The following is a 57,671-nucleotide window of genomic DNA, read 5'->3' as shown; positions in this document are numbered from 1 at the left end:
CGCGTGCTGCACTGGTATCCAGTTCGTCACACAGTTCCACAAAACGATCACGTTCTTCATTATTGATACGAATGACGAGCTGACTGTTTTTTACTTTGCTCTTTTTTTTGCCACTCATTGAATGCCTCCGGTGCCGGAATGGCTAAAGCGTAAAGTAAAAAACAGGCCGCACTAAATGTAATAACAATGTATATACATTGCATAGACTTTAGCAGAGTGTCTGGTGCAGGTCAAATGGTGGCAGGTTTGGATTTCGCTTCGGCAGGGGCGTACTCCTGTCGGCATACCCGGTTGCGCCCTGAACGCTTGGCCTGGTACAGGGCCTGGTCGGCGCGGCGGCACAGGGTTTTGTAACTGTCACCCGGTTGCCAAGTGGCCACCCCGATACTGGCGGTACAGGTGCCCACCTCGGCAAACGTGTGGTGTCGTATGGCTCGCAGTAGATGGTTGGCCTGGGCTTCCGCTTCGGCGATACGGGTCGCGGGACAGATCAGCATGAACTCTTCACCGCCCCAGCGGGCAATGATGTCCTGCTCACGGCTGCTGCCCTTGAGAATGGCGGCAAAATCGGTCAGAACTGCGTCGCCCTGTTCATGACCAAAGCGGTCGTTGACCTGTTTGAAATGATCAATATCGACCAATAACAGGCTGAATGTGTAATCAGGATCGTGTTCAGCCTTGTACAGTTGCTGTTCGAAACTGCGTTCAAGGTACAGACGGTTGCGCAAGCGGGTCAGTCGGTCGGTGGTAGAGAGTTGTTCCAGCATGCGGTTTTTGACCTGGAGTTCCTGATGAGCGGTCATCAGCTGGTTGCGGCTGTCCTGAATATGATGGTTGAGCCGTGCCAGCTTGCGGTTCCAGACCAGCATCAGTGCAATCAGTATCAGTGTCGCCAGCGCAGCCTGTGTCATCAGACGATAGTTGGGCGGTTCGGCAAGTATGGGTGCTCGCATCCAGCGGGTAGTGATGGTTTCAAACTGCTCGGCGTTGATTGACTGGATTGCCTTATTGATGATTTGCAGCAATAGAAGATCGTCACTGCGTGTGGCCAGTAGCGCGGGATACTGGGAGACGAGTTCGCCGGAGATTTTGATCTCGCTGTGGTGTCCGGTCACAATGGCGCTGCTGATGCTGGGCAGGGTATCGATCAGGCCGAACGCCTCGCCCCTGGACACGGCGGTCATGGCGGCATCCATGTTTGGGTATGTGTGTAGGCTGAGTTCGGGCTGGGTATATGCCAAATATCGATGCACATGACTGCCCTCCAATACGGCCAACGTGCGGGACTCCAGTTGGGAGAAGTCCTGTACATAGAGCTCATCCAATCGGGTTGCAATGACCAGAGTACTGTCGAGGAGGGGTTGGCTCAGGCTGATGTCTGCATCGTTCAATGCAGGTGGGGCTCGAGAGATCAGATCGCACTGGCCACGTTTGAGTTGGCGCAAGGCCTCATTAAAGTTGCTGACGTTAACGAGCCTGATCGTGAGGCCCGCGTTATGACGCATGATATCGAGCAGGTCAGCAAACAGGCCGATATGAGTCTTGTTATCGGTCATATGCTCATAGGGCAGCCGTTGTTGTGTTGAACAGATGCGGATGGCGGCGCGGGATTCCATCCAGGCAAGCTCCTCACCGGTCAGATGGATATAACTGTTGCTGCGTGCTCCGTGTCCGGTCCATTTTTGCTGCAGCTGGCGTTTTTCCTGCTCGCTCAGGCTATCCATGGCTTTTTGCAGGATCTGGTGCAGCATGGGTTTTCCTTGTGTGACTGCCAGACGTAACGACAGGGGCTCGGTTGCAATAACCTGATGTGGATTGGAGCCAACTACGCCGGGTACCGCATATTTATGCAGCAGATGCTCGGCGACACTCATGATTTCGATGGTCGCGTCTGCTTCACCGGTGCTGACACGCATCAAGGCTTCAAGGCTGTCCTGAGTCGGTTGTATGCTGAAACCGTTTTGCTGACCGAGGACTTCGTAGGTATAAAACCCTTCTGGTAATGCCAATGCGCTGGCTTTCAACTCGTCCATGGTGCTTATCGGAGCGGCATCTTCGCGGTGGTATATACCTTGTGCCAAGCGTAGATAGGGTGTGGTGAAGTGCATGAACGCTTCACGCTCGGGGCTGCGCACGATGTTAGTCATTACATCAATTTCGCCGGTGCGCAGCATCTCCAGATAGTCATTCCAGCTGGAGCCGCTGATGAACTCGATCTCCATCCCGGCTCGTTGCGCCAGCAGGCGCATGAAGTCCACCGAGTGCCCCAGTGGCTGGCCGTTCTCAAAGAAGCTGTAGGGTTCGAAAGTCTGCTCGTTGTGTACACGTATGACCGGATTATTTTTGACGAACTCACGCTCTTCGGGGGTCAGTGCGGCGGTTTGACGGCGTTCGACCAAGTCACCTGAGGTAACGCCGACCCAGCGGTTGGTCAGTTGCTTCCATTCGTCGGCCGAGATGTTGTCGAGACCTTTTTGCAGCAGTGATTGAATCACCGGGCGATCCGTGCGGACGCCAAAGCGCAGATCTTCACGGCCCACATTGTCCAGCGTAAACTCGCCAGCCATTTTGATGTTGGTATAGGCGTTCTGGGTGGCGTAGTGATAGCCGGAGGTCAAATTCTGGATGGCCGCGTCGATCTCCCCGAATGCCAGTGCTCGGGTCAGGGTTTGATAATCGTCATATTCACTGATGCGAATGTCCTGGCGTTTGCGCAGTTCACGGATATAGAAAATGTTACGTAGAACGCCAACATGCTTGCCGGACAAGTCCGCGGGACTGCGGTAGTTGCCGAATGCCTTGTCAGTGAAGACGACAGTGGGGATTTCAAAATAGGGGGTGGTATACAGGACGAATGATGTGCGTTCGGGCTTGAAGGAAACGTCGGCTATGACATCAACCTGTTTCTGCCGCAAGCGTTCCAGATTGTCACCCCATTCGCCTACGCGGGCTTTCAAGCGGGCACCGGTCTTGGCTTCGATCAGCGTCAGCAAGTCAGCAACAAAGCCCTTGTGGACACCGTCTTCAACATAAGAGAAAGGAACGAAATCATACATCACGGCAACTTCGATAACCTTGCCGTCGGCGACGAGTAACTGTCCTGCCGTGCTGAGCTTCACCGTGGCTGAGGCTGGGGTAATTAATGCCAGGAGCAGCAAAAGGGTGGATAAAAGTGTGCGTAAGATGACTGTCACAGATCGTTCCCTGTCTGATAGGCACAATGCCGAAGTCACACCAACCGTGTTGCTGGCAGCTCGAATGCAGTGGTCTTTGTACAATCAGGTAAGGTTAGCCCAGTTTATACTGCGGAGTGAAGGTGCAGGAGGGTAAAAAGTGAACAGGTGTTTAATGTGATGGGTCGGTCAGGTGAACCGTATATGCGGGTTTATCGGCAGACAGGGCACCGGTTGTCCGGTGCCCTTGGGGGATCAGGCGTTGGTGGTTTGCGTGTTCGCGGCGATTTGACTTGCCTTGCCTGAGCGGTTCAGGCCAGAGACGACCGCTTTCAACGAGGCGCTGACCGTGTCGGCATCGACAGCCATGCCACTGACGCGCTGACCTTCCACGTTCAGCTGTACATAGGCGGCTGCGGCAACATCTGAGCCTTCGCCCATGGCATGTTCGGCATAGTCGACCACATGAATGCTCAGGCCGGTACGAGCCTGCCAGGCATCAATGAAGGCAGCCATGGCGCCTTTGCCGTTACCGGCCAGACTGACGGCTTCGCCCTCGACCTGAATATCGGCGGCCAGCGTTTCAGCCGTGCCGCTGCGCTCGATACGGTAACCATCAAGGCTGACCGGTGTCTTGTCTTGCACGAAGTGGTTTACCAGCAGATCGTGGATCACCTGGCTATCAAGTTCGCCGCCGCGCGTTTCGCTGATCTTCTGCACCATCGGTGCCAGCTCAAGCTGCATCCAGCGCGGAATGCTGATGCCGAAATCGCGTTCCAGCAGGAAGGTCATGCCGCCCTTGCCGGACTGACTGTTGACCCGGATCACGGCCTGATAGTCACGGCCCAGATCGGTCGGGTCGATCGGCAGGTAGGCCACTTGCCAGGGCTCGTCATCCTGCTGCTGCTTGAGCGATTTGCGGATTGCGTCCTGATGACTGCCGGAGAATGCGGTGTAAACTAGTTCGCCGATCCAGGGGTGACGCGGGTGAATCGGCAAACCGGTACATTCGGTGCAGGTCTGGATGATTTCGTCCGGGTTGGACAGATCCAGCTGTGGGTCGATGCCCTGGCTATACAGATTGATTGCCAAGGTGACGATATCCATATTGCCGGTACGCTCGCCGTTACCGAGCAGGGTGCCTTCGACGCGGTCGGCACCGGCCATCAGGGCCAGCTCGGCCGAAGCGACGGCACCGCCACGGTCGTTGTGAGTGTGCACGGAGATAATGGCGCTTTCACGACGGCTCAGATGCTGGCAAAAATACTCCACCTGATCCGCGAAATGGCTGGCCGGCCCGACTTCAACGGTAGTCGGCAAGTTGAGAATACAGCGTTTTTCCGGGGTCGGCTGCCAAGCGTCCATCACCGCCTCGCAGACTTCAACGGAGTAATCCACTTCGGTGCTGGTGAAGCTTTCCGGTGAATATTCAAACGTCCAGTCGGTGTCCGGGTTCTGGTCGGCGTACTGTTTCACCCAGGTAGCGCCGCGCACGGCAATGGCCTTGATTTCGTCCCGGCCCATGCCGAACACGCGCTCACGCTGGATGCGGGAGGTGGAGTTGTAGACGTGAACCACCGCCTGTTTGACGCCTTTCAGGGCTTCGAAGGTTTTGGCGATCAGTTCTTCACGGGCCTGCACCAATACCTGAATGCGCACATCGTCAGGGATCTGATTTTCTTCGATCAACCAGCGGGTAAAGTCGTAATCGGGCTGGCTGGCGGATGGGAAGCCGACCTCGATTTCCTTGATGCCGAGCTTCACCAGCAGGTGCCACAGGCGCTGCTTCTGGGCCACATTCATCGGCTCCAGCAGAGCCTGATTACCATCACGCAGGTCGACACTGGCCCAGATAGGAGCCTCGGTCACCTGACGATCGGGCCAGGTACGGGTAAAGCCGGTGATGGGTTCGACCGGCTGATACTTGCGATGGTTGTAGTTGGCACTTGCCATGATGTTGCACTCCATGTTGTGAGGGTGGCCGCTGAGTCGAACCCCGGGTAGGGATTGCTACTGCCGTTGGCGACTTGGGTAAAGCTGCCTGGCATCTGCAGCGAGCCTTAACTTTCAAGATGGAGATATCTTAAAACAAGTATGCGGTTATAGGATTGCCAATTTGCCACCATTTGCGCTATTTTTGGCAATTAAAATCGTATTTTTAATTATTTGAGCAATATTATGTCTAACGATAAGATTTTGCCAACACTGGATCGCTACGATCATGCCATTCTCGATATTTTGCAACGTCAGGGCCGCATCAGTAACCAGGAGTTGGCTGACCGTATAGGGTTGTCGCCGTCTCCCTGCCTGCGCAGGGTGAAATCACTGGAGGAAAATGGCCTGATCACTGGTTATCGAGCACTGATTGATGCCAAGCGGTTGGGTCTCAATCTGATGGTGTTGCTGCACATTTCCATGGACCGGCATACCCCGGAGCGGTTCGAGAACTTCGAGCGCCAGATCGAGACGTTCCCGCAAGTACTGGAGTGTCTGATCATCACCGGTCAGGATGCAGACTACCAGTTGCGGGTGCTGGTCGAAGATATGGATGCCTATCATGACCTGCTGCTGCACAAAATTACCCGTATCGACGGAGTGAGCGGGGTGCATTCCAGTTTTGTGCTGCGTCGAGTGATGGAACGGGGCGTATCAACCGGCACCCGATGATCTACCAGGCTTGCAAAGGCTCGTGGCGGATCAATTGGGCCAACTGTTCGCAACCGGGGGTATGCGGGTGATAGCGCAGCTCGATATACACCGGAGGCAGTTCCGGTAACCCCAGACGTGAGCCAATATTCTCGGTGCCGTCTGCCAGCGCGCCCTGGGTGCGAACCGTGACGCCAAGGCCCGCCCGTACGGCGGCCATCAGGCTGGTAAAACTGGTGGTGGAGTAAACGGTGCGCCAGCTGATGGCGGTACTGTCCAGTGCGCTCAGCGTGGCTTCACGAAACAGGCAAGGTACATTGAGCAGGACCAGCGGCAAGGGCCGGTTCTTTGACCATTGGTAACCGGCGGGGCCGATCCAGATCAGGGGTTCATAACCCAGCAGCTCCCCTTTGACCTGGCTGCGGTCACGGCGCAGAATCAACGCCAGATCATATTGTTCGTTGTCGTAATCCTGACAGACGCTGTTGCTGTAGTCGGTCTGTACATTAAGCCGGATACCCGGATTGTGACGTTTGAAACGTGCCAGTATGGACGGCAGCATGCTTTCCGTCAGTGACAGTGATACCCCTATCCGCAACTCCCCCTCGGCGCTCTGTTCAGTAATCGCCGCCAATGCATCCTCCTGCAGGCTCAGCATTTGCCGGGCATACCCGAGCATCGTTTCGCCAGAGGGTGTCAGGACGCGTTTACGTCCTTCGCTGCGAAACAGCTCTACGCCCAGCTCCTGCTCCAGTCGCCGGATCTGCTGACTGACGGTGGACTGGGTCTTGTGCAGGCGTGCGGCGGCACGGATAAAGCCGCCTTCATCGACAACAGCGGTGAAGGTGCGGAGCAGCTCGGTACTCAGATTGGGTTGTGGCATGGCAATGATCCATCGTGAATGACGATTGGAATGATCTGAATTAATCGTTATTCATAATACAAAAGGGGACTTAAGCTGTCATCAGAACTTATGGGAGGGCTTGATGATGATCGCCAGTATTGATGCCACAACACGCAAAATTCATCGTCGCCAGGATGGCAGTATTGATCAGGCACGTTATCACCGGCGCAGTCGGGTGCTGCGTGCAGTAGCCCTGCGCCGGATGATTCAGCGGTGTACAGCGGGTCTGCTCGCTCGGCTCAAGCCAGCAGGCCGCCGAACGCAAACACCGGTACCAGCAGCCACACTGGCAGCTTCCACACCTGCAGCGCCACAAACGCCAACAGCACTAGGGCAAAGTCGAGCGTTGAATGGACGCTGCTGGTCCAGATCGGGTCATACAATGCCGCCAGCAACAGCCCGACCACAGCCGCATTGATGCCGACAAGGGCTGAGCGAATGTGTGTGTTCTGGCGTAACAGGTTCCAGAACGGCAGAACACCTGCGACCAGCAGAAATGACGGAGTGAAAATGGCCACCAGTGCGATCAGGCCACCGGTCCAGCCGGGCAACGGTTGCATGGCGGTGCCCAGATATGCGGCAAAGGTAAACAGCGGGCCGGGTACCGCTTGGGCGGCACCATAACCGGCGAGGAACAGATCTTTACTGATGTGGCCGGTCGTTACGGTCTCGGCCTGCAGCAACGGCAGCACCACGTGACCACCCCCGAACACCAGTGCGCCCGCACGATAGAACAGGTCGAACAGCTCCAGTATCGGCGTTGAAAGCGTTGCTGTAGCCAGCGGCAAACCTGCCAGCAACAGAGTAAACAGGGTCAATAGCACGCCGCCGACCCGACGCGATACACGAACCGGAAGATGGACGTGACCGTCGGTAGCCGCTGTGCCGAACAAGAAGGTTCCGGCGATACCGGCCATTACCAGCACCAGTGGCTGCAACCAGATGCTGGGGGCCAGCAGCAGTGCACAACAGGCCAGCGCCATCAATGTGACCTTGGCGGTGCCTCGGCACATTGACAGCCCCATTCCCCATACGGCCTGAGCCACCACGGCGACGGCGACCAGTTTCAGCCCCTGAATAATGCCTGCGTGCAGTCCGGTGTCGGGGCTCATCACCCCGTAGGCTACCAAAATCAAGGCTACTGCGCTGGGCAGAGTAAAGCCGCACCAGGCAGCCAGAGCGCCTTTGAAACCGCCCCGTGACAGGCCGAGTGCCAGCCCGACCTGACTGCTGGCCGGCCCTGGCAAGAATTGGCATAGCGCCACCAGATCAGCATAGTTCTGGTCATTGAGCCAGCGTCGCCGGTTAACGAACTCTTCGCGAAAATAGCCAAGGTGGGCGGCCGGGCCGCCGAAACTGGTCAGGCCCAGACGCAGGAAAATCAGCAATATGGCAAAAAAGGAGCGGTCGTGTGCAGCGGTCATAATTGATCACGGACTAGCGGTAAATGTTGATCATAACCGGTGGGCCGTTACAGTTATGTGAACAGGGCGGACTGTCGCACGATAACCCGCTCCGGTGTTGCCACTGCTAATGGCCGATCCCCAGTCGCCGTCGCTCCATGCGGCGCAGAAATTCTTCCATGATCATGCGGTACAGGCTGGTCTGCAGATACAGATCTTCAACCCCGGAATCGATACTGGGGTTATCATTAACTTCAATAATCACCACCTTGTCGCCGGTCTGTTTCAGGTCCACGCCGTACAACCCGTCTCCGATCAGCTTGGTTGCCTTAAGTGCCGTTTTCAGCACTTTGGGCGGCACTTCATGGATTGGCAGGGTTTCAAAATCGCCGGACTCTGCCTCGCCGCTGCTGTGGTTGTAGATCTGCCAATGGCCACGGGTCATCATGTATTTGCAGGCGTACAGCGGTTTGTTGTTCAGGATGCCGATCCGCCAGTCGTACTCGGTGTACATGAATTCCTGCACCAGCACGATAGCGGATTGCTTGAAGTACGCTTCCGCTTGCTGGATCAGTTCTTCGGGAGAGCCTACTTTAACAACGCCTTTGGAGAATGCCCCATCAGGAATCTTCAGCACCCGCGGGTAACTTAACGAGCGTGCCAGCAAGGTCAGTTCCTTGCGGTTACCTTTGTACAGCAGGTGGGTCTCGGGTGTGGCCACACCGTTGGCGGCGAGCAGGTCGGCCAGGTATACCTTGTTGCAGCAGCGCAGGATTGAGGTCGGATCGTCGAATACGACCAGTCCTTCATGTTCTGCCTTTTTGGCAAAACGATAGGTGTGGTTGCTGATCGACGTGGTTTCACGGATGAACAGGCCATCATATTCGGCCAGGTGACCGTAGTCCTTCTTGCCGATCAGGCTGACATCAATACCCAGCTGGCGCCCGGCCCGGATGAAATGCTTGAGTGCCATGGGGTCGGAGGGCGGCAGCTGCTCGTCATGGTCGACCAGAATCGCCAAGTCATACCGGTACTTCTTGCGGGCGGCCGGTTTGCGCCAGAGCTTGCGGCTGAACATGTCGATGGCCGTGGCAAAGAGGTCTTCCTCCTCTTCGGTCAACAGGGTCAGGTTGCCTGCCTTGACCGTTTCGATTTCCCAGGCCGCATCCTTGCGGAAGGTCAGATGCAGGATCGGACAGGGAAACTGTTCGAAAATCTGCCGGGCCAGATCCTGCAGCGGAGCGAAGAGGGTATGGCCGAAGCACAGCGTGACCTTCAGGCACTGTTCGGCCTCAAGCTGTTCGCGCAGACCTGCATGTTTGTCGACCAGTTTTCCCAACAGCGTATTAAGGTCTTTCATGCCCAGCCCATAGACGGATTTGCGTCCCAGGTCGTTAATGGTCTGGATCGATGGAATCACCTTGTGCCCACGGGCTTCAGCCAATAGCGAGGTGTAGTAGCCATAGCTCAGGTAACGGTAGTTTTGGCACAGATTGATAATCTGCACCGGCGTTGATTCCTTGCGGGTGCCCTGGGCCAGATATTCATGTGCGCTCATCAGCTCTTCTGCCGGGTAGAACGCCTGCCAGTCTTCTTTCTTGTCGACGATGATTCTCAGCTTACTCATGGTGCATCCTGCTGGTTTGCCATAACTGCCACTATCAACCGCTTCTCAAGCGGACGCAATCGGGGCCGAAAAATATTTCTTCGGCCTCTGGTGTTACAGGCCAGTCAGGCCTTAATCTGGGTCTAATCCTTTGAGGGGTCACCTTCATGTCCCAGAGCATCCGTTTACGCCCCGCCCAGCTGAGTGACCTGCCCGCACTGGTCGCGCTGGAGCAGCAGAGCTTCACTGAAGACCGTATCAGCCGACGTCAATTTCGCTGGATGCTCAAGCGCGGTCATTGTTCCCTGATTGTGGCTTACACCGATGCCTTGCCCCTGGCTGGTTATATATTGGTACTGTTTCATCGTGGCACGGCATTAGGGCGGGTGTATTCACTGGCCGTGAATGTGGGCATGCGCGGCCAAGGGCTGGCTCCGCAATTGTTGCAGGCAGCCGAGGCTGCGGCGCTGGAGCAGGACTGCCTGGCATTGCGGCTTGAGGTTCGTGCCGATAATGAGGCGGCCATCCATCTCTATCGCAAACTCGGCTATCGCCAGTTCGGTTTTTATGAGGACTATTACGCCGACCACGCACCAGCACTGCGTTTCCAGAAGCGTATTCTGGTCGTGAACACTCGCACACCCGGCATGGTGCCCTGGTATGGTCAGACGCTGCCGTTTACCTGCGGTCCGGCTTCGCTGTTGATGGCGATGAAAGCATTGAATGCCGACATCGTGATGGATCGTCGCCATGAGCTGCAGTTATGGCGTGAGGCCACTGCCATCTTTATGACCACTGGTCACGGTGGCTGTGGCCCACGAGGGCTGGCGCTGGCGGCTTTTCGTCGCGGTTTTCAGGTCGAGCTGTATATTAACCGTGAAGGCCCGTTGTTCATTCACGGCGTGCGCACCGAGCTGAAGAAAGAGGTGCTGGAGCTGGTGCATCAGGACTTCAAGGAGCAGATTCAAGTCGCCGGTATCACTGAGCATGAAGCGGAAATCAGTTTCGATATTCTGGAGCGGGTTTTGGCATCCGGCGCCTATGTGCTGATGTTGATCAGCTGCTGGAGCTTCAGTCGGCACAAGAGCCCACACTGGGTAGTCCTGACCGGGATTGACGATCATTACGTATACCTGCACGACCCGGAAGTGGATGAAGATGAGGAGAAAACACTGATCGACAGCCAGAATATACCGGTTCCGCGCAGCCATTTCTGGCGCATGGCCCGCTTTGGCAAGGAGGGGTTGCGTACGGCAGTGATGGTGTCTGCGGCCCGCGATTCGAAAGACGGGCGAAGGGCATAAACGCCACCCGCCCGATAGGTCATACGCTCAGCTTGGCGGCGATACGAGCGACATGAGCACCCTGGAAGCGGGCCATGGTCAGCTCCTGCTCCGAAGGGGTGCGTGAACCGTCGGCACCGGCGATGGTGGCGGCACCCAGCGGTGAGCCGCCGTGTACGGCGCTGATATCGGTCATTTCCGGCAGAGCATACGGCATGCCGACCACAACCATGCCGTGATGGAACAGGGTGGTGTGGAATGACTGAATGGTGGTTTCGTTGCCGCCACCGGTGCCGGTGCTGGTAAACACGCTGCCGACTTTGCCGATCAGTGCGCCTTCGGCCCAGAGACCGCCGGTCTGGTCGAGGAAGTTGCGCATCTGGCTGGTCATGTTACCGAAACGGGTGGGGGTGCCAAAGATGATCGCATCATATTCAGCCAACTCCTTGGGGTCTGCAATCGGCGCGCTTTGATCCAGTTTAACCCCGGCATTTCGGGCGACCTCTTCCGGCATCAGTTCCGGCACACGCTTGATTACCACGTCGCTGCCATCAACCGATTCAGCGCCTTCGGCGATTGCCTGCGCCAGTGTTTCAATATGGCCATAGGACGAATAGTACAGGACAAGAATCTTGCTCATGCTTGGCTCTCCTCGAAATGGAATGTGTTGTTCAATTGCTTGATTGTTCGCGTTGATGGGGTGAATCCAGCGCCAGAACCGGGCCTGCCGGTACCACACCGGTCGGATTGATGCTGTGGTGGCTGCGGTAGTAATGCTGCTTGATGTGCGCCATGTTGACGGTTGCGGCCACGCCGGGCCATTGATACAGCTCGCGCACATAGCCCCATAAGTGGGGGTAATCGACAATGCGTTGCAGATTGCATTTGAAGTGGCCGTGGTACACCGCATCAAACCGGATCAGCGTGGTGAACAGCCGCCAGTCGGCCTCGGTGATCGTGTTGCCGGTCAAGTAACGGCGTGAGCCCAGACGGTGTTCCAGTGCATCGAGTGCGTCGAACAGTGGCATGACGGCCTGCTCATACGCTTCTTGGGTGGTGGCGAAACCGGCCTTGTACACCCCATTGTTGATACGGTCATAAATCTCGTCGTTCAGCGTGTCGATCTCGCTGCGCAGCAGTGGCGGATAATAGTCGCCAGCCTTGGCCCCGATACCGTCAAAGGCCGTATTCAGCATGCGGATGATCTCGGCGGACTCATTATTGACGATGGTGTGACGCTGCTTGTCCCAGAGCACCGGTACGGTGACGCGACCCGAATAGTGTGGGTCGGCCTTCCGATAGAGTTGGTACATGTAATCCAGCCCGTACAGCGCATCGCCGGTTGCGCCGGGCTCGTCGGCAAAGGTCCAGCCGTGTTCACCCATATAGCTGTTGACCACGGACACGCTGATCATCGATTCCAGCCCTTTCAGCGTCCTGAAAATCAATGCCCGGTGTGCCCAGGGGCATGCCAGTGATACATACAGATGATAGCGGCCAGCTTCGGCCTTGAAGCCGCCCTCGCCACTGGAACCGGCACTGCCATCAGCGGTCACCCAGTTGCGGAACTGTGATGCCGAGCGTACAAAGCGGCCCTGGTTAGCGTCGGTGTCGTACCACTGGTCGACCCAGCGGCCTTCAATCAGTAAGCCCATGATGATCTCCTTTGGTGAACGAGTGGGTCGTGTTGCGCGGGTAAGTGTTTAGCCCTGGCGCGGATTCAACAGGCGGTCGACGGATAGCGCACCGCCGCCACTAACCAGCAGGGATGCGGAGATTGCCAGCAACGCCAAACCGAATTCATAGCCGTTATTGCTCATGAACAGGCCGTTACCGATGTGGACGGCAAAAATCGCTACCAACATGGCGATTGCCAGTGCGGCGGCAGCGGGGCGGACCAGTAAACCGATCAGAATCGCCAGCCCACCGAAGAACTCGGCGCTGCCCGCCAGCAGTGCCATCAGATACCCGGGTTCCAGGCCGATTGAGGCCATCCACTGGCCAGTCCCTTCCAGACCGTACCCGCCAAAGGCACCGAACAGTTTTTGCGCACCGTGGGCCATGAAAATGATGCCGGCAGGTACCCGCAGGGCCAAAGGTGCGAAACTGTTGGAGGTGCTCAGCAAACAGTTGATCAGGGATGCATTCATGACGGATCTCCGTGCGTGGGTTCAGATGCATTCACTATAGTCGGGCTGGAGATGATGAAACATGGTGTATTTCGACAGGGATTGATCAGGTTTTTAGATGTGTTAAGCAGAAGCGGATCTTGATAAATAGCTGCCTGATGTCAGTTAACTGGTTATGCATACAGTTTTTCTATCGACTTGTTTCGATTGATCTCTTACCCTGTGCGCTTTCATTCTCAGCCAGTCGATACATCATGAAGCTCTACATCGCCGAAAAGCCCAGCCTTGCCCGCGCCATCGCCGCCGTTTTGCCCGGACCCCAGAAAAAGGAAGAGGGCTTGATCCGCTGTGGCGATGACCAGGTGGTGAGCTGGTGTATTGGTCATTTGCTGGAACAGGTAGAGCCGGATGCCTATGACCCTGCCTTCAAGCAGTGGCGGCTGGAGCACCTGCCGATTATCCCCGAGCAGTGGCAGTTGAAACCGCGCCAGGGGGTGAGCAAACAACTGTCGGTACTGCGCAAACTGGTCAAGTCGGCGGATCAGATCATCCATGCCGGAGACCCCGACCGCGAGGGCCAGTTGTTGGTGGATGAAGTGATCGAATACCTGAAAGTACCGGCATCCAAACGCGCGCAAGTGCAACGCTGTCTGATTTCCGATCTCAACCCCGAGGCGGTGCGCCGCGCACTGGCGCGGTTGAAATCGAATCAGGAGTTCGTGCCGTTGTCAGTGTCGGCATTGGCGCGCTCCCGTGCCGATTGGCTGTTCGGCATCAATATGACCCGTGCGTTGACGGTGAAAGGGCGCAGCGCCGGCTATGACGGTGTGCTTTCGGTTGGCCGGGTGCAAACGCCGGTGTTGGGGCTGGTGGTACAGCGCGATGCCGAGATCGATGTGTTTGTGCCCAAACCCTACTATGAAGTGGATGCACACCTGCTGACCGACCGTCAGGAACGTTTCACCGCACGCTGGCAACCGAGCGAAGCCTGTGCCCGTTTTCAGGATGAGGAAGGGCGCGTACTGTCGAAGGCGTTGGCTGAAAATGTGGTCAACCGTATCAGTGGTCAACCGGGCGTGGTGACGCTGGATGAGCGCAAGACTGGTCAACAGGCTGTGCCATTGCCCTACAACCTGTCGAATCTGCAGATCGACTGTGCCAAACGCTTCGGGCTGAATGCTCAACACGTACTGGACGCGGCCCAGGCTCTGTATGAAAAACACAATCTGATTACCTACCCGCGTTCGGATTGTCGGTACCTGCCGGCGGAACACTTCAGTGAAGCGGCGCGGGTCACGCAGGCGATTGCCCGTACCCAACCGGAGCTGGCGACAGCGGTACAGAATGCTGATCTCAGCCTCAAATCGAAGGCGTGGAACGACAAAAAAGTCGAAGCCCATCATGCCATTATTCCCACCAGCAAAGCGACTTCGCCGGAGCGGCTTAGCCGGGCTGAACTGCAGGTGTATGGCCAGATTGCTCGGCAATACCTGATGCAGTTCTACCCACCATGCCGTTATGCCGACCGCCGTGTCGAAGTGGACATTGCCGGTGGCCTGTTTGTGGCCAAGGTGCGTCAGATCACCGAACCTGGCTGGAAAGCACTGCTGGGCAAGGAAGCGCAGGATGAAACCGAGGGCCAGCTGCCGAAACTGACACAAGGCGAGCATGTACACTGTGAACACGGTGAGTTGCTGGAAAAAATGACCCAACCACCGAAAGCCCTGACCGACGCCAGCCTGTTGGCCGCCATGACGGGTATTGCCCGTTTTGTGCAGGATGTCGAGTTGCGCAAGGTCTTGCGTGAGACGGATGGATTGGGAACCGAGGCGACGCGTGCCGGTATTATTGAGTTGCTGTTCACGCGGGGCTTTCTGCAGCGTCAGGGCAAACAGATTCACGCGACCGACGCGGGCAAGGCGTTGATCGCGGCGCTGCCTGAGGCGTTGAGTCGACCGGACATGACGGCACAATGGGAGTCCCAGCTGGATGCGATCAGCCGCAAGGCATTCAATTATCAGGGATTCATGCAACCATTGGAGCTGGCGTTGCCACAGCTGATCAGTCAGATCAGCCCTGCGGTGCTGAGCGGTATCAAGGCCCCGCCGCGTGGTAAAAAACGCAGTTATGGGCGCAAGAAAAGTACAACTTCAGGGTCACGCAAGCCTGCTGCCAGTCGTCGCACGGCCAAGACCGGGGCGTGACCCGGAGCGCCCGAGTCGGTATTGTGGACGCATGACGGTGAATATATTAACGACCCGTCGCCAATAACAACATTCCAGTCGTAACAGAGGCAAAGCGCATGTTGGAAAAACGCGAGTTTTACATCAACGGACACTGGGTTGCACCGGCTAAGGCACACGACCTGCAGGTGATCAACCCGTCGACGGAAGCGGCGTGTGCCGTCATCTCTCTTGGCAGCCAGACCGATACCGATGCCGCTGTTGCAGCTGCACGTGCGGCATTTGACAGCTGGAGTGAGACCGGTAAAGCAGAACGCCTGGCGCTGCTGGAAAAGCTCTATGCTCAGTACAAGGCTCGTTCGGCTGAAATGGCCGAGGCTATTTCGCTGGAAATGGGCGCGCCGATCGCGCTGGCGCAGACCGCGCAGTGGGGCACCGGTGCCAACCACCTGAAAAACTTTATCCGTGTGCTGCGGGAATACGAATTTGAAGCGCCGCTGGGCGAGCATGCACCGGGTAACCAGATCCTGCATGAGCCGATTGGCGTCTGTGGCCTGATCACGCCGTGGAACTGGCCGATGAATCAGGTGACGCTGAAGGTGGTTGCCGCTTTGGCGGCGGGCTGCACCATGGTGCTGAAGCCGTCTGAAATCGCACCGCTATCAGCCATGCTGTTTGCCGAGATGATTGATGCTGCCGGTTTCCCCGCCGGGGTGTTCAACCTGGTCAACGGTGACGGGGCTGGCGTGGGCAGCCAGCTGTCCGGGCATACGGATGTGGACATGATCTCGTTCACCGGTTCTACCCGTGCCGGTGTGGCCATTTCAAAAAATGCTGCCGATACGGTCAAGCGGGTCAGCCTTGAACTGGGTGGCAAGGGTGCCAATATTGTCTTCGCTGATGCAGATGACAAGGCGGTTGTACGTGGTGTGCGCCATTGCTTCATGAACAGCGGCCAGTCCTGTAACGCACCGACCCGTATGCTGGTGGAGCGTTCATTGTATGACGCAGCCGTTGAGGCGGCGATTGAGGTGGCGTCCAATACCGAAGTGAATCTGGCGTCAATCGAAGGCAAGCATATTGGTCCGGTGGTCTCTGAGGCGCAGTTCGATAAGATTCAGGGATTGATCCAGCAGGGAATCGATGAGGGTGCGCGCCTGGTGGCCGGTGGTCTTGGCAAGCCTGAGGGTATGGAACAGGGCTATTTTGTGCGCCCGACGGTATTTGCTGATGTACACAACGAGATGACCATCGCCCGTGAAGAGATCTTTGGTCCGGTGCTGGCGATTATCCCGTTCGATACCGAAGAAGAAGCGATCCGCATCGCCAACGACAGCCCGTATGGTCTGACCCATTACGTACAGACACAGGATGGTAAAAAAGCCAACCGTGTGGCCCGCAAGCTGCGTGCCGGCATGGTACAGATGAATGGCGAAATGCTGGGTGGTGGTGCCCCGTTCGGCGGTTACAAGCAGTCCGGCAACGGTCGTGAAGGCGGACCGTGGGGATTGGAAGACTTTCTGGAAGTGAAAGTCGTGACCGGCTGGTCCGAGTCCTGAACAATGGCACCGGTTGGCCTCAGTGGTCGACCGGTGTCAGTATCTTCTGCTCCAGAGCTCGCTGTAGCTCCTCGGTAGAGATCGGTAGAGGGTTCTGTTCTGCCTGTTCAGGACAGACACGCTGCCATCCCTGCCAGCGGTTACGGCCACCATGTTTGGCGCGATACAGGGCCATGTCGGCAACCTTGAACAGACGCTCCCAGTATTCCAGCTGACCCAGCTCACCCGTCGGGGCTACTATTAAACCGATCGAGCAGGTGAGTCTTGCCGTTCCACCAACAAACAAGTGCTGCTCCGTCTGCGCCCGTATACGTTCTGCGATAACAGCGGCATGATCAATGGTTGCAAGCTCACAGACCGCCAGAAATTCCTCGCCACCTGTGCGCACCAGCAGGTCCGCCTCACGACAACATTGCCGTAACAGCTGGGCAAATTCCTGCAGAATCTGATCACCCACATCATGCCCGTAGGTATCGTTGATACGCTTGAAATGATCCAGATCCACATACATAACCAGAATAAAGTGATTGGCTGACCAGTGCTGCTTATGCCGAATGTTGTGATCCAGAAAACGGCGATTACCCAATCCGGTCAGCGGGTCGGTCAGGCTGTCATGCTTCAGACGTTCACGGTCGTTGATAATTATTTCACGGTCTGCTGACAATCGACTGGCCATCTCTTGGAAGGCTTGGGACAGCGCACCCACTTCATCATTGTGTGGATATGCGTCAAACGCCTCCAGAGAGTGTGAATGAGCAAAGTGTAAAACCGCCTTCTGCAGGTTCAAAATTGGTGTGATCAGGTAGTGCTGGAGCAGGAAATAGGTCGCAACGGTTCCGAATAATCCCAGTACAAAAATGATACCCATGAGCTGATAGGTCGAGGCTAATGCCTGGTCCAGAAAAGGCCTGCCACCGCGCAACTCTATGCGCAATGAATGTGAGGCGGTGCCGACCAGTGGCAGCCAGGCTTGGCTGACGCTGTCATGTTCAGACGGAAACTGAATCTGATGCGGCTTGGGCTCGTGGCCGTCAAGGACCAGTGATACATCCAGTGACACCACCTGTTCCAGTGTATTGACCAGCATAGGATCAACCATACGGCCGAAGTAAAGCGTGCCCAAAGCCGGGCCGGATCCATCGGTCCGTACGACCGGGCTGGCCGCGACCATGAGCGTCATGCCGTGGAGGGTGATCAGCCCGCTGCCATTATTGATTAACACGTCAGTGGTGGAATCATCCAGCAGGCTGGCTTTAAGCGCCTGCTGGAGGGGTTTCATTCGGTCTGTGGTTCGCAGGAAAACGTGTGCGTCAGCATGCACGATCAGCAAAAAGTCCATGGACAGTTCATCCAGAGTGCCTTCTGCCAGAGACTCGCGGATGAAGTCGGGGTTGTCGTCCTGCACGTAGCGGTAGGTTTCATCCCAGAGCCCCCAGTCAATCGCCCATTTATGAATATGCTCCAGCTCGCGTCTGATGGCTTTACGGGCTCGTTCGAGTTCGGCTTCAAGGCCCGTGACCTCCAGGGACTCCACCTTGGGAATCACGACATAGCGCTCAATCAGCCAAATACCGGAGCCGAGGAAACACAGCAGTAGTAACAGAGTCGTTAGCAGCTTTGATCTGATCTTCATTGCAACCGTAGCTCTTGAAGTCAATATATCGATTGTGAACTTGAAACGGCTGTTTTGACAGGGGGCGCATGAAACGGATGACGTGAAGGGCATTCAAAGCCAGGGGGCAGCTTCAGGCCAAAGTGCCCGAGTACTGTGGGACGCAGCGATTGTGCGCCCCAGACAGTAACGATTAGCCCGCCAGATGGACCAGTCGGCTTTGCACCCAGGGGTGGTCACGCAGGCGTTCGGTCATGTGATCGAGGAAGGCACGAACACGCGGGTTGAGATTGCGGCGGCTGGCATACAGTGCGTTGATTTCCAGCGGCTCCAGGTTGAAGTCACCCAGTACGCGGATGATACGGCGATCGCCTACCAGATCACTGCAAAACACCTCGGGCAGACGGCCGACCCCCATGTTTTGCAGAATCATCTCGCGCACGAAACTGAGGCTGTTGGTGCGCAAACGTCCACCCATGCTGACTGGCTCATGGTTGTTCCAGTTGCTGAAGCGCAGATGGTCGAACGGCTTGAGCAGGGTAATGCAGTGGTGGCGGGCCAGATCATCAGGCGTTTTCGGCATGCCATATTGTTCCAGGTATGCGGGCGTTGCGAACAGGCCGCGATGCAGGCCCGCTATGTGGCGGGCGATCAGGCTGGAGTTGGGCAGCGGGCCGAGGCGCAGGGTCAGGTCGACACCTTCTTCGATCAAGTCGACGGTGCGGGTGCTCAGTTCTACATCGACCTCGATGCGCGGGTAGTTGGCCATGAAGCTGGAGATCACTTCATTCATCATGAATACGCCGATTTCGGTCGGCATGGTCAGACGCAGCCGGCCGCGCAGTTCCGTGCGAGATGCGCTGATATCATCCTGCACCGCCTCCAGATCGTCCACCAGCGGCTGGGCGCGAGAGAATAGCTCCTCGCCTTCGGTGGTCAGTTTCAGCTTGCGTGTCGTGCGCTGTATCAGGCGGATGCCCAGCGTATCTTCCAGCTGGGCAATGCGGCGGCTGATGGTCGACTTCTGTACATTGAGGCTTTCAGCCGCCGCCGTGAAACTCCCGGTTTCGACAACGCGGATAAACAGACTCAGGTCGTTAAGGTTCATCTATTACTCCAGAACAGGTCGGCGGCGCCCGGGCTTAATGATCCTGTGAGCGTGCAAAATCCTGCAAGCTACGGATGATTGCCAGCAATCCATTGCCTCGAGACGGGCTCAGGTGTCGCTGAATATCGAGTTGATTCAGTAGTGTTTCGAGGTCGGTAGCCAGTAGCTGGGCCGGTGTCAGACCATTCACATGAGTCAGCAGCAGGGTCAGCAGTGCCCGCAGGATTCGGGCGTCAGCATCAGCGCGGCAGTTCAGGTGACCGTAGGCATCCAGCTCGGTAATGAGCCATACCCTGGATTCACACCCCGGCAGCAGATAACAGTCCTGCTTGAGAGTAGCGGGGAGGCTGGGGGCTGTTTGCCCAAGGTGCATCAAAGCCTGGTAGCGACTGGTCCAATCTGTTGCGGAGTATACCCCGTTTAACGCATTTTGGTAGGTGCTTTGTTCCATATCTGCAACAAGGTGCGTGCTGTGAGCACTCTGTACCAATTGATCCAGAGCCAGTGCCAGCCGCTCCACTTCCTGTTGCGTATTGTAGAACGCAAAGGAGGCGCGCAGCGTACCCGGCAGGCCCAGTGCCTGCATCAATGGCATGGCGCAGTGGTGCCCGGCACGCACGGCGATACCCTGATGGTCGAGCCAGTGGGCAACGTCCTGTTGGTGATGCCCCTCCAGTTCGAATGACATCAGGCTGACCCGATGCGACCCCGATGCGACCGCACGAAAGCCCTTGATCTGACCGCAGCATTCAAGTGCATGTTGCAACAATGCCTGCTCATGCTGCTCCATCGCCATGCGGTCCTGACCATGCAGATAGTCAATGGCGGCAGCAAGGCCGATCGCACCCGCGATATTGGGGGTACCGGCTTCGAACTTGAACGGCAAACCGGCATAGGTGGTGCCGTCAAAGCTGACCTGTTCGATCATTTCGCCGCCACCCTGCCAGGGCGGCATGGCTTCAAGCAGTTCGCGCCGTCCCCAGAGCACACCAATGCCGGTGGGGCCAAAGATCTTGTGGCCCGAAAACGCATAGAAATCACAGCCCAGTTGATCCAGATGTAGATCGAAGTGGGGCAGAGCCTGGGCACCGTCAACCAGCACGGTTGCGCCGACAGCCTTGGCTTCGCGGCACAGGGCCGCGACAGGGTAGATCGTGCCCAGCGCGTTGGAGACATGACTGAGGGCGACCAGTGCCGGTTTTTGCTCAAGCAGGCGGTGATAGGCTTCTCGGTCGAGATCGCCATCGGCCAACAGCGGAATCACTTCGATACGCGCACCGGTTGCAGCGGCCAGCATCTGCCAGGGCACGATGTTGGCGTGGTGGGCACTCTGCATCAGCAGGATCAGGTCTCCGCTGCGCAGATGCTGGCGACCCCAGCTGTGCGCGACCAGGTTGATCGCCTCGGTGGTACCACGGGTCCAGATCAGGGTGGCACTGTCTTCAATGCCCAGCCAGCGGGCGAGGGTATCGCGGGCCTGTTCAAAGGCGACAGTGGCCTGTGCCGACAATGCATGGCTGCCACGGTGAACATTGGCATTGCCGGTCTTGTAGAAGCGACTGATGGTATCGATCACGGTACGCGGCTTCTGGGTGGTCGCCGCATTGTCCAGATACACCAGCGGCTGCCCATGCGCACGCACGGACAGCAGCGGGAAATCACGCCGCCAGCGTTTGGGATCTGCCTGGCTCACGCGTTGGCACCGTCCTGTTGGGCGCGGTCAAGCTGGCTGCGCCAGCGGGCATAAAGCATGGCCGAGGTGAACAGGGTCACCAGCAGGGCGCAATCAGCCAAGCCAAGCCAGCGTGTCGGCGGCGGGATCAGTGCGGCAATGACGGCCTCCAGGAAATAGAGCAGCAGCACAAAACAAAGCCAGGCGTGTCCGCGAGGGTTGCCTTTGACCACGGCCGGCGCAAACGCGGCCAAGGGCAGAAAATGGATCAGCCAGATCACCCAGGGGTTGTCACCCTGCGAGGGAACCAGCCAGAGATACCAAAGGCTGAACAGAATCAGCAGACCAAAATAGCTCAGCAGTACCAGTGCCCGGCTGATACGGGTTTTGATTGCCAGTGCGTGTGTCATGGGGTTTCCTTTTTCTGCAGGCTCAGTGCCAGTTGACCCAGGCGTTTGCCCTGTTGGCGTGCCAGCGAGGCTTCGGCATCATCCAGCTGAGCGTTATCGTTGGCCCCGCTGACATGGGTCGCACCATACGGGGTGCCGCCGCTATGAGTGCTGAGCAGCTCAGTGGCGCTGTACGGCAGGCCTGCCAGCACCATGCCGTGGTGCAGCAGCGGCAGCATCATCGTCAGTAGCGTGCTTTCCTGACCGCCGTGCAGGCTGGCGCTGGCGCTGAACACGCAGGCCGGTTTGTCGATCAATGCACCGGACAGCCACAGGCTGCTGGTTGAGTCGATGAAATACTTCATCGGAGCGGCCATATTGCCGAAACGGGTCGGGCTGCCCAGTGCCAGACCGGCGCAGTGGGCCAGATCGGCTTCGGTGCAGTAAACGGCACCGCTGTCCGGTACCTCGGGCGCGGTGGCTTCGCAGACGGTGGAGATGGCTGGTACCGTGCGCAGGCGTGCTTCAATGCCGGCTTCTTCCACCCCACGGGCGATCTGGCGCGCCAGTGCGCGGGTGGCACCGTTGCGGCTGTAATACAGGACCAGTACGTAGGGCTGGCTCACGCGAGAATCTCCAGTACGGACTCCGGCGGGCGACCGATACGGGCATGTTCACCGTTGATCACGATCGGGCGCTCGATCAGTTTCGGGTATTCGGTCATGGCCTTGATGATGGCATCGTCGCTCAGGCTCTGATCATCCAGACCGGCTTCCTTGTACTCGGCTTCCTTGACCCGCAGCAGTTCACGCGGGCTGATATTCAGAGCGGCGAGTACGGATTTCAGCTCGTCCTCACTGGGTACGTCCTTGAGGTATTCGCGGATCTCGGGTTCAATGCCGCGTTCTTGCAACAGCTTCAGCGTTTCACGGGACTTTGAGCAGCGCGGGTTGTGGTAAAGGGTAATCGACATGAGTGCTCCGTTTCAGGCTTTCATTAGGCTGATGAGCGCCCTATTGTATAGGGCAGGGCATTGATTAGTTAAGAGTGTTTCAGCAAGAGAGAGATTATGCAGAAGGGATCCCTGCCGGCGATACTGGCGTTCATCCGCTCGCTGGCGCAGCAGTTTCAGAGCAATCAGGGCATTCTCAACGCCGCAGCACTGACGTACACCACGCTGTTCGCCGTAGTGCCGTTGATGACCGTGTCATATTCGATGTTGGCGGCCATCCCCAATTTCAGTGGTGTGGGCGAGCAGTTGCAGGGCTGGATCTTTGCCAATTTCGTTCCGGCCACCGGTCAGGTGGTGCAGGAATATCTGGGCACCTTTGCGACCCAGGCACAAAAACTCACCGTGATCGGGGTCGTGTTTTTGGCCATTACCTCGATCATGATGATGAAAAACATCGAAGGCGCTTTCAACCGTATCTGGCGGGTGGCCGAACCCCGCAAGGGCATGTCCAGCTTTTTGCTGTACTGGGCGGTGTTGAGCCTGGGACCGATTCTGATCGGTCTGGGCTTGCTGTTGACCTCGTATATCGCCAGTTTGTCACTGTTTACCAGTGCGACCGAGCTGGTCGGGCGCGCGCAGCTGCTGTCATTACTGCCGCCGCTGTTTTCGGCCATGGCGTTTACACTATTATATGCTGCCGTTCCCAACTGTCGGGTGCCACTGCGCAGTGCGGCATTGGGCGGTGTGTTCGCAGCGTTGCTGTTTGAGGTGGCCAAACGCGGTTTTGTTGCCTTCGTAACGCTGTCACCCTCTTATCAGCTGATCTATGGTGCCTTTGCGGCGGTACCCATGTTCCTGCTATGGGTGTATATCAGCTGGTGTATCATTTTGCTGGGTGCCGAATTGACGCGTCTGTTGACCATCAGCCACATCAACAAATACCGTCTTAACGAACCCCATCTGTACACCCTGCTCGATGTGTTGCATCGGCTGTGGCTGGCGCAGCAGGAAGGTCAGCCGCTGGCAGATCAGGTGCTGCTGAAAGAGGTGCGGGGGCTGGATCAGGGACGCTGGGATGAATACACCCAGTTATTGATCGACGCGGGTTTGGTGCGACGTACCGAAGGTGGTCAGTACCTGCTCAGTCGTGACCTGAGCAGCTACACCCTGTTGCAGTTGCAGCGCGTCTTGCCGTGGCCGCTGCCGGACCCATTGCCGGAACAGGCCGAACCCTGGCAGCGAGAACTGCAGATCCGTTTGCAGCAGTTGCAGCAGCAGCGGGGTGAAGTATTGAATATCAGTTTGCAGGACCTTTACCGTCGGGTGGACTGTCCGACGCTGGACCCGGTGCAGGAGTGATCATGGCTAAAATCTGTGTGCATGCCGTTATCAGTGGGCGCGTTCAGGGCGTCTGGTTCCGCCATTTCACCCGCGAGCAGGCGCAAGCCAGTGCGGTTACCGGTTGGGTGCGTAACCTGTCCGACGGGCGGGTGGAGGCGTTGCTGTGTGGTGAAGAGACCGCCGTACGCCATGTCGAAGCCTGGCTCAGCCGTGGGCCGGAGCTGGCAAACGTGGCCGAGGTGACGTCCACCGACCGCGAATACCAGCCAGACCTCGACGGGTTCGACATTATTGAGACAGACGCTGAGTGAGCCAATCGGCCAATTGACGGGTGCGGGCATCGGTCGCCCCGTCCGGTAGCCATAGCGTCAACAGGGCGTCGGTTTCAATGAACCCCCAAGGGGCGATCAATCGGCCTGTGCGCAGGTCCTCTTCCACCAGATACTCCGGTGCTATAGCCACTCCCAACCCTACCAGGGCGGCTTCCAGCATGTAGTTGAGATGCTCGAAGGATTGGGCGATGTGCAGGCCGTTCGGTTCCAGTTGCTGCTGTCGACACCATTCCGGCCAGGCTTGCGGACGTGACAGTGTTTCCAGTAATGGCAGCGTGGGCAGCAGGTCCGGGGTGGCGTCGGTGCCGGTGGGCAGCAGGTCAGGCCGCATGACCGGCCCGATGCGTTCGGCCGCCAGCTCGATCACGGTTTGTCCGGCAGGCCAGGGCGGGGTCGCAAAACGCAGGGCGGCGTCAACACCGGTGCGCAGCGGCTGGTCTTCATCCGCGGCGGTCAGGTGTAGTTCCAGTCCGGGGCAATCGCGCTTGAGCTGATCCAGTCGGGGAATAAACCAGCGCGCGAGAAAGCTGCCCGAGCAGCTCAGTACAAAGGGAGCGCCTTCGGCCGCGCGTCGGAGCTGGTCACAGGTTTGTTCAAGCTGCGAGAAAACATGGTAGGTTGTGTCAGCCAGTCGGGTACCGGCTGGCGTCAGGCGCACACCGCGTCCGGCGCGCTCGAACAGAGTCACGCCCAGTTGTTCCTCGAGTTGACGAATCTGACGGCTGACCGCACCATGAGTGACATGCAGCTGTTCGGCCGCAGCCGACATGTTGAGTGTGCGGGCGGTTGTATCAAATGCACGCAAGGCATTCAATGAGGGTAGCGGTGGGCGTGAAGAAGGTGGCATAGCTGTTACTTTTTCTCACAGTTTGGTGTGATTTTATCGATTTTTTCCCCGGCCTGCATGCATTAGACTTAATTCATCGAAACGAATAATGGAGTCGACCCCATGAGCACAGATACTTCCCTGCGACAGGGCCCCGACGCAAGCGGATTCTTTGGCCGATTTGGTGGCCGTTTTGTCGCCGAAACATTGATGCCGCTGATCCTCGAGCTGCAGGACGAATATGAGCGGGCCAAACAGGACCCTGCCTTCCATGCCGAACTGGAAACGCTGCGCAAGGACTATGTGGGTCGTCAAACGCCGCTGTACTTGGCCGAGCGTCTGACCGAAGCGTTGGGCGGTGCCAAGATCTATCTCAAGCGTGAAGACCTGAACCACACCGGTGCGCACAAGATCAACAACTGTCTGGGCCAGATCCTGCTGGCCAAGCGCATGGGCAAGAAACGCATCATCGCTGAAACCGGTGCCGGCATGCACGGTGTTGCCACCGCAACCGTGGCCGCTCGCTTTGGCATGGAGTGCGTAATCTACATGGGCAGCACCGATATTCACCGTCAGCAGCCCAACGTGCAGCGCATGAAATTGCTGGGCGCTACCGTGATTCCGGTGACCAGCGGTACCGGTACGCTCAAGGATGCGATGAACGAAGCGCTGCGTGATTGGGTTACCAACGTCGATGATACCTTCTACATCATCGGTACCGTTGCCGGTCCGCATCCCTATCCGGCACTGGTGCGTGACTTCCAGGCCGTGATTGGTGAAGAAACCCGCGAGCAGATGCTGGAAAAAGAAGGCCGTTTGCCCGATACGCTGCTGGCGTGTATCGGCGGTGGCTCCAACGCCATGGGCCTGTTTCACCCGTTCCTCGATGACACCTCGGTCAAAATGATCGGTGTTGAAGCCGGTGGTGAAGGGCTTGATAAACGCCATGCCGCCAGTCTTAAGGGTGGTGAGCCGGGCGTGCTGCACGGCAACCGTACCTTCCTGCTGCAGTCTGACGACGGTCAGATTCAGGATGCACACTCCATTTCTGCCGGTCTGGACTATCCGGGCATCGGCCCTGAGCACGCCTGGTTGCATGACATCAATCGCGTTGAATATGTGGCTGTGACCGATGACGAGGCATTGGAAGGCTTCAAGGCACTGTGCAAGCTTGAAGGGATTATTCCGGCGTTGGAGTCTGCCCATGCAATTGCATACGTGCAGAAACTGGCACCGACCCTGCCCAAGGACCATATCATCGTGATCAACCTGAGTGGTCGTGGTGACAAGGACATGGCAACCGTAACCGAACATCTGGCAGCCGAACTGGCGGAATAAGGATCAAGAATGACAACGAATAGCCGCATGCAGCGCCGTTTTGCCGCGCTCAAAGACGAAAATCGTGCCGCTCTGGTCACCTTTACCACGGCCGGTGATCCCAATTACGAGCATAGCCTGAATACCCTGCTGGGCTTGCCGGGCGCGGGTGCCGACGTGATAGAGCTGGGCATGCCATTCACCGACCCGATGGCTGATGGCGCTGCTATCCAGCTGGGCAGCCAGCGTGCGCTGGCCAACGGCCAGAACATGGTCAAAACCCTGCAGATGGTGCGCGAGCTGCGCAAGCAGGATCAGGATACGCCGCTGGTATTGATGGGCTACTACAACCCGATCTACCGTTACGGCGTGGATACCTTCCTGAAGGAAGCTGCAGACGCCGGTGTGGATGGCCTGATCGTGGTGGACCTGCCGCCCGAACATGATGACGAACTCTGTGTGCCGGCAGCGGCGGTGGGGATTCACTTCATCCGTCTGGCTACGCCAACCACGGACGCCAAGCGTTTGCCCGGTGTACTGGCCAACACCTCCGGTTTCCTTTACTACGTGTCCAGCACCGGTGTAACCGGCGCGGCGGCACCGACACCGGAAAAGGTACAGCGCGAAGTGGAAGTGATCCGTGCCCATACCGACATCCCGATCGGAGTCGGTTTCGGTATCCGCACGCCGGAACAGGCTGCGCGCATTGCCCAGTTTGCCGATGGGGTTGTGGTGGGGTCTGCACTGGTGGATTGTATTGCTGGCGCGCAAACGCCGGAAGCGGGTACGGCAGCCGTATTGTCGCTGGTGAGCGAGCTGTCGAGCGCGATCCGTACGGCGCGCTGATTGTCCTGTCGGTTAATGTCTGGAGTGGCCGTCATCAACGGCCACTCGTCTTTCTTTGTTAGTGCTTCCCTGTCTGTCCCTTTTCCCGTTCTCGTGCACACTGCTTGCAATAACTGACCTCGATAATCGGATGATGCAGGTTCTTGATACTGCGCAGCTGAGTACGGTATTGCTCCGGCGTGGTATCACCGTGTGCGACCACGGCCGCGACCAGCGTCCATGAACCTTGACCAACCGACCAGACGTGCAGATCGATGATGTCAGTATCGCCGTCACGTTGCAGCTGTTTGCGCGCAGTGCGGCGGATGGTCTCCGGTCCTTCACGATCCAGCAACACGCCGACGGTTTGGTGCAGCAGACCCCAGGCCCAGCGCAGAATAACCACCGACGCGACCAGAGCGATGATCGGGTCCAGCCAATCCCAGCCCCACAGCCATGCGGCGACCAGTCCGGCAATAGCCGCCACCGAGGTGAGGGCGTCCGCCATGACATGCACCAGTGCAGCGCGCAAGTTGGTGTCATGAAAATGATCTTCATGGCCATGACCGTGCTCGTGTTTGCCAGCCAGTAGCCATGCCGATAGCAGATTGACCACCAGGCCGATCACAGCGACGATCAAAGCCTCCTTGGCCATCAGTGGAGAAGGCGTGAGGAAGCGATGAACGGATTCATAGATCAGCCAGAGCGTTGCCAGTGTTAGCAATAGCGCACTGGTATAGGCCGCCAGATCCGCAATCTTGCCACTCCCGAGGCTGAGGCGACGGTCCTGTGCATGACGGCGCGACAGATAATAGGCCATGGCGGCCAAACCCAGTGCCATGGTGTGGCCTGCCATATGAATACCGTCGGCCAGCAGTGCCAGTGAGCCGGTAATCAAACCGGCACCGACTTCAGCGAGCATGGCGACAAAGGTTACCAGTGTCACCAGTGTGACGCGTTGTTCCGCTTTGCGTTTATGCCCCTGACCGAAATCGTGGGGGTGCTGTAATGAGTCTGCGGTTTGGCAGGCTGGGTCTGGCAGGGGCGGGTTGGACATTACTACTCCGAAATTCGCTATACAATATCGGCAGTGTAACAGGGGGATGGCGTAAGAAAAGGGTAAACGCGGGATAGTGAACCTGTCTCTGAGCAGGGTCATTTTTTGGGAGGAAGCGGCACCCGGATAGTGTTCCGGGTGCCGTCAGCATCAGCTCATCTGGCTGTGCAGGAATTCCAGTGCCGTGTCGACAGCGATGTCCTGAGATTCGGTGTCACGGCGGCTCTTGTACTCCAGCGTGCCGCTTTTCAGACCACGGTCAGAGATGACCAGGCGCTGCGGAATTCCCATCAGTTCCATGTCGGCAAACTTGACGCCAGGACGCTCTTTGCGGTCGTCCATGATGACGTCCACACCCGCAGCCTGCAGGGCGGCGTAGAGTTCGTCAGCCTTGGCGCGCACCTCTTCGGACTTGTCGTAGTTGAGCGGTACCAGCGCAACACTGAACGGTGCCAGCGCAGCGGGCCAGACAATGCCCTTGTCATCGTGGTTCTGCTCGATGGACGCAGCCACGACACGGGTAACACCGATACCGTAACAGCCCATGGACATGACCTTGGCTTTGCCGTTTTCGTCGAGCACGGTGGCGTTCATTGCTTCGGAGTACTTGGTACCCAGCTGGAAGATGTGACCCACTTCGATGCCGCGACGGATCTGTACGGTGCCGGTGCCGCAGGGGCTAAGGTCACCTTCAACCACGTTACGGATGTCGGCGACTTCCGGTGTCGGCAGATCGCGTTCCCAGTTGATGCCGAAGTAATGCTTGTCATCGATATTGGCACCGGCACCGAAGTCGGACAGGGTATCAACGCTGCGGTCGATGATGCACGGAATCGACAGATTGACCGGACCCAGAGAGCCGGGGCCAGCCCCGATTACCTGGCGGATCTCGTCGTCGGTGGCAAAACGCAGCGGTGCTTCAACCTGTGCCAGCTTCTCGGCCTTGATCTCGTTGAGCTCGTGATCGCCACGCACCAGCAGGGCGACAAAATCGGCATCCACTGCTTCGCTGGCGGCAACGATCAATGTCTTGACGGTTTTTTCGATCGGCAGGTCGAACTGATCAACCAGTTCGGCAATGGTTTTGGCATCGGGCGTGTCGACCAGACGCATGGCTTCGGTGGCTGCACCACGCTCGCCCAGTGCCAGTGCTTCAGCGGTTTCGATGTTGGCGGCGTAGTCGCTGCCGTTGGAGAAAACGATATCGTCTTCACCGGAGTTCGCCAGTACGTGGAACTCGTGTGAGGAGTCGCCACCGATGGAGCCGTTGTCGGCCAGTACGGGGCGGAAGTCCAGACCCAGGCGGGTGAAGATGTTGGTGTAGGCCTGGTGCATGCGCGCGTAGGTTTCAACCAGTGACTCATGGTTGGCGTGGAAGGAGTAGGCATCCTTCATGATGAACTCGCGTGAGCGCATTACGCCGAAACGCGGGCGGATCTCATCACGGAACTTGGTCTGGATCTGATAGAAGTTGGCCGGCAGCTGCTTGTAGCTTTTCACTTCACGGCGAACCAGATCAGTGATCACCTCTTCGTGGGTCGGGCCGACGCAGAACTCACGGTTGTGGCGGTCGTTAACGCGCAGCAGCTCGGGGCCGTACTGTTCCCAGCGGCCGGATTCCTGCCACAGTTCGGCGGGCTGGATAGCCGGCATCAGCACTTCCTGAGCACCTGCTGCATCCATCTCTTCGCGCACGATACGCTCGACCTTGCGCAGGGTGCGCAAGCCCAATGGCAACCAGCTGTAAAGGCCGGCCGCAACTTTGCGGATCATGCCTGCCCGCAGCATGAGCTGATGGCTAATAACCTCAGCGTCGGAGGGGGTCTCTTTCAGAGTCGCAATCAGATATTGGCTTGCTCGCATAGCACCGGGATCCGTTTAAGAATGAAAATGGCCCCCATTTTAGGGGGCCAGCGTCGGGCTAACAAGTGGCGGGTGATCAGGCGGCGCGGCTGTGCTGTTCAACGAAGCTGATCAGCTCGTCCAATTGGAGCTCATTGAACACCGGGAAACCGTTGCGCAGCAGCTCTCCGGCGGCGACACCCGGTGCAGTGGTTAGCTGGCCGCTGAAGCTGCCATCATAGATTTCCTGGTTCCCGCACGACGGGCTGCGGGCTTTCATCAGCGCACAACAGCAGTCATGTTTGCGGGCCAGCTCCAGCGCCTGCTCGGCACCGCTGAGAAACTCAGGGGTAACATCGTCGCCATTGCTGGTGGTAATCAGGATCGGGAAGCGGCTTTGGGTTTCGGCCGGTGGTCTTGGGGTGGGCAGGCCTCCAAGGGTTTCAGGGCAGACGGTCACCAGACGTCCTTGCTGCTGCCAGCGTTTGAGAACCGGGTGATCCAAAAGATTATCACGGCCGTCATAACGCACTTTTGCGCCCAACAGGCAGGCGCTGACCAGAACTTTAGTCATTATTTACTCTTGCTGTATGTCATTTGTTGTTATTTTAGCGCGCATATTTTACGACGATGTTGCATGGGTGCAATACCACCAAAGTCAGGAATGGAGCGGTATTCGTCATGTTCATGCCAATTATCATGCCATGTCTGTCGGTTTGCCGATTTATTGCGCAATTCACAGGGTTAGGTTTACGTTAACGGTAAGCGGTTATATATTCGGGATATCCCTTAAGGGAAAACACATCGCCTCCGTTCCGATAATAAAGATAAAAAGAGGGAATACAGCCATGAGCACACAGGCGTATCAGCCGTTTTATGATCAATTTGATATCGACTCGCTGGCGCAGGATGCGTTGCAGGGTAATTTGTCTGTCGGTATCAATGCCTGTCATGAAATCTGTGACAAGTGGGCAGACGATCCCGAACGTATCGCGCTTGCCTTCGAAGGGATCGAACGACCACCCGAGCGTTGGAGCTATGCACGTCTGCAGCAGGCTGCGGCGCGTTTTGCCAACCTCTTGCAGCAACATGGCGTGGGCAAGGGCGACCGGGTTGCGGCACTGCTGCCACGCAGCCCCGAGCTGCTGGTCGTGATTCTGGGGACGCTGAGGGCTGGCGCGGTGTATCAACCGCTGTTTACGGCCTTTGGGGCCGGGGCCATCGAATACCGTCTGGATAAAGCCGGTACCCGTCTGGTGGTGACCGATGACCAGAACCGCTTCAAACTGGACGCAATACAGAAGTGCCCACCCATCGTGCGCGTCAGCGCCAAGGGTGAGGATAGCCATACGGATCTGGATTACCATGCGCAGATGTTGGCGCAGTCTGATCAGTTCGAGCCGGTATTGATCGGGGCAGATGACCCCATTCTGCAGATGTTTACCTCGGGTACCGTCGGCAAGTCCAAGGGTGTGGCCGTGCCCGCACGCGCACTGCTCTCCTTTTATGTCTACATGCGCTATGCCATCGACCTGAAACCCGAAGATCGCTATTGGAATGTAACCGATCCCGGCTGGGCGTATGGCCTCTATTATGCCGTGGTCGGCCCGTTGCTGTTGGGTGCAACTACCCATTTCAATGAGAACGGTTTTACCCCCGACACCACCTACGCGATGATCCGCAAATATGGCATCACCAACCTGGCGGCGGCCCCGACCGCGTACCGTTTGCTGATGGCCAATGATCAGCTGCTGACCGATTCCGAGTCACTGGGGCTGCGCATCGCCAGCAGTGCAGGCGAGCCGCTGAACCCCGAGGTGATCAACTGGGTCAAGCGCCGCTTGGGCTGTCCGGTGATGGATCATTACGGTCAGACCGAAACCGGCATGACCTGCTGCAATCATCACGCCCTTGAGCATCCGGTCAGAATCGGCTCCATGGGATATTCGCTACCGGGGCACCGTGTGGTGGCGCTGGATGGTGACTACCGTGAAGTGGGAGCGGGTGAAACCGGCCAGCTCGCGGTGGATGTTCACAACTCGCCCCTGTTTTTTTTCGCAGGTTACACCTGGGATGAAAAAGACCCCTTCCACGACCGTTACTACCTCACCGGCGATGTGGTGATCAGCCATGGCGATGGCAGCTACTCCTTTACCGGCCGTGATGACGACATCATTACCACGGCGGGGTATCGCGTGGGGCCGGCGGATGTGGAAAGCACGTTGCTGGAGCATCCGGCGGTGGCGGAATCGGGTGTAGTTGGCAAGCCGGACAGCTCCCGTGGTGCCGTGATCAAGGCGTATGTGGTGACGCGGCCGCAGTTTGATGCCGATGAAAATCTGGCCGACGAGCTGAAAGAGCTGGTGCGCAACCGTCTGTCGACGCATGCCTTCCCGCGTGAAGTCGAGTTTGTACATGAGTTGCCGAAGACGCCCAGCGGCAAGATTCAGCGTTTTATCCTGCGCAACAAGGCGCGTGAAGAAGCCGACCAGTAACAGGAGTCAGTATGCAGGTCATGACATTCGAAGAGATGCAGCGGTTCTTGCAGGATCATTTCCCGCAGGGTGATCAGTACGGGCAGTTGGACAGGCTTGGCGATGGCTGGGCCGAATTGCGTTTGGCTGTCGGTGATGACCACTTGCGCCCCGGTGGCACCGTATCAGGCCCGACCATGATGGGGTTGGCAGATGTGGCGCTGTATGCAGCGCTGTTGAGTCGCATTGGTCCGGTGGCATTGGCGGTGACTATTAACCTTAATATCAACTTCCTGCGCAAGCCGCGCCCCGATGCAGACCTGATTGCCCGTGCCGAGATGCTCAAGGTTGGCAAGCGCCTTGGCGTAGGTGAGGTGTATGTACGTTCGGCAGGGGATGACGACCCGGTTGCGCATGCCACCATTACCTATTCGATACCGGAGGCACGATGAGCGCGGTGGTTTGGCACGATGAACAGGTGCAGCTCAATGATGGTGTGAGCTTACAGTTGCGTTGGGGGCGTCAGCCGTCAGGGCAGGGACGGCCGGTGATTGTACTGCTGCACGAGGCACTGGGCTGCATTGCGATGTGGAAAGGTTTTCCGCAGCAGTTGGCGGCGGCGACCGGGCTGGACGTGCTGGTGTTTGAACGTCGCGGATATGGCGGGTCAACGCCGATCATGCTGCCGCGGCCGGATGACTATCTGCTTGAAGAGGGTGAGGTGTGGCTGCCGCAGCTGCTGGATCGGCTGGGGCTGGAACAGGTGATTCTGTTCGGCCACAGTGATGGTGGGTCTGTTGCCTTGATTGGTGCCTCAAGCTGCCCGGATCAGGTGGTGGCCATCGTGACCCTGGCGGCGCATATCTATGTTGACCATCTGACGCTGGGAGGCATCAAGACGGCGGTGGAGCGTTACCGCACCACGGATTTGCCACAGCGGCTGGCGCGCTATCACGGTGAGCGTACCGATCTTATTTTCCGGGCCTGGGCGGAAACGTGGCAGCGGCCCTCCTGCCATGAAAACCTGAACCTGAGGCCGCAGCTGGCGAACATTCAGTGTCCGGCGTTGATCATGCAGGGGGAGGGCGACGAGTACGGTGTGCCGGAGCAGGTAACCGATACCTGTGCGGTGATCGGCGAGCACGCCACCGAACAGTTCATTGCTGACTGCGGCCATGTGCCACATCTGGAGAAGCCGGAAGAGGTGTTGGCCCACACGCGCCGCTTTCTGGACGCTGCAGGCCTGCTGCCGACCGCTTAAAGCGCCAGTCGGCTGTGCATCTGTACCAGGTGCGCCAGACTTTCCGCACGCATCTTGCTCATCACCCGTGAGCGGTGAACTTCCACCGTTTTCGGGCTGATGCCAAGGGTTTCCGCAATCTCGCGGTTGGAGTTGCCGGTCACGACCAAGTCCATCACTTCACGTTCGCGACGGCTCAAGGAGTCGTAGAGTTCGCGCAGTTCGCGTTCTTCGCTCTGTTGGCTGAAGCGTGTCTCGGCGTCTGCCATGGCACGGTCTACCAGCGTCAGTAACACGTCGTCGTCGAACGGCTTTTCCAGAAAATCCAAAGCGCCGTTCTTCATCGCGGCCACCGCCATGGGTACATCGCCATGGCCGGTCAGAATGATCACCGGCAGGCGTATATCGCGTTCCTGCATGATCTGTTGCAGCGCCAGGCCGTTGATATCCGGCATGCGCACGTCCAAAAGCATGCAGCCCGGACGCTGGTCATACTGGTCGAGGAACTGCTGCGCAGAGGCATAGCTCTCGATGGTGTAAGAAGTGGACTCCAACAACCACTGAACGGAATCGCGGAAATCGGCGTCGTCGTCGATGATGAAAACCGTTGCGTTACTGATACTCATGCCTGCCCCTTGAGCGGGAGTTGAAAATGAAAACAGGTGCCCTGTTCGCCATTCGGTTCGACCCACAGCCGGCCCGAATGGCTTTCTATGATTGTATGCGAAATCGACAGGCCCATGCCTAGTCCGTTTTCCTTCGAAGTGGAGAAGGGCTCGAACAGGGTGTTCAGCTGGTCCATGTCGATGCCGGGGCCTTCGTCGGCCACCGTCACCAGTAACCGCCGTCCTTCGATGCGGGTGCGAATTTTAACCGGTCGTGGGCGGATATGACACTCGCTGTAGGCCTCGATGGCGTTACGGATCAGGTTCAGCAACACCTGCTCGATCTGCAGACGATCGGCCTCGATGAAAGGGTTGCTGTCGTCCAGATCAAAATCAAAGCGGATGTCGTGGTCAATGGCTTCCTGGTTGAGGAAGCGAGTGACCTCGACGCAGGTTTCATTGATCGGAAAACTGATGCGCTGAAACTCGGTACGGCGCACAAAATGGCGCATGCGCTTGATGATTTCCGAAGCGCGTTTGGCCTGGGTTGAAATCAGCTCCATGGCGCGCGTTATCTGGCCGACTTCAGTGATTTGACCATCGTCCAGGCGGCGGAACGTGCCGTTGCAATAGTTGATGATGGTGGCCAGTGGTTGATTGATCTCATGGGCCAGCTCGGTCGCCATCTCGCCCACCGACAACACGCGTGACATATGCGCCATTTCAAGCTGCTGGCGCTTGGCTTTTTCTTCCGCCTGGCGCTTCAGGGTGATATCGCGGGCGATGATCGAGTAATACTCCACCTGCATGTTCTCGGCACGGTTGCGGTGGGCGATGATTTCGCGGATTTCGGCAATACGCCCGGGGTTGCCGGCGGGGTAGAGCGGGATGCTGCCATACCAGGTGCCATACAGAGCAGCATGCTGCAGCGCCGGTTCTACCAGCGTATGCAGAATATCCTGAGGGAATAGCTGGTTGAGATAGAACACGGCGAGGTTTTCCCGCTCGGCACCGAGGGTGCGGTAGGCGGTCTCGTTCATGTAGGTCAGCTGCAGGGTACGGTGATTACAGAACAGAATCATGTCGGACGAAGCTTCAACCACTCGAGCCAGGCGGCGGGTCGCCTGCTGGGCCAGTTCGCGCTCGGTTACATCGCGGGAGACGCAGATGATCTCCATCGGTTTACCACGCTCGTCACGGATGGTGCGGCTGGTGGTTTCCAACCAGATATAGTGACCGTCGCGGTGCTGAAAACGGTAGACATTGGTATACATGCCGCGCCGATAGCGCACGGATTCCGCACGTTTTTTCAGGTTGTCAGCATCGTCAGGGTGAAACAGGTCATATCCGGGCGTGCCGATGATCTCTTCGGCTCGATATCCCAGCACGCGCTCAATGGCAGGATTTACATCAATAAAGGTCCATTCAGGGGTCGGCGTGTGCCGCGAAATCATGTCGGTCGATTGCTCGGCCAGCAAGCGATATCGGTCGGCCTCCTGTAAACAGCGTTGCAGTTCCTGCTCCAGTGGTGGCATGCCGTTTCCTTGTTTCCGGTGCGTGGCGCTTACTCTGCAGGGGCTGTCAGCAGGGGCTTGCAAGCAATGATCGGTGACAATCTTATGACGTTTAGGTCCTATTGTGTAATAAGGGAAAATACGTATGATGGACATTATTGGATGGAATCAAATCAACCGCGGATGGCTCCCCTATAGACCGGTGGAGAGGAATTAATAATGACAATGAATGACCATAATCCCTACGCTCTTGGGCTGGACCAGAATCCGGCCAACTATGCGACCTTGTCGCCGCTTAGCTTCATCGCCCGTACGGCCTTTGTTTACCCCGAACGTACTGCTGTTGTGCATCATCAGGTGCGCCGCAACTGGGCCGAAACCTATAACCGCTGCCGTCGTCTGGCCAGTGCACTGACCCAGCGCGGCATCGGCAAAGGCGATACGGTTGCGGTAATGGCCCCGAACCTGCCGGAAGTGTTTGAAGCACACTTTGGTGTGCCCATGGCCGGTGCCGTGCTGAACGCGATGAACATTCGTCTGGATGCCGAAGCCATCGCCTTCATTTTGCAGCACGGCGAAGCCAAGGTGATCATCGTTGATCGCGAGTTCTCCGAAGTGATTGCACGGGCGATCAAGATTGCACGTATCAACCCGATCGTGATCGACATCGACGACCCTTCATATGAAGGCGGCGAACTGATCGGGGAAATGGATTATGAGGCCTTCATTGCCGAGGGTGATCCCGAATTCGCATGGCAGCTGCCGGAAAACGAGTGGGATGCGATTACCCTGAACTACACCTCTGGCACCACTGGTGATCCCAAGGGCGTGGTGTACCACCACCGTGGCGCCTACCTGAATGCGATCAGCAACGCGATGTCATGGAACATGGGCGATGCGCCGGTGTACCTGTGGACGCTGCCGATGTTCCATTGCAACGGCTGGTGCTTCCCCTGGACGGTGGCTGCTACAGCGGGCGTTAACGTTTGCCTGCGCCACGTACGTGCCGACGACATCTATTCGTTGATCAAGGAAGAGAAGGCAGACCACTTCTGCGGTGCCCCGATCGTCCTCAACATGCTCAACAACGCACCGGACGAAATGAAAGCCGGTATCAATCATCAGGTGAAAGTGATGACCGCTGGCGCTGCGCCGCCGGCTGCGGTGATTGAAGGGATGGAAAACATGGGCTTCAGCGTGACCCATGTTTACGGCCTGACCGAAACCTACGGCCCCTGTGTTGTGTGTGCCTGGCATGACAAGTGGGACGAACAGACCCCGGCCGAACGCGCCCGCCTGAAATCCCGCCAGGGCGTGAAGACGCCGATGCTGGAAGGCCTGATGGTGGCCAACCCGCAAACGCTGGAGCCCGTGCCTCAGGATGGCAAGACCATCGGCGAGATCATGATGAGCGGCAACCTGGTGATGAAGGGTTACCTGAAAAACCCGAGCACCACCGACAAGGCGTTTGAAGGCGGCTGGTTCCACTCGGGTGACCTGGCGGTATGGCATGAAGACGGCTACGTCGACATCAAGGACCGCTCCAAGGACATCATCATCTCGGGTGGTGAGAACATCTCCAGTATTGAGATTGAAGATGCACTCTATCGTCATCCGCAGGTGATGGAAGCCGCTGTTGTGGCCCAGCAGGATGAGAAGTGGGGCGAAGTGCCCTGTGCCTTCGTTACCCTGAAGGCGGGTGCGGATGTCACTGAAGCGGATATCATCCAGTTCTGCCGCGACAACATGGCCCGCTTCAAGGCACCCAAACGCATCGTATTCTGCGACCTGCCGAAAACCTCCACCGGCAAGATCCAGAAATTCGTGTTGCGCTCACAGGCAAATGGCGTCGAAGAATAAGACGGTCAAGATTGCCTGACGACTGAAAGCCGCATCCTGTGAGGGGTGCGGCTTTTGTTGTGTTTGGGGGGGTGGTGGAGATTGTTTGCGGCCTTGAGCATTCGCTACACTCTATCGGTACGATTCTGCTTTGCGCACGGAGCGGACGTTACAGAATCGAACTGAAACCCCTAAAGTGGACATTCGGTACAATCTGGCTCAACAGCCCCTACCGGCACAGAACGGGCATCTAGCTTGACTACGTTCTACGTACATTAATGATCAAAGGACTAACGGCTAGTGGTTTAGTCCACTCTACGATAACATTCTTCATACCCACTATGACTTGGACTTACACTGCGGATAAAGATAAGGAAGTTAATCAATGGAAAGAAGCTATGTGGCGCGAAATCTCAGGAAGTGTATTTCCTATGGTGACATTCTTAAAAACACATCACTTCACAGCGAATTAAAAAGGCAAGAGTATGCCAATGCCGCTGCCTTACTCGTGGATGACACACGAACATTTGAAGATCTTTTACGGGTTATATTCATCAAATCTAAAACTGCATATACCGTTAAAAAGATAGAAAACGCCCTGATTCTAAAGCTACTTTCAAATAACATAAAAAAAAATTATGGCATCTCTATAAGGAATAGAGAGTACATTGTAAGAAATCTAATTTCATTCCTTAGAGAATCCTCTCCCTATCATATCCATCGCTACGATATAGAATCTTTTTATGAAAGTGTAGATAGAGGCTTAATATTAAAAAAGATAAAGAGTGATGGAGTTTTATCAAGAAAAAGTATCAGCTTACTAGATGCATTTTTTAAAGAACTCGAAGAAAAATCGATCCCTGGTCTACCTCGCGGATTAGGGATTAGTTCCACTCTGTCCGAGCTAGCCTTGCAAAATATGGATTATCATTTGCGAAATACAGAAGGAGTTTTTCTATATGAAAGATTCGTTGATGACATAATCCTTATAACTGATACAGATATTCCAGCTAAAACCAGCCGCCAAAAAATAGAAGAGTTCTTGCCAGGCGCGTTAAAAATTCACAAAGCGGGAGGTGAAAAAACTTTCTTCGGTAACGTATCTAAACCCAATGATAAAAAAATGGGTAAAACAAATACATTTAGTTATCTGGGATATAGTTACACAATATCCGAAAAAAATCACAGCTCAGATAATTTTTTAAAAGTTAGACGGCGTGACGTAAAAATAGATATAGCCCCTAGTAAAACCATGAAAATAAAGAAAAGGATAATTCAGTCTTTCTCTAGCTACATCATATCTAAAAAAACACATAAAGAATATGATCTGCTGATTAAAAGACTTAAATTCTTATCTGGAAACTACAGATTACACAACATATCAAATATTAACGACGTCAAGTCGGGGATATATTACAACTACCGGATCATAAATCAACAAACACAACTTAACGAGCTTGACCGCTTTCTCAAAAGTCTTCTTTTCTTTAAGGGGTCAAACTTATCGAGAAGAATACAGTCTGAAATACCAATAAATAAACGTAGAGAAATTTCCCACTTTAGTTTCAAAAAAGGACATGAGAAAAAACGTTTCCACAACTTTACATACAAAAACCTATTGAGAATTAAAAGAGCATGGCGATGAAGAAAGCAAAGATAAAATTAAATGATTACTCAAGAATACTGCTTTCTGAGACTTCGCCATATGATGTGCCAATTATTTTCACAAACAACTGGTTTTATCAAAAAATAAAGAACAAAAGAGAAAAAAATCAGGCGATTCAAGACATCATCAATTATGCATTTGATCGCAAAGATCTTGATGAGTTCTCAATGCCTATGCGCTATAAGATCAGGAAAGATGACATATCATATAGGCACATGGGGTTAATACACCCCGCGCAACAACTCAACATGCTTGAGTTTTACAAAACATATGCTGATCAAATTTTACTCTACTGCTCAAAAAGTTCATTTTCAATCAGGCGTCCAGCTAAAGTAGCTTCATCATACTTCAAACCAAACAAACTACAGGAATCGAAAAGCCTTAAAAGCAGTTCAGCAGAAAGAATTAGCGACGAGAGCAATTTTAGACATTCAACATCTTATTTTGCCTACGATAGACATACAAAGCTTTATCAATTCTTTGAGGATGAGGAGTTTTTTAAATTAGAGGGAAAATATACCGACTTTTGGTCCATCGATATTACCAAGTGTTTTGATAGCCTATACTCCCATTCTATATCATGGGCGACCAAAGGAAAGTTTAGAGCAAAGTCAACAAAAGCCAAAGACACTTTTGGCGCAATCTTTGATCGGCTAATGCAACGTTCAAACTTCAACGAAACGAACGGTATTATTATAGGAAATGAGGTCAGCAGAATATTTGCTGAAACTATACTTCAAGACGTTGATTATAAAGTTAAACTAACTTTATCAGGTATCGGATTACAGGAGTCAATCGACTATGACGTTAGGCGTTATGTTGATGATTATTTTATTTTTGCCTCCTCACCAGAAACCTGCCAATCCGTTCTAGAAGCCATTGAAGACAACCTTAGGGGCTATAAACTTTTTGTTAATAAGCAAAAAACAAAGAAAACTCAAAAACCATTTATTACAGGCATAACTAGAAGTAAACTTGCAACATCAAATTCACTAACTGATCTATATGACCTTTTGTTTTTAACTGAAGAAAATATAACGCGCGTTAATACGATAAGAATAAGAAGTACCTACTCAGTAGTAAAATCATTTATAAACAAGATAAAGTCACCCTGTCATGATGATAAGGAAACATACTATGTCATGACAGGCTATGTGATTTCAGCGCTAACTAATAAGATTCGCGATACCTACAACACAGCACCGAATGAATTAAGTAAAGAAGATTTCTCCTCATATAGGAATGCCTTTGTCATAATCTTAAAAATTGCATTTCATTTATTTAGTGTAAATCCATCCTTTAACAATAGCATTAAATTAAGCATGCTGTCTTACATATCGTTCAATTTTTTCGAGCGTTATTTTCCTGAAGAAGAGAAAACTATAAAACTTCTAATAAATGGTTATATTAGAGATTTTTTTGAAAGCGGAAAATGTAAGCAATCTTTAGATAGCGCAAATAATTACTTCCCTATCGAGTTTTCAAACTTACTATTTGTAGCGAGGAATATGGGTAGCGACTATCTATTAAATCACAAACAAATAAAGAGCATCTTCGATCTTGAAGGTGCTAAAAAAAGACGAGAAAAATTTCTTGAACAAGAAGAAAACTCTGATTATTTCCAGCTGACATCCTTACTTTACTATATCGGCAACGAACCAGAATACGACCGCATTAAAAATGAGGCAATTAAAGAAATAAATAGTCGATTATCAAACCTAGAAGATCTTCATAAAGATGCAAAGCTCTGCTATCTACTGCTTGATTCAATTTCATGCCCGTTTATTCCCGAAAGGAATAGGAAAACATGGTCTTCTAGATTATACGAAACAATATATAAGAATAAACCAGACACTGAAAAAGCTAACAATTTCTTTAACTCTATTTCGGAAGAACAGTGGTTTATATCTTGGTACTATCCTGATTTATGGAATACCCTAGAGAAAAAAGAGTTGCAATTTGAATATTGATGAAATAGCCTAAAAATCGTCTGCTCGGGTTGTCGACATTTTAAGCCGCCTTTTGGGTGGCTGAACTACATAACCTAACGGTGATGCTAGTCCCTAAAGTGTGCGTTTTTGGATCAACCTATAACTTGTTGATACGAAAAGCTTAAATGCAAGCGTAAACTGATAGCGGCACTTCGGTGCACACACCTCATGAGGCACCCGAGCAGCCTTTCCCCACTCGTACAAGCCGCAACTGTACCTTCTATCTGAGTTCAAACTAACGATAATTCAGATCAGAATCCATCTAGGTAAAGGCCATATAGACTACTTCTTGATGACCGCTTCGGGTCGGTATCGGCCGCACTGGTTGGTCTGATATGCCGAAAGAAATGTCCGCTATCCAGACGTACTAGAAAGCTCTTAAGGTCAGATAAGGGCCAGCTTCTGGCATACATCCTCGGGACTCGCTAATCCGCCCCCAAACCTGCACATACAAAAAAGGCCGATGCAATCATCGGCCTTCCTGTTTACATCTACTCTAACGAATCACGCTTCGCGACGGTCTACCATGAAGGTGCCTTCGCCAGTCGCAACCAGCGTGTCACCAACGTGCACATCAGTACGGCACTTCACGCGGCGGCGGCGCTCGTCAATTTCGGTGACGGTTAGGCTAGCGGTCGCGGTGTCACCAATGTGAACCGGTGCCTTGAACTTGAGCTGCTGGTCTATGTAGATGGCACCCGGTCCCGGCAGGCGTGTACCGGCGACGGTAGAGATCAGCGCTGCGCTGAACATGCCGTGGACGATGCGCTGTTTGAACGGCGTCGTTTTGGCGTATTCATCGTTGATGTGGATCGGGTTGTTGTCACCGGACAGGCCGGCGAACAGGACAACATCCGCATCAGTGATGGTTTTGGCATAGGAGTCGCTCATGCCGACTTCCAGATCTTCCAGGTAGTAACCGTGCAAATCCTGCATAGAAAGGCTCTCTTGTCATCAGGTTTCGGGGGAGTATAACCAAAGTAGGACAGTATAAATCGCCCGAATGAACGATTCCCTACTTATCAAATCGAATGTGCATGCTAGAATAAGTGTATTCCCTTACTTCTGTGAGTGCCAGCCTTGGACATGGATGGACTCGCACACGATCAATGACCGTTAACTAAAGGTGTCGTATGGCAGATTACAATGCTCCTCTCAAGGATATGAAGCTGACTCTGAATCATGTCGCCCGTATGCCTGAGCTGGCTGAGAAGCCGGGATTCGAAGATGCTTCCGCCGATATGGTGGATGCGATTCTGGAAGAAGCGGCGCGTGTAGCGCGTGATGTGGTGGCCCCGACCAACTGGGAAGGCGACCAGCAGGGCGTGCAGCTCAAGGATGGTAAGGTAGCATGCCCCGATTCTTTCAAGCAGGCCTACCAGCAGTATGTGGAAGGCGGCTGGGGTTCATTGCAGTTTGATCCTGAATACGGTGGCCAGGGCCTGCCGTTCCTGTTGTCTATCCCGGTGATGGAGATGTGGCATTCGGCCAACATGGCCTGGGGCCTGTGCCCGATGCTGAGCCAGGGTGCGGTTGAGTGTCTGGACCTCAACGGCAGCGATGAGCTGAAAGCCAAGTACCTGCCCAAGCTGGTTAGCGGCGAGTGGTGCGGCACCATGAACCTGACCGAATCCAATGCCGGTTCCGATCTGTCTGTGGTGCGTGCCAAGGCCGAGCCGGAAGGCGATCATTACCGTGTCAGCGGCGAGAAAATCTTCATCACCTGGGGTGATCACGAAATGGCCGAGAACATCGTCCATCTGGTGTTGGCCCGTCTGCCGGATGCGCCTGCGGGTGTGCGCGGTATCTCCCTGTTCCTGGTGCCAAAGTATCTGGTTAATGACGATGGTTCGCTTGGCGAGCGCAATACCGCCGGTGCGCTGTCGCTGGAACACAAGCTGGGCATCCATGCGTCCCCGACTTGTGTCATGGGTTTCGACAACGCCATAGGCTATCTGGTCGGTGAGCCGAACCGTGGTCTGGCGTGCATGTTCACCATGATGAACAATGCCCGTCTGAGCGTAGGTCTGCAGGGGGTTTCCATCTCTGAGCGTGCCTATCAGCAGGCACTGGAATACGCCTTTGAACGTATTCAGGGGCCGGCAGTTGGTACCCGTGAAGCAGGGCCGATCATTCGCCATGCGGACGTGCGCCGTATGTTGCTGACCATGAAGACGCTGACGGAAGCTGGCCGTGGCATCGCCTATGACGCCTGCGGCAGTCTGGATTTTGCCCTCAAGGCAACCAGCGCTGAAGAGAAAGCTGCCGAGCAGGCGCGTGCTGCACTGCTGACGCCGATCGTCAAAGGCTGGTGTACTGAAGTGGCGCAGGAAGTGACGTCTTTGGGTGTGCAGGTTTATGGCGGCATGGGCTATATCGAAGAAACCGGTGCTGCTCAGCACTTCCGTGATGCCCGCATCCTGCCGATTTATGAAGGCACCAACGGTATTCAGGCACTGGATCTGGTGGGGCGCAAGACGCTGATGGATCAGGGCGCTGCGCTGGCAGCACTGATCGAAGAGATTCGTGGGGCTATCGCAAGCTGTGATCCGTCTCTGATCGCGCAGGCCAAGCAGTTGGAAGAGGGCGTTGTTGGTTTGACCAAGGCGCGTGATTTTCTGCTCAGCGGTGCGGAAGCCGACGCTCAGTTGCCGGGTGCGATCGCCTACAACTTCATGATGCTGGCAGGCTATGTCTGCGGTGGCTGGCAGCTGCTGCGTCAGGCGACTGCAGCCGTGCATCTGGCAGCGGAAGGCGATGATGATCCCTATCTGCAGGCGAAGCAGGAGAGTGCGCGTTTCTACATGGCACAGGTGTTGCCGCGCTGGAAAGGCTTTGCCGACATGCTCAACGACGGCAGCCGCAGCATCATGGCACTGCCGGAAGAGCTGTTTGCCAGCGCCTGGCAGTAACCGCATAACCCGATGATCACCCAAGCCTGGCCACTGTGCCGGGCTTTTTGCATTCAGGCACACCCGTTTTGCATGGCTGAAGGCGCATGAGCGGTTGGCTGCGCAGTCTTGGCTGAGGCACAATCACGACACGTGGATACACGGCTAATAAAGACAACAATAATTAAGGCATACCATGTCGCAACACACCCAACGTTTGAAAGTGCTATTGGCTGGCGTTTTTAGCCAGATTCTCTGTATCGGCATTGCCCGATTCTCCTATACACCGCTGCTACCCGTCATGCAGGACCAGACCTGGCTCGGCGATGCCGAAGGTGGCTGGCTGGCGGCCATCAACTATGCCGGGTACATGTGTGGTGCCGTGGTGGCCGCTTCGCTGAGTGATCTTCAGCTCAAGGATCGGTTGTACCGCATCGGGCTGGGGATGGCGGTGCTGACGACGGCGGGCATGGCGCTGACCGATAATGTTGTGCTCTGGTCGTTGCTGCGCTTCCTGTCGGGACTGAGCAGTGCCGGGTCCATGTTGATCGCCTCGGGGCTGATCCTGAACTGGCTGATTCGGCATCATCATCGCAGTGAGCTGGGTATCCACTTTGCGGGTGTGGGGTTGGGCATCATGTTTGCGGCCATTGCCGTTGAGGTGATGTTGCGGCTGGCGTTAGGCTGGGCGGATCAATGGCTCTGGTTTGCCTTTCTGGGCGGGCTGCTGGCCATTCCGGCATGGCGCTGGTTGCCGCCACCGGCTCCGGCGGGGACACCCCATCATGGCAAGCCAATGGTCGACCAGCAGCCCAGTCGGCGCTTTCTATGGTTGATGATGGCGGCGTATTTTTGTGCCGGTTACGGGTATGTCATCAGCGCGACCTTTATTGTCACCATTGTTGAGCGGGAGCCCGCCTTGGCCGGTATGGGGCAGCTGGTATTTCTGGTTGTCGGGTTGTCGGCCGCACCGGCGGTGATGCTGTGGGATCTGATTGCGCGGCGCATGGGCTATTTGGGAGCGTTGCTGGTTGCGTATCTGATTCAGGTGGTGGGCATTGTGTTGCCGGCGGTCAGTGAAAGTCTGACGGCGGTGTTGATCAGTGCCGTGCTGTACGGGGGCACGTTCATCGGCTGCGTCAGCCTGGTGCTGACCATGGCCGGTCGTCTCTACCCGACGCGGCCTGCCAAGCTCATGGGCAAGATGACGCTGTCGTATGGGGTGGCACAAATAGTGGCACCGGCGTTGACCGGCGTGTTGGCTGAGCAGAGCGGCAATTATAATCAGGGACTGTGGCTGGCGGGTGGTCTGGTCATGCTGGGGGCTGCGTTGGTGCTGCTGTTGCGGGCCACTGATACGACGGCGGCTCAGCTGGATCAGAGCAACCGCCTTGCCAGCAGCTGATCATGACGGCATCATTCGACTAAAGATTTAAGGATTCAGCCAGGTTACCTGATTTACAGGCGGTCTGGTTGGCCATGACGGCAATGGAGTTGATTATGCCCCTTCGCAAGCACTCGCTTCTTCTGGCCCTGCTGTTCAGTGTACTGCTGGCAGGGTGTTCCGATGATACGGACACCAAAACGGCAACGCCGCAGGTGACGGCAGAATCAACCCCCATAACCGAGCAGGTCAGCGACAACCCGCAGAGCCCGGTTGCCCTCAAGGTGCAGGACATCAGCGTGCAGAACTGGCAGGGCCGTCAGGCAGCGGCGGTTACGCTGTCGACGCCGCTGGCGCTGGACCAGCCGTTTGATCGCTGGTTAATGATCGAAACCGACAGGGGTGAGTTGCTTGATGGCGGTTGGGTGGCCGATGCACGCGGTAAGGTGCTGTACTTCACCGGGCTGGAACCCGAACAGAGCTACCGTGTGCGGGTGCGTCCCGGATTACAGGCCGCCAACGGCAGTGCGCTGGATAATCTGTCCAGTGTGGTGATTGAAACACCGGCGTTGCAATCGGCCCTGGGCTTCGCCGGACGCGGCAACCTGTTGGCGCACCGTTTGCGTCAGGGGCTGCCGGTCATGGCCGTGAATGTGGAACAGGCGGATGTTGATTTCTACCGTGTGCCGCAGGATGAACTGGTCGATTTTCTCGGTCAATTCGGTCAGGCGACGCAGCTGACCAGCTGGGATGCCGAACGCTATCTGGATCAGCTGGAACTGACCTGGTCAGGCCGTTTTGATCTGGCGCTGGATGCCAATACCCGCGCCACCCGTTATCTGCCGATCCATGAGGTTGATGCACTCACTCGCAGCGGTGTTTATCTGGCGGTCATGCGTGAAGCCGGTGATATCAACTACCGCTATCCGGCTACCTGGTTTGCCGTGACCGATCTGGGCGCGCAGGTGCGTCTGTATCAGGACCAGATGGCGGTGCAAGTGAATACGCTGTCCGGTGCCGACCCGCTGGCCGGAGTGAAGCTGACACTGCTGGGCGATGACAGCCGAACACTGGCAGAAGCATCCACTGACCGCGATGGCCGTACCGCGTTCATGGCCGAGCAGCTGACAGCACAGACCTTGAATGACGCCCGTTTGTTGCTGCTGCAAAAAGGGCAGGAAACATCGTTGCTGCGCTTGTCGGGACCGGCACTGGACCTGGCAGAGTTTCCGGTCAGCGGCCGTGCCCGCTCGCCTCAGGAACTGTTCATCTATAGCCCACGTGATTTGTACCGCCCCGGTGAGACGCTGGTGTTCAGTGCGCTGCTGCGTTCAGCCAAAGGCGGCGCGGTGCCCGGCATCGCCCTCAAGGCGCAGCTGATCCAGCCGGATGGGCGGGTGGTGGCCAGTCAGCGCCTGCAACCGCAAAACCTCAACTACTACGAAATCGAACTGCCGCTACCGGCCGATGCTCCCACCGGTGAATGGCGCTGGCAGTTGGAGCTGCCCGGTGGTGGTCAGCAGGAATACGCCGTACAGGTGGAAACCTTCCTGCCCGAGCGTATGGCATTGACGCTGGATACCATAGCGCAGTTACCGCCCGCTGATGATCTCCGGGTACGGGTGCAGGGTGATTATCTGTACGGCGCACCGGCCGCAGGCAATCGCTTGCAGTCACAATTGCTGGCGCGACTGGAGCCGCATCCCTATCCGGCGTTCAAGGATTTCTGGTTTGGTCATCCCAAAGATAATGCGCTGGAGCGGCGTGAAGAACTGAGCGAAATTGAGCTGGATGCCAATGGCAAGGGCGAAATTCGAGTCGAGTCCTATTGGCAGGAATTGACCAGCCCGTTGCGTCTGCAGACGGATGTCAGCCTGCTGGACTCCGGTGGCCGTCCGGTGACCCGCCGTGCCGCTGCGGTGGTGCTACCGGCTGCGCAAATGCCAGGTATTCGCCCGTTGTTCAAGGGTGACCAGGTGGATTACGAAAGCAGTGCCGCGTTTGAGCTGGTGTTGACCGATGGCCGCGAACGCCTGACTGCCGAGACTCTACAGCTGAGCCTGGTACGCGAACGCCGTGACTATCACTGGAGCTGGAGCGACGCTGAAGGCTGGCAAAGCCAATATACCGAGCGCCATTATACCGTTGAGCAGCGCGAGCTGAGCGTGGCGGCGGGTGAGCGTCCTGAAGTCAGTTTTCCGGTGGAGTGGGGCTATTACCGAGTCGAACTCATGGACCCGGAGACCGGTCTGGTTTCCGCGTACCGCTTCCGTGCCGGTTGGGACCCGGATGCCCAGGTGATGGCCGGGCGGCCTGACCGTATCGGTCTGACCCTGAACCAGCAAACCTATAGTGCCGATGATGAGTTGCGCATTCAGGTGCGCCCACCCGCAGCGGGCCAGGGTTACCTGTTGCTGGAGTCTGACCGTCAACTGTATCGCGAGGCCGTGACGATTCCGGCTGAAGGCGGCGAGGTCTCGCTGCAGCTGAAACCGGAATGGATCGAGCAGAATCTCTATGTCAGCGTCGTGCTGTTGCAGGCGGGTGATCAGAAAACCGGTACCCTGCCGATGCGCATGCTGGGGATTGAGCCGGTTCCGCTGGCGACCGAGGCTCACGCGCTGGAGGTTGCGTTTGAGCCGCTGCCGCAGCAGGTGCGTCCGGAACAGCGCATTGAAGTACCTGTCCGTGTAGCGATGAATAACGGCGATGCGCTGCCCGATGACGTGCAGGTAACGCTGGCGGCGGTCGATGTGGGCGTGTTGTCGATCACCGGTTTTGAAACGCCTGACCCGCTGGCATGGTTTTTCGAGCCGGGAGCCTATCCGGTAGATGTGCGGGACAACTATTCAGACCTGATTGACGCGGGTGACGGTGCGATGGCACGTCTGCGTTTTGGCGGCGATGCCGACCTCAGTCGCGGCGGTGCCCAGCCGCCGACCGATGTGCAGATATTGTCCCTGTTTTCGGGAACCGTTGCGGTGGATGCCGAGGGCATCGCCCGTATTCCGCTGGACCTGCCCGCCTTTAACGGCAAGGTAAGGTTGATGGCGGTCGCCTTCTCGGCTGATCGTCTTGGCGCTGCCGAGCAGGAACTGCAGATCGTGGCACCTGTAGTGGCCGAACTGAACCGCCCGCGTTTCCTTGCGCCGGGCGACCGTACCCGGTTGACGCTGGATCTGCACAACCGCACCGAGCAGACACAAACACTGGCGGTGACGTTGAATGCGGAAGAGGGCCTACGTCTTGATGATGGCGACGCACACTGGCACAAAGCGGTCGAACTGGCGGCGGGCGAGCGCACCACGCTGGCACTGAACGCAGAAGCGGGGCAGGTGTTCGGTGCCATTGCGCTATCGATGAGTATCACCGGTATTGAAGGTGAGGCGGATCTTCAGCGCCAGTGGTCGCTGGGGGTACGTCCGGCGTGGCCGGCCCAGTCATTGAGTTGGCAGCGGCTGTTATTGCCGGGTGCGGACTTCTCGCTTCGGGGAACGGCATTTGAAGGGCTGCTGCCACAGACACTGAACGCTCAGTTGAGTCTGGCCAGTCGCCCGCCGTTGAATGTGGCGCGTCATTTCAGTGAGCTGCGTGCCTATCCTTACGGCTGTTCCGAGCAGACCACCAGCGGCGTGTTTGCTCAGCTGTATGTCACTCCAGATGTGTTGACGACGTTGGGACTGGACGGTGAGGCACCGGCTGCGCGCCGAGCTGCAGTGGAGTTGGCGATCCGTCGCCTGTTCAGCATGCAGCGTTACAACGGCAGCTTTGGCTTGTGGAGCAAGGACAGTCCCGAAGAGCCTTGGTTAACCGTGTATATCACCGACTTCCTGTTGCGTGCCCGCGATGCCGGTTATGCCGTGTCTGAGCCGTCGCTGCAGCAGGCTCTGGAGCAGACCAGCCGTTACCTGCGCAACCCGAACCAGATCAACGGCGAGCTGTTGCACGACAGCCGTTCGCGCTTCGCCGTGCGCGCCTATGCCGCACAGGTGCTGGCGCGGACTGGGCAAGCGCCACTGGCAGAGCTGCGTAACCTGCTGGATCATCAGCTGGACAGTGCCACGCCGCTGGCACTGGTGCAGTTGGGGCTGGCGTTGCAGGCTTCAGGTGATGCCGTACGTGCCGGCCAGGCCTTGCAGAAGGGGCTGGTGCGTTTGCAGGCACAGAATTTCACCCGCACTGACTATGGCAGTGATGTGCGTGACCGCGCGCTGGCTCTGTTCTGGTTGCTGGAAGCCAAGCAGGATGAAGCCCAGTGGTTGCCACTGTTGGAAGCACTGCAGACTGCGGTCAATACGCGTGTCTGGTTCAGCACTCAGGAACGCAACGCTCTGTTTTTGGCAGGGCAGGCATTGGCAGGTACGGCCGCTGAACCCTTGCAGTTGAATCTGCAGGGGGCGGTACAGATGGCGGTGAGCGGGACGGATGGGCGCACGCTACAGGTGTCTGGTGAGGCGGTGCAGGATGGCCTGCAAGTGAGCAACGCGGGCACTGCACGGGCCTGGCTCAATCTGAATGTACAGGGCTATACCGATCAGCCGCCGGCTGCATTTAGCCACGGCCTGACGGTGACACGAAACTATTACGATGCCGATGGCCAACCGCTGGATCTGCAGCAGCTGTCCACGGGTGATCAGGTACTGGTTGAGCTGAACGTGAGCAGTGAAGACGCACTGCCGGATGCCCTGATCGTTGACCTATTGCCTGCGGGCCTTGAATTGGAGAACCAGAATCTGGCAACCAGTCTGGCCATGTCCGAACTGCGTATCGGCGAGCAGAGCGTGACCGAATTGATGGCGTTGACCGATCTGCGCCATCAGGAATACCGTGATGATCGTTACGTTGCGGCCATTAATATGAGCCAGCGTCGTGCCCGTCTGTTCTACCTTGCCCGCGCAGTCACCCCTGGCCAGTATCGGGTGCCGCCGAGTTTTGCCGAATCGATGTATCAGCCTGAAATGCGGCATGTGGGTGATGACAGCCAGATACTGATCATTCGCGCCCGTTAATGCGGCATGCGTAAGACTGCAACGTGGCTGTCGGCGCTGGTGGTGCTGACAGCGGCATTGGCCTGGGTGCTGGATCGTGCCTTTCCGTTGCCGCAGCCGGTTGCGCCCGGTGTGCGTGTGCTGGCCGAGGACGGTACGTTGTTGCGTGCCTTTCCGGCGGCGGACCAGACCTGGCGCTATCCGATCACACCGGCGCAGGTGGCACCGGTGTATCGGGAAGTGCTGCTGGCGTATGAAGATCGCGCGTTTTACTACCATCCGGGGATCAACCCGCTGGCGATTGCCCGTGCCGGTTGGCAGAACCTGAAAGCCGGGGCGGTGGTCTCCGGTGGCTCGACACTGAGCATGCAGGTGGCCGGTCTGCTCGACCCGTACCCGCGCACACTGACCGGCAAGGCGCGTCAGGCGCTGCGTACCCTGCAGTTGGAATGGCATTACAGCAAAGACGAAATCCTCGAACTTTACCTCAACCTGGCCCCTTTCGGCGGCATGCTCTCCGGCGTGGAGGCGGCGTCACGGCATTATTTTGGCAAACCGGCGGCACAGCTTAGTGATGCCGAGGCGGCCTTGTTGACGGTATTGCCCCAACGCCCCAGCGAATGGCGTCCCGACCGCTATCCGCAGCGGGCGCGGCGGGCGCGGGACAAGGTGCTGCGCCGGATGCAGGCGCTGGAACTTTGGTCCGAGGCGCGGGTGGCGGCGGCATTGCATGAGCCGGTCGCGGCCTTGCCGCCAGAACCGCCGATGCTGGCACCGCTGCTGGCCCGTCGGTTGCAGCAGCAGTGCCCCGGCTGTACTGACATCCACACCCTGATCGATGCTGGCGTGCAGCGGCAGTTGCAGGCGGTGGTAGAGCGCTATCGTGGACGGCTGGGCCCTCGGCAATCGATGGCGGTGATGGTGGTGCGCAATGCCGATCTCGCCGTGCAAGGGTACGTGGGAGCCGCCCGTTTCGGTGATATGACGAGTCATGGTCATATCGATATGACCCGCGCTGTGCGCTCGCCCGGCTCGACACTCAAGCCCTTTGCCTATGCCATGGCGCTGGACCAGGGCTTGATCCATTCCCACTCGCTACTGCTGGACACGCCCCGTTATGGCCTGCGCTACCGGCCCCACAACTTCACCGGTGGTTTTGCCGGACCGGTGTCCGCTACGGCCGCGCTGCAACGCTCGCTCAATCTGCCGGTGGTGCAGCTGGTGGAGCATCTGGGGCCGCAGCGTTGGGTGTCTGCTTTGCTCAATGCCGGTCTGCAGCTGGAGGGCGCTGGGGTGCAGCAGCCAAGCAGCGCCGTGGTGCTGGGTGGTGTAGGTAGCACACTGGAATCGCTGGTGGGTACCTATACGGCGTTGGCCCGTGAGGGCTTGGCAGGATCGCCCCGACTGCAGCCGCATGAACCGCAGCAGCGGCGCTGGTTAATGAGCCCCGGTGCGGCCTGGATCAGTTGGCGCATGTTGGCACATAACCCATGGCGCGCGTTGAGTCAGGTGGGAGAAACACCCTGGGTGCTGGCCTGGAAGACCGGCACCAGTTACGGCTACCGTGATGCCTGGGCACTGGGCGTGTCACCACAATGGACGATCGGGGTATGGGTCGGACGGCCGGATGGCAGCCCCAGTCCCGGTGATTTCGGGCGACAGACCGCCGCGCCGTTGCTGTTCCGGGTACATGAATTACTGGCGCAGGATCAGCAGGAGCTACCGCAACCCGCCAGTGTCACTCAGGCCAAGATCTGTTGGCCGTTGGGTACGGCCGTACAGCAGACCGACAATACCGCTGCCAACTGTCAGCAGTCCCACTTGGCCTGGCTACTGAATGCAACCGCGCCACGTACGTTGCAACAAACCACAATGTTGTCGCAGCCACCGTTGCTGCGCTCGGTGTGGGTGGATGCCGAAACCGGACGTGCCGTCGCACCGGGCTGTGCCCAAACCGGCCAGATGCTCGAACAGAGCCATATTGAACTGTGGCCGCAACCGGCAGAGCCGTGGTTGAAGCCTGAATGGCGACGTGCGCAGCGCCTGCCGCAACCGGCGGATGACTGTACTCGGGGACGCACCGGCCGGGAGGTGATCATGATTACCGGAATCGAAGCCGGTAGCCACCTGCAGCTGCCCCCCGGACGAACGGTGCTGGATGTGGATCTGCGAGTGCAGGGAGCAACGGGGCTGCTAAACTGGTACCTCAATGGTGAGCCCCTGGCTGAGCAGAGCGGCCAGCGCCTGTCTTTGCAACTGCGTAATAGTGGAGATTACCGTCTCAGTGTGGTTGATCGTGCCGGTAATACCGATTCGATCACGTTCAGTTTCCAGCGTGGGTCTCAGCCTGCGGCTGCGACGAACTAGCTGTCTTTCCCCTCGGCAGCAGCCAGGTCCCCAGCACATTACCCAGCACCGTTGTGCCCAGCATAACCGCGATCATCGGCAGCGGTGTGCCGTCACCCAACAATCCGACCAGCGCGCCTGACAAGGCCCCTCCGGCAAAACCGCACGCCCCGAGCAAGGCGGTGGCCGTTGCTGCCGTATGCGGGAAGAACTCACTGGTACCCGCCATGCCGTTGGAGATGATGAACCCCTGTACGCCGATATACAGCATGATCAGTGCCACTATCAGCCAGAGCGGTGCACTGGTGAGGGTGAAGGCGGCGAATAGCGCGATCCCGACCACCAGCTGAACACGCTGCGCCCGTTGCAGAAGCTGCTGAGAACTCAGCCGGTGTAACAGACGGATGTTGATCTGGTTGCAGGCCAGCAGAGAGACGATGTTGAGCCCGAACAGAACGGTATACAGGCTGGCAGACGCGCCATAGTAATGGATATAGCTGCCGGGGGAGCCGGTAATGAATGCGAACAGGCCGGCATAGCTGAACGCGACCGAAAACAGATAACCCAGAGCGGTGCGGTGGGTCAGGACCGCCATATAACTGCGCAGTGGATTGGGGCGTGGTCCCGCCTGAGGTTGCCGTGTTTCGGGCAGGCGCACAGCCAGAATCAGGATCATCAGCAGCGCGTAAGCGGCTAGAAACATGAAAATGCTGCGCCAGTTGGAGAACTCCAGCAGTACCGTGCCGAGTACAGGGGCCAGCAGCGGTGCCGTCATTAATATACCCGCCATACGGCCCATCGCCTGTGCGCTCTCACGACCGGAGTGACGGTCGCGGATGACGGCCATCGAGTTGACCACACTCATGCCGCCACCGAACCCTTGCAGGATGCGGGCAGCCCAGAGGGTTTCGACCGAGTTGGCCAGCATCGCCGCGACCGCGCCGAGGAAAAACAGACTCAAACCACTAAAAATGGCCGTGCGTCGGCCATAACGATCCGACAGTGGGCCGCCAGTCAGCTGACCGCAGGCAAAACCTGCCAGAAACAGGCTGACGGACAATTCAACATCATGGATGCTGACACCGAGGTTTTCGGCAATCGCAGGAATGGCGGGCAGATAAGCGTCAGTCGATAGAGGTCCAAGTGCCGTCAGTCCCGCCAGCATGAAGATCAGGCCCGGAATCGGGGTGTTGTGTGTTTGCATGGATAGGTCCTGAATGATCAATCGGCGTACGGGTGTGGCGGTGTGGGTTCAGCAAGGGTCAAACGTCATTCGATTTGAACCGCCCTGTACATCATGATTATGTAGTGTAATGTACATTACATTAATATAGCCTATCCTTTGATGCAAGCCGATATCTTAGCTAATGGGCCTGATATAATGCGCCCACATCAAGATGCAGAATAAGCCGATGAGTAATGTACACGCGGAAGACAATGCTAAACCCTGTGGCCTGACCCCGAAGGGACTGGAGCGCCAGCGCCGTATTCTGGATGCCGCCCGTGAGGTATTTCTGGAACAGGGCTACGACAACGCCAGTATCAACGAGATCATGTGCCGTGCGGGTGGTTCGCTGAGCACCCTTTACCGGTTGTTCGGCAACAAGCTGGGCCTGTTCGAAGCGATGATGACGCAAACCTCCAACCGGGTATTTGCTGCGTTTGAAGCTGTCGAGTGCTCAATCAAGCGCAAGGAAACACCGGAGCAGGCGCTCAAGCGTTATGGAAACCTGTTGCTGGAGCGGGTGTTATCACCGGAAGCGGTAGGGCTCTACCGTTTGATCACTACTGATTGCAGTAGCGAGCGGGAACAGATCCAGTCCATCTTCTTTGCGCAGGGGCCGAAGCGGATCAATGACAAGTTAAGCGCCTATCTGCATTCTCAGGTTGAACAGGGCGTGTTGACGATTCGTGATCCTGAACTGGCGGCATATCAGTTTCTGGAGATGGTGAAAGGCAATTTTCAGCTGCGGGCAATGCTGGGTATGACCATTACTGAAGCGGAACGTACCCAGGCTGTCGAACAGGCCGTCGATATTTTCCTGTATGGCGTAACCGTGCGCTGACGCGGACACCGCTGCTGAACGCTGTTGTCGACCGTGCAAATACGGTATCTTAGACAGCAATTTTGTACCTGAACATATAAATGGCACCAAATCGCATATGATTATCAAACCGAAAATTCGTGGCTTCATCTGCACTACCACCCATCCTGTTGGCTGTGAAGCCAATGTCCGTGAGCAGATCGCATACACTCAGGCGCAGGGCAAGATCGAGAACGGTCCCAAGCGTGTGTTGGTGATTGGCGCGTCCAGCGGCTACGGTCTTTCATCTCGTATCGCGGCCGCTTTCGGCAGCGATGCAGCGACCATTGGTATCTTCTTTGAAAAGCCGGGCACCGAGCGCAAGCCGGGTACTGCAGGCTGGTACAACTCTGCCGCTTTCGACAAGTGCGCCAAGGAAGCAGGCTTGTACGCCAAGAGCCTAAATGGTGATGCCTTCTCTCATGAAGCCAAGCAGAAAACCATCGAGCTGATCAAGGAAGACCTGGGTCAGATCGATCTGGTGGTGTACTCGCTGGCCTCACCGGTACGCAAGATGCCGGATACCGGCGAAGTGGTGCGTTCTGTACTAAAACCGATCGGCGAGCCGTACCGCTCCACCGCCATCGACACCAATAAAGACGTGATCACCGAAGCCGAGATTGAACCGGCAACGGAAGAAGAAGTGGCCAACACCGTTACCGTCATGGGTGGTGAAGACTGGGAACTCTGGATCAACGCGCTGGACGATGCCGGCGTATTGGCCGATGGTTGCAAAACCGTTGCATACAGCTATATCGGTACCGATATCACCTGGCCGATCTATTGGCACGGTGCACTGGGCAAGGCCAAACAGGATCTGGACCGCGCCGCTACTGAGCTGAACAGCAAACTGTCTGGCGCGCATAACGGTCAGGCCAACGTAGCAGTCCTCAAATCGGTGGTGACCCAGGCCAGTTCCGCTATTCCGGTGATGCCACTGTATCTGGCGATGGTGTTCAAGGTTATGCGTGAGCAGGGCATCCATGAAGGTTGCATGCAGCAGGTGCAGCGTTTGTTCAGCACGGGTCTGTACGGCGAAGGTGCCGAGATGGACGACGGCAACCGCTTCCGTCTGGATGACTGGGAGCTGCGTGAAGACGTACAGAGCGCCTGTCGTGAACTGTGGCCGCAAGTGACCAGCGATAATCTGTTCGATGTCACCGACTACCAGCTGTACAAGGACGAGTTCCTGAAACTGTTCGGTTTCGGCATCGACGGCATCGATTATGAAGCGGACGTTAACCCGGATGTCAGCTTTGATGTAGCGGATATCTGACACCGCAGCATGCGTGAAAAAAGCCCTGCCTTGGTCATCTGAGGCGGGGTTTTTTTATGTAAAATGGTGCCGGATTTTTTCCAACAGGCTAGAAGACCTGGCCCCCATGTATGTGTGAATAAGGATTGTTGAATGAAACTCAAGCTGTTACTGCCCTGTGTATTGTCTGCAATGGTGGCAATGCCGTTGATGGCGGCGAATGGGGATCGGAAAGGTGCTGAAGATCACCCGTTGATCTCCCGTTTTCCCGATACGCATATCAACAGTTATTACACCAGTGAGTATGACGAATTTCTGGTGGCGACCGGGCCGCGTGATCCGGACCAGCCTATGCCACCGGTACTGCGCCTTGAAGGTAAGGTGACAACGCTGGGGTATGAGGCAAACGACCGTAAATATTCCGCACTGCAGATCTTCCGCAATTATGAAAAGGCGTTTGCACAAGCCGGTTTCACGCCGATTTATACCTGCCGCACGGATAATGAATGTGGCCGTCGGTTTGTGAGTCAGCTTTATTGGGAGGGTGTCAGTGCGCGTCGCGGACGTGATCATGGGCTGGATGCACCCAACCTGCATGGCGACCGCCATCCGTATTTTTACTGGTCGGGCAAGGCTGATATTCAAGGCAAGGAGATCTATGCGACCTTGCTGGTTGATCAAACCAGCGGTGGCCGTTTCCCTACCAAGGTGGTGCTGGACATTGGCGAGATTGAAACGCTGGACACCGACCGCATCAGCATCAACCTGGATGGCATGAACAAAGCGATCGCTGAAACCGGTAAGGTAGAATTGGAAGGGGTGCTGTTCGATACCGCTAAGGCAACGCTGAAGGCTGAATCGGCCGATGTGGTTACAACGATTGCCGACTATTTACAGCAGAACCCTGTGAAATCGTTTTATGTGGTGGGGCACACCGATAGTCAGGGTGACTTCAACTTCAACATGCGCCTGAGCAAAAGCCGCGCCGATACGGTCGTGACCACGCTGGTGCGTGAGCATGGTATTGAGGCAGGCCGTTTGACAGCGGTAGGCGTCGGTCCGGCAAGTCCGGTATTGAGTAATTCGACAGACGCGGGTCGCACCAAAAACCGCCGTGTCGAACTGGTGCTTGCTGACTGATGCAACGCTGCCGATGTTGCCTGTGACGGGGTTTTACCCCGTCACCATCTGAACGGTTTAAGGTTCAACTGAGCCCTGCTGCGAGTCATCGTAGC

The 57,671-nt window shown here is 56.5% G+C and carries 44 protein-coding genes (1 of these 44 only partly in view); 21 read left to right on the top strand and 23 right to left on the bottom strand.

What is annotated here, in order from left to right:
- From CLV44_RS17325 to leuA, 3 genes are all read right to left on the bottom strand, one after another.
- Positions 1-118 carry the 5' portion of a hypothetical protein gene (locus CLV44_RS17325; RefSeq protein ID WP_170069311.1) on the bottom strand. Its footprint begins 56 nt before the window's first position, so the window shows 118 of its 174 coding nt (coding positions 1-118); the start codon lies at positions 116-118; its stop codon lies beyond the left edge, outside the window.
- Between the two features lie 112 nt (positions 119-230).
- On the bottom strand, positions 231-3,194 hold the full coding sequence (locus tag CLV44_RS09845; protein ID WP_146139991.1) for a transporter substrate-binding domain-containing diguanylate cyclase: 2,964 nt from the start codon (positions 3,192-3,194) through the stop codon (positions 231-233).
- A 234-nt stretch (positions 3,195-3,428) separates the two neighbouring features.
- Positions 3,429-5,126: a 2-isopropylmalate synthase gene (gene leuA / locus CLV44_RS09840; RefSeq protein ID WP_106591949.1), complete on the bottom strand. Its 1,698-nt coding sequence runs from the start codon at positions 5,124-5,126 to the stop codon at positions 3,429-3,431.
- A 225-nt stretch (positions 5,127-5,351) separates the two neighbouring features.
- On the opposite strand from leuA, the gene CLV44_RS09835 reads away from it, so the two are divergent.
- Positions 5,352-5,840 (top strand): Lrp/AsnC family transcriptional regulator, encoded by a 489-nt coding sequence (locus tag CLV44_RS09835; RefSeq protein WP_106591948.1) that lies wholly within the window; start codon positions 5,352-5,354, stop codon positions 5,838-5,840.
- 1 nt (position 5,841) lies between these two features.
- Here the strand turns inward: CLV44_RS09835 and CLV44_RS09830 are convergent, their stop codons facing one another.
- The 3 genes from CLV44_RS09830 to CLV44_RS09820 all read right to left on the bottom strand — a co-directional run bounded on the left by CLV44_RS09830 (position 5,842) and on the right by CLV44_RS09820 (position 9,753).
- On the bottom strand, positions 5,842-6,702 hold the full coding sequence (locus CLV44_RS09830; RefSeq protein WP_106591947.1) for a LysR substrate-binding domain-containing protein: 861 nt from the start codon (positions 6,700-6,702) through the stop codon (positions 5,842-5,844).
- Between the two features lie 260 nt (positions 6,703-6,962).
- Positions 6,963-8,147 (bottom strand): chromate efflux transporter, encoded by a 1,185-nt coding sequence (gene chrA, locus CLV44_RS09825; RefSeq protein ID WP_106591946.1) that lies wholly within the window; start codon positions 8,145-8,147, stop codon positions 6,963-6,965.
- Positions 8,148-8,253: 106 nt separating this feature from the next.
- Positions 8,254-9,753, bottom strand: coding sequence for a RimK family protein (locus CLV44_RS09820; protein ID WP_106591945.1), 1,500 nt, complete (start codon positions 9,751-9,753; stop codon positions 8,254-8,256).
- Between the two features lie 146 nt (positions 9,754-9,899).
- Between CLV44_RS09820 and CLV44_RS09815 the strand changes: the two genes are divergently transcribed.
- A complete protein-coding gene (locus CLV44_RS09815) occupies positions 9,900-11,036 on the top strand; it encodes a GNAT family N-acetyltransferase/peptidase C39 family protein (protein ID WP_106591944.1) in 1,137 nt (378 codons plus the stop codon).
- Positions 11,037-11,055: 19 nt separating this feature from the next.
- Here the strand turns inward: CLV44_RS09815 and wrbA (CLV44_RS09810) are convergent, their stop codons facing one another.
- Genes wrbA (CLV44_RS09810) through CLV44_RS09800 form a run of 3 tightly spaced genes read right to left on the bottom strand, consistent with a single transcriptional unit; the run spans position 11,056 to position 13,165 of the window.
- Positions 11,056-11,655, bottom strand: coding sequence for an NAD(P)H:quinone oxidoreductase (wrbA, locus tag CLV44_RS09810; RefSeq protein WP_106591943.1), 600 nt, complete (start codon positions 11,653-11,655; stop codon positions 11,056-11,058).
- A 31-nt stretch (positions 11,656-11,686) separates the two neighbouring features.
- Complete coding sequence (locus CLV44_RS09805; RefSeq protein ID WP_106591942.1) at positions 11,687-12,670, bottom strand: glutathione S-transferase family protein; 984 nt, start codon at positions 12,668-12,670, stop codon at positions 11,687-11,689.
- A 48-nt stretch (positions 12,671-12,718) separates the two neighbouring features.
- The gene (locus tag CLV44_RS09800) at positions 12,719-13,165 is read right to left on the bottom strand and encodes a DoxX family protein (RefSeq protein ID WP_106591941.1); all 447 of its coding nucleotides are present in this window, start codon (positions 13,163-13,165) and stop codon (positions 12,719-12,721) included.
- Positions 13,166-13,398: 233 nt separating this feature from the next.
- Between CLV44_RS09800 and CLV44_RS09795 the strand changes: the two genes are divergently transcribed.
- Together CLV44_RS09795 and CLV44_RS09790 are read left to right on the top strand one after the other, a co-directional pair.
- Positions 13,399-15,348, top strand: a complete 1,950-nt coding sequence (locus CLV44_RS09795) for a DNA topoisomerase III (protein ID WP_106591940.1) — start codon at positions 13,399-13,401, stop codon at positions 15,346-15,348.
- A 98-nt stretch (positions 15,349-15,446) separates the two neighbouring features.
- A complete protein-coding gene (locus tag CLV44_RS09790) occupies positions 15,447-16,886 on the top strand; it encodes an aldehyde dehydrogenase family protein (protein WP_106591939.1) in 1,440 nt (479 codons plus the stop codon).
- 19 nt (positions 16,887-16,905) lie between these two features.
- Here the strand turns inward: CLV44_RS09790 and CLV44_RS09785 are convergent, their stop codons facing one another.
- From CLV44_RS09785 to arsC, 6 genes are all read right to left on the bottom strand, one after another.
- Positions 16,906-18,519, bottom strand: coding sequence for a diguanylate cyclase domain-containing protein (locus tag CLV44_RS09785; RefSeq protein WP_170069310.1), 1,614 nt, complete (start codon positions 18,517-18,519; stop codon positions 16,906-16,908).
- Between the two features lie 172 nt (positions 18,520-18,691).
- Entirely contained in the window at positions 18,692-19,606 is a 915-nt protein-coding gene (locus CLV44_RS09780) for a LysR family transcriptional regulator (RefSeq protein WP_106591937.1), read from the bottom strand.
- Between the two features lie 34 nt (positions 19,607-19,640).
- Entirely contained in the window at positions 19,641-21,299 is a 1,659-nt protein-coding gene (locus CLV44_RS09775; RefSeq protein ID WP_106591936.1) for a SufS family cysteine desulfurase, read from the bottom strand.
- Positions 21,296-21,688, bottom strand: coding sequence for a DUF2069 domain-containing protein (locus CLV44_RS09770; RefSeq protein WP_106591935.1), 393 nt, complete (start codon positions 21,686-21,688; stop codon positions 21,296-21,298). The genes CLV44_RS09775 and CLV44_RS09770 overlap by 4 nt, the downstream gene beginning before the upstream one ends.
- Positions 21,685-22,293 carry an NAD(P)H:quinone oxidoreductase gene (gene wrbA / locus CLV44_RS09765; RefSeq protein ID WP_106591934.1) on the bottom strand — a complete coding sequence of 203 codons (609 nt, stop codon included), beginning with the start codon at positions 22,291-22,293 and terminating at the stop codon, positions 21,685-21,687. Before wrbA (CLV44_RS09765) ends, CLV44_RS09770 begins: the two co-directional genes overlap by 4 nt.
- Positions 22,290-22,640, bottom strand: coding sequence for an arsenate reductase (glutaredoxin) (arsC, locus tag CLV44_RS09760; RefSeq protein WP_106591933.1), 351 nt, complete (start codon positions 22,638-22,640; stop codon positions 22,290-22,292). The genes wrbA (CLV44_RS09765) and arsC overlap by 4 nt, the downstream gene beginning before the upstream one ends.
- A gap of 96 nt (positions 22,641-22,736) precedes the next feature.
- Here arsC and CLV44_RS09755 point away from each other — a divergent pair, with 96 nt between their 5' ends.
- Positions 22,737-23,978 (top strand): YihY family inner membrane protein, encoded by a 1,242-nt coding sequence (locus tag CLV44_RS09755; protein WP_106591932.1) that lies wholly within the window; start codon positions 22,737-22,739, stop codon positions 23,976-23,978.
- A 2-nt stretch (positions 23,979-23,980) separates the two neighbouring features.
- Positions 23,981-24,271: an acylphosphatase gene (locus CLV44_RS09750; protein WP_106591931.1), complete on the top strand. Its 291-nt coding sequence runs from the start codon at positions 23,981-23,983 to the stop codon at positions 24,269-24,271.
- On the opposite strand, the gene CLV44_RS09745 is transcribed toward CLV44_RS09750, so the two are convergent.
- Positions 24,249-25,139: a LysR family transcriptional regulator gene (locus CLV44_RS09745; RefSeq protein WP_106591930.1), complete on the bottom strand. Its 891-nt coding sequence runs from the start codon at positions 25,137-25,139 to the stop codon at positions 24,249-24,251. The genes CLV44_RS09750 and CLV44_RS09745 overlap by 23 nt on opposite strands.
- A gap of 102 nt (positions 25,140-25,241) precedes the next feature.
- Between CLV44_RS09745 and trpB the strand changes: the two genes are divergently transcribed.
- Positions 25,242-26,456 carry a tryptophan synthase subunit beta gene (trpB, locus tag CLV44_RS09740; protein WP_106591929.1) on the top strand — a complete coding sequence of 405 codons (1,215 nt, stop codon included), beginning with the start codon at positions 25,242-25,244 and terminating at the stop codon, positions 26,454-26,456.
- 9 nt (positions 26,457-26,465) lie between these two features.
- Positions 26,466-27,281, top strand: a complete 816-nt coding sequence (gene trpA, locus CLV44_RS09735; protein ID WP_106591928.1) for a tryptophan synthase subunit alpha — start codon at positions 26,466-26,468, stop codon at positions 27,279-27,281.
- 58 nt (positions 27,282-27,339) lie between these two features.
- Here trpA and dmeF read toward each other — a convergent pair whose 3' ends face one another.
- The 3 genes from dmeF to CLV44_RS09720 all read right to left on the bottom strand — a co-directional run bounded on the left by dmeF (position 27,340) and on the right by CLV44_RS09720 (position 30,733).
- Complete coding sequence (gene dmeF / locus CLV44_RS09730; RefSeq protein WP_106591927.1) at positions 27,340-28,317, bottom strand: CDF family Co(II)/Ni(II) efflux transporter DmeF; 978 nt, start codon at positions 28,315-28,317, stop codon at positions 27,340-27,342.
- Positions 28,318-28,467: 150 nt separating this feature from the next.
- Positions 28,468-30,180 (bottom strand): proline--tRNA ligase, encoded by a 1,713-nt coding sequence (locus CLV44_RS09725; protein WP_106591926.1) that lies wholly within the window; start codon positions 30,178-30,180, stop codon positions 28,468-28,470.
- A 76-nt stretch (positions 30,181-30,256) separates the two neighbouring features.
- Complete coding sequence (locus CLV44_RS09720; protein ID WP_106591925.1) at positions 30,257-30,733, bottom strand: 2-thiouracil desulfurase family protein; 477 nt, start codon at positions 30,731-30,733, stop codon at positions 30,257-30,259.
- Between the two features lie 274 nt (positions 30,734-31,007).
- On the opposite strand from CLV44_RS09720, the gene CLV44_RS09715 reads away from it, so the two are divergent.
- Genes CLV44_RS09715 through CLV44_RS09705 form a run of 3 tightly spaced genes read left to right on the top strand, consistent with a single transcriptional unit; the run spans position 31,008 to position 33,894 of the window.
- Positions 31,008-32,654: an AMP-binding protein gene (locus CLV44_RS09715; protein WP_106591924.1), complete on the top strand. Its 1,647-nt coding sequence runs from the start codon at positions 31,008-31,010 to the stop codon at positions 32,652-32,654.
- 11 nt (positions 32,655-32,665) lie between these two features.
- Positions 32,666-33,085, top strand: a complete 420-nt coding sequence (locus CLV44_RS09710; protein ID WP_106591923.1) for a PaaI family thioesterase — start codon at positions 32,666-32,668, stop codon at positions 33,083-33,085.
- A complete protein-coding gene (locus tag CLV44_RS09705) occupies positions 33,082-33,894 on the top strand; it encodes an alpha/beta fold hydrolase (protein ID WP_170069309.1) in 813 nt (270 codons plus the stop codon). The genes CLV44_RS09710 and CLV44_RS09705 overlap by 4 nt, the downstream gene beginning before the upstream one ends.
- On the opposite strand, the gene CLV44_RS09700 is transcribed toward CLV44_RS09705, so the two are convergent.
- Together CLV44_RS09700 and CLV44_RS09695 are read right to left on the bottom strand one after the other, a co-directional pair.
- Positions 33,891-34,499, bottom strand: coding sequence for a response regulator transcription factor (locus tag CLV44_RS09700; protein WP_106591922.1), 609 nt, complete (start codon positions 34,497-34,499; stop codon positions 33,891-33,893). The two genes, CLV44_RS09705 and CLV44_RS09700, sit on opposite strands and share 4 nt — an antisense overlap.
- Positions 34,496-36,013: a PAS domain-containing sensor histidine kinase gene (locus CLV44_RS09695; RefSeq protein ID WP_106591921.1), complete on the bottom strand. Its 1,518-nt coding sequence runs from the start codon at positions 36,011-36,013 to the stop codon at positions 34,496-34,498. Before CLV44_RS09695 ends, CLV44_RS09700 begins: the two co-directional genes overlap by 4 nt.
- A 198-nt stretch (positions 36,014-36,211) precedes the next feature.
- Here CLV44_RS09695 and CLV44_RS09690 point away from each other — a divergent pair, with 198 nt between their 5' ends.
- The 3 genes from CLV44_RS09690 (at position 36,212) to drt3b (ending at position 41,467) form a co-directional block, all read left to right on the top strand.
- Positions 36,212-37,852: an acyl-CoA synthetase gene (locus CLV44_RS09690; protein WP_106591920.1), complete on the top strand. Its 1,641-nt coding sequence runs from the start codon at positions 36,212-36,214 to the stop codon at positions 37,850-37,852.
- Between the two features lie 364 nt (positions 37,853-38,216).
- Entirely contained in the window at positions 38,217-39,476 is a 1,260-nt protein-coding gene (gene drt3a, locus CLV44_RS09685; protein ID WP_106591919.1) for an antiviral reverse transcriptase Drt3a, read from the top strand.
- Entirely contained in the window at positions 39,473-41,467 is a 1,995-nt protein-coding gene (drt3b, locus tag CLV44_RS09680; protein ID WP_170069308.1) for an antiviral reverse transcriptase Drt3b, read from the top strand. Before drt3a ends, drt3b begins: the two co-directional genes overlap by 4 nt.
- 525 nt (positions 41,468-41,992) lie before the next feature.
- On the opposite strand, the gene CLV44_RS09675 is transcribed toward drt3b, so the two are convergent.
- Entirely contained in the window at positions 41,993-42,424 is a 432-nt protein-coding gene (locus CLV44_RS09675; protein ID WP_106591917.1) for a MaoC family dehydratase, read from the bottom strand.
- A gap of 197 nt (positions 42,425-42,621) precedes the next feature.
- Here CLV44_RS09675 and CLV44_RS09670 point away from each other — a divergent pair, with 197 nt between their 5' ends.
- The 4 genes from CLV44_RS09670 (at position 42,622) to pbpC (ending at position 53,118) form a co-directional block, all read left to right on the top strand.
- Positions 42,622-44,400, top strand: a complete 1,779-nt coding sequence (locus tag CLV44_RS09670; RefSeq protein ID WP_106591916.1) for an acyl-CoA dehydrogenase C-terminal domain-containing protein — start codon at positions 42,622-42,624, stop codon at positions 44,398-44,400.
- Positions 44,401-44,575: 175 nt separating this feature from the next.
- Positions 44,576-45,784 (top strand): YbfB/YjiJ family MFS transporter, encoded by a 1,209-nt coding sequence (locus CLV44_RS09665; RefSeq protein WP_106591915.1) that lies wholly within the window; start codon positions 44,576-44,578, stop codon positions 45,782-45,784.
- 95 nt (positions 45,785-45,879) lie between these two features.
- A complete protein-coding gene (locus CLV44_RS09660; protein WP_170069307.1) occupies positions 45,880-50,772 on the top strand; it encodes an alpha-2-macroglobulin family protein in 4,893 nt (1,630 codons plus the stop codon).
- Between the two features lie 6 nt (positions 50,773-50,778).
- Positions 50,779-53,118: a penicillin-binding protein 1C gene (gene pbpC, locus CLV44_RS09655; protein WP_106591913.1), complete on the top strand. Its 2,340-nt coding sequence runs from the start codon at positions 50,779-50,781 to the stop codon at positions 53,116-53,118.
- Here pbpC and CLV44_RS09650 read toward each other — a convergent pair.
- Positions 53,075-54,301: a multidrug effflux MFS transporter gene (locus CLV44_RS09650; RefSeq protein WP_106591912.1), complete on the bottom strand. Its 1,227-nt coding sequence runs from the start codon at positions 54,299-54,301 to the stop codon at positions 53,075-53,077. The genes pbpC and CLV44_RS09650 overlap by 44 nt on opposite strands.
- A 208-nt stretch (positions 54,302-54,509) precedes the next feature.
- On the opposite strand from CLV44_RS09650, the gene CLV44_RS09645 reads away from it, so the two are divergent.
- The 3 genes from CLV44_RS09645 (at position 54,510) to CLV44_RS09635 (ending at position 57,576) form a co-directional block, all read left to right on the top strand.
- A complete protein-coding gene (locus CLV44_RS09645) occupies positions 54,510-55,163 on the top strand; it encodes a TetR/AcrR family transcriptional regulator (protein ID WP_170069306.1) in 654 nt (217 codons plus the stop codon).
- Between the two features lie 97 nt (positions 55,164-55,260).
- Entirely contained in the window at positions 55,261-56,457 is a 1,197-nt protein-coding gene (fabV, locus tag CLV44_RS09640; RefSeq protein ID WP_106591910.1) for an enoyl-ACP reductase FabV, read from the top strand.
- 132 nt (positions 56,458-56,589) lie between these two features.
- Complete coding sequence (locus CLV44_RS09635) at positions 56,590-57,576, top strand: OmpA family protein (protein ID WP_106591909.1); 987 nt, start codon at positions 56,590-56,592, stop codon at positions 57,574-57,576.
- Positions 57,577-57,671 lie beyond the last annotated feature (95 nt).

Source organism: Marinobacterium halophilum, from assembly GCF_003014615.1.
GTDB lineage: Bacteria > Pseudomonadota > Gammaproteobacteria > Pseudomonadales > Balneatricaceae > Marinobacterium > Marinobacterium halophilum.
This window is presented reverse-complemented; position numbering and strand designations above follow the sequence as displayed.

Excerpts from the sequence above, each read along its gene's own strand:
- CLV44_RS09670 (WP_106591916.1), top strand. The coding sequence starts at position 42,622 with ATGGCAGATTACAATGCTCCTCTCAAGGATATGAAGCTGACTCTGAAT.
- drt3a (WP_106591919.1), top strand. The coding sequence starts at position 38,217 with ATGGAAAGAAGCTATGTGGCGCGAAATCTCAGGAAGTGTATTTCCTAT.
- CLV44_RS09785 (WP_170069310.1), bottom strand. The coding sequence starts at position 18,519 with ATGAAGATCAGATCAAAGCTGCTAACGACTCTGTTACTACTGCTGTGT.
- CLV44_RS09695 (WP_106591921.1), bottom strand. The coding sequence starts at position 36,013 with ATGCCACCACTGGAGCAGGAACTGCAACGCTGTTTACAGGAGGCCGAC.
- CLV44_RS09750 (WP_106591931.1), top strand. The coding sequence starts at position 23,981 with ATGGCTAAAATCTGTGTGCATGCCGTTATCAGTGGGCGCGTTCAGGGC.
- fabV (WP_106591910.1), top strand. The coding sequence starts at position 55,261 with ATGATTATCAAACCGAAAATTCGTGGCTTCATCTGCACTACCACCCAT.
- CLV44_RS09725 (WP_106591926.1), bottom strand. The coding sequence starts at position 30,180 with ATGCGAGCAAGCCAATATCTGATTGCGACTCTGAAAGAGACCCCCTCC.
- CLV44_RS09835 (WP_106591948.1), top strand. The coding sequence starts at position 5,352 with ATGTCTAACGATAAGATTTTGCCAACACTGGATCGCTACGATCATGCC.
- CLV44_RS09665 (WP_106591915.1), top strand. The coding sequence starts at position 44,576 with ATGTCGCAACACACCCAACGTTTGAAAGTGCTATTGGCTGGCGTTTTT.
- CLV44_RS09820 (WP_106591945.1), bottom strand. The coding sequence starts at position 9,753 with ATGAGTAAGCTGAGAATCATCGTCGACAAGAAAGAAGACTGGCAGGCG.
- CLV44_RS09780 (WP_106591937.1), bottom strand. The coding sequence starts at position 19,606 with ATGAACCTTAACGACCTGAGTCTGTTTATCCGCGTTGTCGAAACCGGG.
- CLV44_RS09795 (WP_106591940.1), top strand. The coding sequence starts at position 13,399 with ATGAAGCTCTACATCGCCGAAAAGCCCAGCCTTGCCCGCGCCATCGCC.
- CLV44_RS09635 (WP_106591909.1), top strand. The coding sequence starts at position 56,590 with ATGAAACTCAAGCTGTTACTGCCCTGTGTATTGTCTGCAATGGTGGCA.
- arsC (WP_106591933.1), bottom strand. The coding sequence starts at position 22,640 with ATGTCGATTACCCTTTACCACAACCCGCGCTGCTCAAAGTCCCGTGAA.
- wrbA (WP_106591943.1), bottom strand. The coding sequence starts at position 11,655 with ATGAGCAAGATTCTTGTCCTGTACTATTCGTCCTATGGCCATATTGAA.
- dmeF (WP_106591927.1), bottom strand. The coding sequence starts at position 28,317 with ATGTCCAACCCGCCCCTGCCAGACCCAGCCTGCCAAACCGCAGACTCA.
- CLV44_RS09645 (WP_170069306.1), top strand. The coding sequence starts at position 54,510 with ATGAGTAATGTACACGCGGAAGACAATGCTAAACCCTGTGGCCTGACC.
- CLV44_RS09830 (WP_106591947.1), bottom strand. The coding sequence starts at position 6,702 with ATGCCACAACCCAATCTGAGTACCGAGCTGCTCCGCACCTTCACCGCT.
- CLV44_RS09705 (WP_170069309.1), top strand. The coding sequence starts at position 33,082 with ATGAGCGCGGTGGTTTGGCACGATGAACAGGTGCAGCTCAATGATGGT.
- CLV44_RS09800 (WP_106591941.1), bottom strand. The coding sequence starts at position 13,165 with ATGAATGCATCCCTGATCAACTGTTTGCTGAGCACCTCCAACAGTTTC.
- leuA (WP_106591949.1), bottom strand. The coding sequence starts at position 5,126 with ATGGCAAGTGCCAACTACAACCATCGCAAGTATCAGCCGGTCGAACCC.
- CLV44_RS09710 (WP_106591923.1), top strand. The coding sequence starts at position 32,666 with ATGCAGGTCATGACATTCGAAGAGATGCAGCGGTTCTTGCAGGATCAT.
- CLV44_RS09720 (WP_106591925.1), bottom strand. The coding sequence starts at position 30,733 with ATGACTAAAGTTCTGGTCAGCGCCTGCCTGTTGGGCGCAAAAGTGCGT.
- trpB (WP_106591929.1), top strand. The coding sequence starts at position 25,242 with ATGAGCACAGATACTTCCCTGCGACAGGGCCCCGACGCAAGCGGATTC.
- CLV44_RS09650 (WP_106591912.1), bottom strand. The coding sequence starts at position 54,301 with ATGCAAACACACAACACCCCGATTCCGGGCCTGATCTTCATGCTGGCG.
- trpA (WP_106591928.1), top strand. The coding sequence starts at position 26,466 with ATGACAACGAATAGCCGCATGCAGCGCCGTTTTGCCGCGCTCAAAGAC.
- CLV44_RS09675 (WP_106591917.1), bottom strand. The coding sequence starts at position 42,424 with ATGCAGGATTTGCACGGTTACTACCTGGAAGATCTGGAAGTCGGCATG.
- drt3b (WP_170069308.1), top strand. The coding sequence starts at position 39,473 with ATGAAGAAAGCAAAGATAAAATTAAATGATTACTCAAGAATACTGCTT.
- CLV44_RS09660 (WP_170069307.1), top strand. The coding sequence starts at position 45,880 with ATGCCCCTTCGCAAGCACTCGCTTCTTCTGGCCCTGCTGTTCAGTGTA.
- CLV44_RS09715 (WP_106591924.1), top strand. The coding sequence starts at position 31,008 with ATGAGCACACAGGCGTATCAGCCGTTTTATGATCAATTTGATATCGAC.
- CLV44_RS09815 (WP_106591944.1), top strand. The coding sequence starts at position 9,900 with ATGTCCCAGAGCATCCGTTTACGCCCCGCCCAGCTGAGTGACCTGCCC.
- chrA (WP_106591946.1), bottom strand. The coding sequence starts at position 8,147 with ATGACCGCTGCACACGACCGCTCCTTTTTTGCCATATTGCTGATTTTC.
- CLV44_RS09770 (WP_106591935.1), bottom strand. The coding sequence starts at position 21,688 with ATGACACACGCACTGGCAATCAAAACCCGTATCAGCCGGGCACTGGTA.
- CLV44_RS09805 (WP_106591942.1), bottom strand. The coding sequence starts at position 12,670 with ATGGGCTTACTGATTGAAGGCCGCTGGGTCGACCAGTGGTACGACACC.
- CLV44_RS09755 (WP_106591932.1), top strand. The coding sequence starts at position 22,737 with ATGCAGAAGGGATCCCTGCCGGCGATACTGGCGTTCATCCGCTCGCTG.
- pbpC (WP_106591913.1), top strand. The coding sequence starts at position 50,779 with ATGCGTAAGACTGCAACGTGGCTGTCGGCGCTGGTGGTGCTGACAGCG.
- CLV44_RS09745 (WP_106591930.1), bottom strand. The coding sequence starts at position 25,139 with ATGCCACCTTCTTCACGCCCACCGCTACCCTCATTGAATGCCTTGCGT.
- CLV44_RS09700 (WP_106591922.1), bottom strand. The coding sequence starts at position 34,499 with ATGAGTATCAGTAACGCAACGGTTTTCATCATCGACGACGACGCCGAT.
- CLV44_RS09790 (WP_106591939.1), top strand. The coding sequence starts at position 15,447 with ATGTTGGAAAAACGCGAGTTTTACATCAACGGACACTGGGTTGCACCG.
- CLV44_RS09690 (WP_106591920.1), top strand. The coding sequence starts at position 36,212 with ATGACAATGAATGACCATAATCCCTACGCTCTTGGGCTGGACCAGAAT.